This is a genomic window from Methylobacter svalbardensis (assembly GCF_037671525.1).
Taxonomy (GTDB): Bacteria; Pseudomonadota; Gammaproteobacteria; order Methylococcales; family Methylomonadaceae; genus Methylobacter_A; species Methylobacter_A svalbardensis.
This window is the reverse complement of sequence record NZ_JAWPOH010000025.1, coordinates 1-52,228: the sequence shown is the minus strand read 5'-3', so window position 1 is coordinate 52,228 and position 52,228 is coordinate 1. Positions and strand designations below refer to the sequence as shown.

Annotated in this window: 55 protein-coding genes and 1 pseudogene; 35 read left to right on the top strand and 21 right to left on the bottom strand. The window is 48.7% G+C overall.

Annotated features, from left to right (window positions below; all coding sequences use genetic code 11):
• The 6 genes from RW114_RS11385 to RW114_RS11360 all read left to right on the top strand — a co-directional run.
• Positions 1-123, top strand: a 123-nt coding sequence (locus tag RW114_RS11385; protein ID WP_340122873.1) for an adenosylhomocysteinase, incomplete at its 5' end; no start/stop codon positions are given.
• A 159-nt stretch (positions 124-282) separates the two neighbouring features.
• On the top strand, positions 283-1,128 hold the full coding sequence (metF, locus tag RW114_RS11380; RefSeq protein ID WP_340122871.1) for a methylenetetrahydrofolate reductase [NAD(P)H]: 846 nt from the start codon (positions 283-285) through the stop codon (positions 1,126-1,128).
• Entirely contained in the window at positions 1,029-1,814 is a 786-nt protein-coding gene (locus RW114_RS11375) for a Uma2 family endonuclease (protein WP_340122870.1), read from the top strand. The genes metF and RW114_RS11375 overlap by 100 nt, the downstream gene beginning before the upstream one ends.
• A gap of 65 nt (positions 1,815-1,879) precedes the next feature.
• Entirely contained in the window at positions 1,880-3,229 is a 1,350-nt protein-coding gene (locus tag RW114_RS11370) for an adenosylmethionine--8-amino-7-oxononanoate transaminase (protein ID WP_340122869.1), read from the top strand.
• 2 nt (positions 3,230-3,231) lie between these two features.
• Positions 3,232-4,011, top strand: coding sequence for a 16S rRNA (uracil(1498)-N(3))-methyltransferase (locus tag RW114_RS11365; protein WP_340122868.1), 780 nt, complete (start codon positions 3,232-3,234; stop codon positions 4,009-4,011).
• Between the two features lie 2 nt (positions 4,012-4,013).
• Positions 4,014-4,895, top strand: a complete 882-nt coding sequence (locus RW114_RS11360) for a CPBP family intramembrane glutamic endopeptidase (RefSeq protein ID WP_340122867.1) — start codon at positions 4,014-4,016, stop codon at positions 4,893-4,895.
• On the opposite strand, the gene RW114_RS11355 is transcribed toward RW114_RS11360, so the two are convergent.
• Both RW114_RS11355 and RW114_RS11350 read right to left on the bottom strand, forming a co-directional pair.
• Positions 4,892-5,374, bottom strand: coding sequence for a YajQ family cyclic di-GMP-binding protein (locus RW114_RS11355; protein ID WP_340122872.1), 483 nt, complete (start codon positions 5,372-5,374; stop codon positions 4,892-4,894). The genes RW114_RS11360 and RW114_RS11355 overlap by 4 nt on opposite strands.
• Positions 5,375-5,556: 182 nt before the next feature.
• Entirely contained in the window at positions 5,557-6,798 is a 1,242-nt protein-coding gene (locus RW114_RS11350) for a multifunctional CCA addition/repair protein (protein ID WP_340122866.1), read from the bottom strand.
• Positions 6,799-6,901: 103 nt separating this feature from the next.
• Between RW114_RS11350 and RW114_RS11345 the strand changes: the two genes are divergently transcribed.
• From RW114_RS11345 to RW114_RS11325, 5 genes are all read left to right on the top strand, one after another.
• Positions 6,902-7,693, top strand: a complete 792-nt coding sequence (locus RW114_RS11345; RefSeq protein ID WP_340122865.1) for a sulfite exporter TauE/SafE family protein — start codon at positions 6,902-6,904, stop codon at positions 7,691-7,693.
• A gap of 319 nt (positions 7,694-8,012) precedes the next feature.
• Positions 8,013-8,921: a recombination-associated protein RdgC gene (gene rdgC, locus RW114_RS11340; protein ID WP_340122864.1), complete on the top strand. Its 909-nt coding sequence runs from the start codon at positions 8,013-8,015 to the stop codon at positions 8,919-8,921.
• Between the two features lie 123 nt (positions 8,922-9,044).
• Entirely contained in the window at positions 9,045-9,509 is a 465-nt protein-coding gene (locus RW114_RS11335; protein WP_340122863.1) for a peroxiredoxin, read from the top strand.
• Between the two features lie 3 nt (positions 9,510-9,512).
• Entirely contained in the window at positions 9,513-9,887 is a 375-nt protein-coding gene (locus RW114_RS11330) for a VOC family protein (RefSeq protein ID WP_340122862.1), read from the top strand.
• Positions 9,888-10,053: 166 nt separating this feature from the next.
• A complete protein-coding gene (locus RW114_RS11325) occupies positions 10,054-10,509 on the top strand; it encodes a GNAT family N-acetyltransferase (RefSeq protein WP_340122861.1) in 456 nt (151 codons plus the stop codon).
• Positions 10,510-10,528: 19 nt separating this feature from the next.
• On the opposite strand, the gene RW114_RS11320 is transcribed toward RW114_RS11325, so the two are convergent.
• The 7 genes from RW114_RS11320 to nifB all read right to left on the bottom strand — a co-directional run bounded on the left by RW114_RS11320 (position 10,529) and on the right by nifB (position 15,677).
• Complete coding sequence (locus RW114_RS11320) at positions 10,529-11,110, bottom strand: nitrogen fixation protein NifQ (protein WP_340122860.1); 582 nt, start codon at positions 11,108-11,110, stop codon at positions 10,529-10,531.
• Positions 11,111-11,112: 2 nt separating this feature from the next.
• Positions 11,113-11,463 carry a 2Fe-2S iron-sulfur cluster-binding protein gene (locus RW114_RS11315; RefSeq protein WP_006892581.1) on the bottom strand — a complete coding sequence of 117 codons (351 nt, stop codon included), beginning with the start codon at positions 11,461-11,463 and terminating at the stop codon, positions 11,113-11,115.
• A gap of 240 nt (positions 11,464-11,703) precedes the next feature.
• A complete protein-coding gene (locus RW114_RS11310; protein ID WP_340122859.1) occupies positions 11,704-11,991 on the bottom strand; it encodes a 2Fe-2S iron-sulfur cluster-binding protein in 288 nt (95 codons plus the stop codon).
• 29 nt (positions 11,992-12,020) lie between these two features.
• Positions 12,021-13,304, bottom strand: coding sequence for an FprA family A-type flavoprotein (locus RW114_RS11305; protein ID WP_340122858.1), 1,284 nt, complete (start codon positions 13,302-13,304; stop codon positions 12,021-12,023).
• On the bottom strand, positions 13,297-13,719 hold the full coding sequence (locus RW114_RS11300; protein ID WP_340122857.1) for an ArsC/Spx/MgsR family protein: 423 nt from the start codon (positions 13,717-13,719) through the stop codon (positions 13,297-13,299). The genes RW114_RS11305 and RW114_RS11300 overlap by 8 nt, the downstream gene beginning before the upstream one ends.
• 14 nt (positions 13,720-13,733) lie before the next feature.
• Positions 13,734-14,012 (bottom strand): 4Fe-4S dicluster domain-containing protein, encoded by a 279-nt coding sequence (locus RW114_RS11295; RefSeq protein ID WP_340122856.1) that lies wholly within the window; start codon positions 14,010-14,012, stop codon positions 13,734-13,736.
• A gap of 174 nt (positions 14,013-14,186) precedes the next feature.
• Positions 14,187-15,677 (bottom strand): nitrogenase cofactor biosynthesis protein NifB, encoded by a 1,491-nt coding sequence (gene nifB / locus RW114_RS11290; protein ID WP_340122855.1) that lies wholly within the window; start codon positions 15,675-15,677, stop codon positions 14,187-14,189.
• 337 nt (positions 15,678-16,014) lie between these two features.
• Here nifB and RW114_RS11285 point away from each other — a divergent pair, with 337 nt between their 5' ends.
• Positions 16,015-16,737, top strand: coding sequence for a hypothetical protein (locus RW114_RS11285; RefSeq protein ID WP_340122854.1), 723 nt, complete (start codon positions 16,015-16,017; stop codon positions 16,735-16,737).
• Positions 16,738-16,925: 188 nt separating this feature from the next.
• Here the strand turns inward: RW114_RS11285 and RW114_RS11280 are convergent, their stop codons facing one another.
• From RW114_RS11280 to nifL, 6 genes are all read right to left on the bottom strand, one after another.
• Positions 16,926-17,258 (bottom strand): DUF5615 family PIN-like protein, encoded by a 333-nt coding sequence (locus RW114_RS11280; protein ID WP_340122853.1) that lies wholly within the window; start codon positions 17,256-17,258, stop codon positions 16,926-16,928.
• Positions 17,255-17,488, bottom strand: coding sequence for a DUF433 domain-containing protein (locus tag RW114_RS11275; protein ID WP_340122852.1), 234 nt, complete (start codon positions 17,486-17,488; stop codon positions 17,255-17,257). The genes RW114_RS11280 and RW114_RS11275 overlap by 4 nt, the downstream gene beginning before the upstream one ends.
• Before the next feature lie 258 nt (positions 17,489-17,746).
• Positions 17,747-18,238: a macro domain-containing protein gene (locus tag RW114_RS11270; protein ID WP_340122851.1), complete on the bottom strand. Its 492-nt coding sequence runs from the start codon at positions 18,236-18,238 to the stop codon at positions 17,747-17,749.
• Positions 18,239-18,666: 428 nt separating this feature from the next.
• The gene (locus RW114_RS11265; protein WP_340122850.1) at positions 18,667-18,927 is read right to left on the bottom strand and encodes a hypothetical protein; all 261 of its coding nucleotides are present in this window, start codon (positions 18,925-18,927) and stop codon (positions 18,667-18,669) included.
• Between the two features lie 165 nt (positions 18,928-19,092).
• Positions 19,093-20,634, bottom strand: a complete 1,542-nt coding sequence (gene nifA / locus RW114_RS11260; protein WP_340122849.1) for a nif-specific transcriptional activator NifA — start codon at positions 20,632-20,634, stop codon at positions 19,093-19,095.
• Positions 20,634-22,193 carry a nitrogen fixation negative regulator NifL gene (gene nifL, locus RW114_RS11255; protein WP_340122848.1) on the bottom strand — a complete coding sequence of 520 codons (1,560 nt, stop codon included), beginning with the start codon at positions 22,191-22,193 and terminating at the stop codon, positions 20,634-20,636. Before nifL ends, nifA begins: the two co-directional genes overlap by 1 nt.
• Positions 22,194-22,583: 390 nt before the next feature.
• On the opposite strand from nifL, the gene rsxA reads away from it, so the two are divergent.
• From rsxA to RW114_RS11190, 13 genes and pseudogenes are all read left to right on the top strand, one after another.
• Positions 22,584-23,165 (top strand): electron transport complex subunit RsxA, encoded by a 582-nt coding sequence (gene rsxA, locus RW114_RS11250; protein WP_340122847.1) that lies wholly within the window; start codon positions 22,584-22,586, stop codon positions 23,163-23,165.
• A gap of 17 nt (positions 23,166-23,182) precedes the next feature.
• Complete coding sequence (rsxB, locus tag RW114_RS11245) at positions 23,183-23,755, top strand: electron transport complex subunit RsxB (RefSeq protein ID WP_340122846.1); 573 nt, start codon at positions 23,183-23,185, stop codon at positions 23,753-23,755.
• Positions 23,749-25,236 carry an electron transport complex subunit RsxC gene (gene rsxC / locus RW114_RS11240; protein ID WP_340122845.1) on the top strand — a complete coding sequence of 496 codons (1,488 nt, stop codon included), beginning with the start codon at positions 23,749-23,751 and terminating at the stop codon, positions 25,234-25,236. The genes rsxB and rsxC overlap by 7 nt, the downstream gene beginning before the upstream one ends.
• Positions 25,237-25,354: 118 nt before the next feature.
• Positions 25,355-26,428: an RnfABCDGE type electron transport complex subunit D gene (locus tag RW114_RS11235; protein WP_340122844.1), complete on the top strand. Its 1,074-nt coding sequence runs from the start codon at positions 25,355-25,357 to the stop codon at positions 26,426-26,428.
• A 294-nt stretch (positions 26,429-26,722) separates the two neighbouring features.
• On the top strand, positions 26,723-27,433 hold the full coding sequence (gene rsxG, locus RW114_RS11230) for an electron transport complex subunit RsxG (protein WP_340122843.1): 711 nt from the start codon (positions 26,723-26,725) through the stop codon (positions 27,431-27,433).
• 11 nt (positions 27,434-27,444) lie between these two features.
• Positions 27,445-28,143 (top strand): electron transport complex subunit E, encoded by a 699-nt coding sequence (locus RW114_RS11225; protein WP_340122842.1) that lies wholly within the window; start codon positions 27,445-27,447, stop codon positions 28,141-28,143.
• Positions 28,140-28,400 carry an RnfH family protein gene (locus RW114_RS11220; protein ID WP_340122841.1) on the top strand — a complete coding sequence of 87 codons (261 nt, stop codon included), beginning with the start codon at positions 28,140-28,142 and terminating at the stop codon, positions 28,398-28,400. The genes RW114_RS11225 and RW114_RS11220 overlap by 4 nt, the downstream gene beginning before the upstream one ends.
• A gap of 9 nt (positions 28,401-28,409) precedes the next feature.
• Positions 28,410-28,622, top strand: coding sequence for a (2Fe-2S)-binding protein (locus RW114_RS11215; RefSeq protein ID WP_340122840.1), 213 nt, complete (start codon positions 28,410-28,412; stop codon positions 28,620-28,622).
• A 181-nt stretch (positions 28,623-28,803) separates the two neighbouring features.
• Positions 28,804-28,977 (top strand): annotated as a pseudogene (locus RW114_RS11210) (ferritin-like domain-containing protein); the annotation flags it as partial.
• A 314-nt stretch (positions 28,978-29,291) separates the two neighbouring features.
• Entirely contained in the window at positions 29,292-29,543 is a 252-nt protein-coding gene (locus tag RW114_RS11205; protein ID WP_340122839.1) for a hypothetical protein, read from the top strand.
• Between the two features lie 222 nt (positions 29,544-29,765).
• The gene (gene ppdK / locus RW114_RS11200) at positions 29,766-32,513 is read left to right on the top strand and encodes a pyruvate, phosphate dikinase (RefSeq protein ID WP_340122838.1); all 2,748 of its coding nucleotides are present in this window, start codon (positions 29,766-29,768) and stop codon (positions 32,511-32,513) included.
• 138 nt (positions 32,514-32,651) lie between these two features.
• The gene (locus tag RW114_RS11195) at positions 32,652-32,930 is read left to right on the top strand and encodes a type II toxin-antitoxin system Phd/YefM family antitoxin (protein ID WP_340122837.1); all 279 of its coding nucleotides are present in this window, start codon (positions 32,652-32,654) and stop codon (positions 32,928-32,930) included.
• Complete coding sequence (locus RW114_RS11190; protein ID WP_340122836.1) at positions 32,920-33,189, top strand: type II toxin-antitoxin system RelE/ParE family toxin; 270 nt, start codon at positions 32,920-32,922, stop codon at positions 33,187-33,189. Before RW114_RS11195 ends, RW114_RS11190 begins: the two co-directional genes overlap by 11 nt.
• 412 nt (positions 33,190-33,601) lie before the next feature.
• On the opposite strand, the gene RW114_RS11185 is transcribed toward RW114_RS11190, so the two are convergent.
• Entirely contained in the window at positions 33,602-33,874 is a 273-nt protein-coding gene (locus RW114_RS11185; RefSeq protein WP_340122835.1) for a hypothetical protein, read from the bottom strand.
• 285 nt (positions 33,875-34,159) lie between these two features.
• Here RW114_RS11185 and RW114_RS11180 point away from each other — a divergent pair, with 285 nt between their 5' ends.
• Both RW114_RS11180 and RW114_RS11175 read left to right on the top strand, forming a co-directional pair.
• The gene (locus RW114_RS11180) at positions 34,160-34,366 is read left to right on the top strand and encodes a type II toxin-antitoxin system HicA family toxin (protein ID WP_340122834.1); all 207 of its coding nucleotides are present in this window, start codon (positions 34,160-34,162) and stop codon (positions 34,364-34,366) included.
• Positions 34,363-34,698, top strand: coding sequence for a type II toxin-antitoxin system HicB family antitoxin (locus RW114_RS11175; RefSeq protein ID WP_340122833.1), 336 nt, complete (start codon positions 34,363-34,365; stop codon positions 34,696-34,698). The genes RW114_RS11180 and RW114_RS11175 overlap by 4 nt, the downstream gene beginning before the upstream one ends.
• Positions 34,699-34,982: 284 nt before the next feature.
• Here RW114_RS11175 and RW114_RS11170 read toward each other — a convergent pair whose 3' ends face one another.
• Positions 34,983-35,438 (bottom strand): pilin, encoded by a 456-nt coding sequence (locus RW114_RS11170; RefSeq protein ID WP_422614807.1) that lies wholly within the window; start codon positions 35,436-35,438, stop codon positions 34,983-34,985.
• 425 nt (positions 35,439-35,863) lie between these two features.
• Here RW114_RS11170 and RW114_RS11165 point away from each other — a divergent pair, with 425 nt between their 5' ends.
• The 3 genes from RW114_RS11165 to recD all read left to right on the top strand — a co-directional run bounded on the left by RW114_RS11165 (position 35,864) and on the right by recD (position 42,291).
• The gene (locus RW114_RS11165; protein WP_340122831.1) at positions 35,864-36,340 is read left to right on the top strand and encodes a tetratricopeptide repeat protein; all 477 of its coding nucleotides are present in this window, start codon (positions 35,864-35,866) and stop codon (positions 36,338-36,340) included.
• A 684-nt stretch (positions 36,341-37,024) separates the two neighbouring features.
• Complete coding sequence (gene recB / locus RW114_RS11160) at positions 37,025-40,606, top strand: exodeoxyribonuclease V subunit beta (protein WP_340122830.1); 3,582 nt, start codon at positions 37,025-37,027, stop codon at positions 40,604-40,606.
• Positions 40,603-42,291 carry an exodeoxyribonuclease V subunit alpha gene (recD, locus tag RW114_RS11155; protein WP_340122829.1) on the top strand — a complete coding sequence of 563 codons (1,689 nt, stop codon included), beginning with the start codon at positions 40,603-40,605 and terminating at the stop codon, positions 42,289-42,291. The genes recB and recD overlap by 4 nt, the downstream gene beginning before the upstream one ends.
• 132 nt (positions 42,292-42,423) lie before the next feature.
• Here the strand turns inward: recD and RW114_RS11150 are convergent, their stop codons facing one another.
• The 3 genes from RW114_RS11150 to amrS form a co-directional block, all read right to left on the bottom strand.
• Entirely contained in the window at positions 42,424-43,278 is an 855-nt protein-coding gene (locus tag RW114_RS11150; RefSeq protein WP_340122828.1) for a MotB family protein, read from the bottom strand.
• Between the two features lie 6 nt (positions 43,279-43,284).
• Entirely contained in the window at positions 43,285-44,043 is a 759-nt protein-coding gene (locus RW114_RS11145; RefSeq protein WP_340122827.1) for a MotA/TolQ/ExbB proton channel family protein, read from the bottom strand.
• Between the two features lie 889 nt (positions 44,044-44,932).
• Positions 44,933-46,018 carry an AmmeMemoRadiSam system radical SAM enzyme gene (gene amrS / locus RW114_RS11140; RefSeq protein WP_340122826.1) on the bottom strand — a complete coding sequence of 362 codons (1,086 nt, stop codon included), beginning with the start codon at positions 46,016-46,018 and terminating at the stop codon, positions 44,933-44,935.
• Between the two features lie 377 nt (positions 46,019-46,395).
• Between amrS and amrB the strand changes: the two genes are divergently transcribed.
• Together amrB and amrA are read left to right on the top strand one after the other, a co-directional pair.
• The gene (gene amrB, locus RW114_RS11135) at positions 46,396-47,175 is read left to right on the top strand and encodes an AmmeMemoRadiSam system protein B (RefSeq protein ID WP_340122825.1); all 780 of its coding nucleotides are present in this window, start codon (positions 46,396-46,398) and stop codon (positions 47,173-47,175) included.
• Positions 47,162-47,791: an AmmeMemoRadiSam system protein A gene (gene amrA, locus RW114_RS11130; RefSeq protein ID WP_340122824.1), complete on the top strand. Its 630-nt coding sequence runs from the start codon at positions 47,162-47,164 to the stop codon at positions 47,789-47,791. The genes amrB and amrA overlap by 14 nt, the downstream gene beginning before the upstream one ends.
• Before the next feature lie 273 nt (positions 47,792-48,064).
• Here the strand turns inward: amrA and radC are convergent, their stop codons facing one another.
• Complete coding sequence (radC, locus tag RW114_RS11125; protein WP_340122823.1) at positions 48,065-48,739, bottom strand: RadC family protein; 675 nt, start codon at positions 48,737-48,739, stop codon at positions 48,065-48,067.
• A gap of 110 nt (positions 48,740-48,849) precedes the next feature.
• Between radC and coaBC the strand changes: the two genes are divergently transcribed.
• Genes coaBC through RW114_RS11110 form a run of 3 tightly spaced genes read left to right on the top strand, consistent with a single transcriptional unit; the run spans position 48,850 to position 51,653 of the window.
• Entirely contained in the window at positions 48,850-50,025 is a 1,176-nt protein-coding gene (gene coaBC, locus RW114_RS11120; RefSeq protein WP_422614806.1) for a bifunctional phosphopantothenoylcysteine decarboxylase/phosphopantothenate--cysteine ligase CoaBC, read from the top strand.
• Positions 50,022-50,477: a dUTP diphosphatase gene (dut, locus tag RW114_RS11115; protein ID WP_340122821.1), complete on the top strand. Its 456-nt coding sequence runs from the start codon at positions 50,022-50,024 to the stop codon at positions 50,475-50,477. Before coaBC ends, dut begins: the two co-directional genes overlap by 4 nt.
• Positions 50,478-50,507: 30 nt before the next feature.
• On the top strand, positions 50,508-51,653 hold the full coding sequence (locus RW114_RS11110; RefSeq protein WP_340122820.1) for a hypothetical protein: 1,146 nt from the start codon (positions 50,508-50,510) through the stop codon (positions 51,651-51,653).
• The last annotated feature ends 575 nt before the right edge of the window (positions 51,654-52,228 follow it).

The window sequence follows — 52,228 nt, the reverse complement described above, 5'->3', positions numbered from 1 at the left end:
AAGGTCGCAAGATCGCATCTAAAGCAGCTGGGCGTGAATTTGACCGTCTTAACCGACGAGCAAGCCCGATATATTAATGTTCCGGTTGAAGGACCGTTTAAAGCCGATCATTACCGTTATTGATTAATCATCTCTCTCACGGTTCCCGTGGGAATGCAGCCCGTGTCGCTACGACACGGGCTCAATGAGTCTACACCGGTGCCGACAGAATCAGTGGGAATGCACATCCCAACAAATATCTGCCCATACAGTCGTTAGATTCCCGTCAGTGAGACCCAAAAAATGCAATCACAAAAAACACATCCCCAATTATTCAGTTTTGAATTTTACCCGCCAAAAACCGAAGAAGGCGCGGCAAACTTGCAGCTTGTCCATAGCAAACTGGCTAAACTCAATCCCGATTTTTTTTCCGTTACCTTCGGCGCCGGGGGCTCGACCCGCGATAAAACCTTCACTACGGTCATCGATATTCAAGCCAAAGGTATCGCCGCCGCGCCGCATTTATCCTGTGTTGCCTCAACCAAAGCCAATATTCGCGCGATACTGAAAGACTATCAGGATCATGGTATTAGTAAAATTGTCGCGTTAAGAGGCGATTTGCCTTCCGGCATGATGTCAGCCGGAGAATTTCGCTATGCCAATGAACTGGTCGAGTTTATTCGCCAGGAAACCGGCGATCATTTCCAGATTCATGTTGCCGCCTATCCAGAAATACATCCGCAAGCCGCCAGCGGCGCGGAAGATTTTAAAAACTTCAAGCGTAAAGTAGCTGCGGGTGCCGATGCGGTCATCACTCAATATTTTTACAATGCCGAAGCGTATTTTTATTTTGTCGATGCCTGTGAGAAAAGCGGCATAACGATTCCTATCGTGCCAGGCATTATGCCGATTACCCAATATACGCAATTGTTCCGCTTTTCAGAAATGTGCGGCGCGGACATTCCTCGCTGGCTGCGCAAACGCCTGGAAAGCTTTGGTGATGATAGGGAATCTGTACAAGCATTCGGTCTGGACGTGGTCAGCGAACTTTGCCAACGTTTGTTGGATGGCGGCGCGCCGGGCTTGCATTTTTATACGATGAATCAGGCCGCGCCTACCTTGGCGATTTTGGAGAATTTAAAGCGCTGATTGAAGGTATTTGCTATGCTTATGCGCGTGACTTGCTTTCAATCTATTTGGACGCCGCACAAATCCGGCAAATATTCATTGAGGTAAAAATCATGGCGTTGAAATTAAAACAAGCAGCCGAGTGGATTAGCGAAGAAGCCTATTTACAAGGCGAACTACTTAGCGACATCAAGCATGAGTATATTGATGGCGCTGTTTATGCGATGACAGGCGCGAGTAAAAATCACCAGCGGATTACAGCGAATGTTTCTGGCGAACTGTGGACGCAGTTAAAAAACACACCCTGCGAAGCCTTTGCATCGGATATTAAAGTTAAAGTCGGCAGCCAGTTTTTCTATCCCGATGTCATGGTGGTGTGTAACGATAAAACCGATGACGCCTATTACACCGAGAGTCCGGTTATTATTGTCGAGGTCTTGTCAAAATCGACCCGCAGAATGGATGAAACCGCCAAAAAAATCGCTTATCAAACCCTGACATCGCTAAAAGAATATGTGCTTATTGAGCAGGATTTTGTCGATGTTGAAGTCTGCCGCAAGAGTGAAGGTTGGGTATCACGGCATTATTTTATGGGCGACAACGTGGCTTTTGAATCTGTAGGTTTAAGCTTATCGGTAGCGGATATTTACGCGCGCGTCGATAATGAAGACGTAAACGCTTTTATTGACTCACTTAATCTGCCATAGTGACGGCGACCGGCCGGTCGCCCCTACGACGATTCTATCCTTCCGCCTTTCGCCTGTTATTACCTGTGTCTAATAAATCCCTTTCCGATCGAGACTTTTCCGTTTTGTGGCATCCGTGCACACAAATGAAAGATCACGAAACTTTCCCGATTATTCCGATCAAAAAAGGCCAGGGTATTTGGCTGGAAGACTTTGACGGCAATCGCTATCTTGATGCGATCAGTTCGTGGTGGGTGAATCTATTCGGACACGCTAATCCCATCATCAATGCGGCATTAAAAGACCAGCTCGATACCCTGGAGCATGTGATTTTTGCCGGATTCACCCATGAGTCGGCCGTCAAGCTGGCAGAAAAACTGGTCGAAATAACGCCGGAAGGGCTGAACCGTTGTTTTTATGCCGATAATGGCTCTTCTGCGGTAGAAGTCGCACTCAAGATGAGTTTTCATTATTGGCGCAACCTTGGACAAATTCAAAAAACCAGATTCATCACGCTGGAAAACAGTTATCACGGCGAAACCTTGGGTGCGCTGGCCGTCGGCAATGTGCCGCTGTATAAAGAAACCTACGCGCCGTTATTAATGGACGTGATCACCGTGCCCGGTCCGGACTGTTATCAGCGTGAACCCGGCGAATCCTGGGCGGATTATTCCACCCGCCGTTTTGCCTTGATGGAGCAGACACTGCAACAACACAGCGATACGGTTTGCGCGGTCATCATCGAGCCATTGGTGCAATGCGCCGGCAATATGCGCATGTATGATCCGGTCTATTTAACCTTGCTCCGAGCAGCCTGTGATAAATACCATGTACACTTAATCGCCGATGAAATTGCGGTTGGTTTCGGACGCACCGGAACTTTATTTGCCTGTGAACAGGCGGCAATCAGCCCCGATTTTATATGTTTGTCCAAAGGCTTGACGGGCGGCTATTTACCGTTGTCGGCGGTATTGACCACCGATCAGGTGTATCAGGCTTTTTATGCTGATTATCAGAACATGAGTGCTTTTTTGCACTCCCATAGTTATACCGGAAACGCGCTGGCTTGCCGGGCAGGGTTAGCGACGCTAGAGATTTTTCAACACCATAACATCATCGAAAAAAACAAATTCTTGGCTGATAGCATGGCGAAAGTAGCGGCACGTTTTCATGACCATCCGCATGTCTCCGAAGTCCGGCAAACCGGCATGATCCTGGCGATTGAAATGGTCAAGAATAAACACACCCGCGAACCTTATCCCTGGCAGGAACGTCGCGGGCTTAGAGTCTATCAATACGCGCTGTCCAAAGGTGTCTTATTGCGCCCCTTGGGCAACGTTATTTATTTCATGCCGCCCTATATTGTGACCGAGGATCAGCTTTTGTTAATCGCCGAGGTCGCCTGGCAAGGCATACAACAGGCGGTTAAGGACTGATTATGCGAGTCTCCCGATTATATACACCCGCGCCGCTGGTTACAGGCCAACTGATCGAACTGGATGATGACAACGGCCATTATGTCAGAACCGTGTTGCGACTGAAAAAAGACGCCGAAGTCATTTTATTTAACGGTCAGGGCGGCGAATATTTGTGTGCGGTTAGCGAGGTCAGCCGGAAAGCCGTACTGGTTGCCGTTGAACAATGGATTGACCGTAGCGTGGAATCGCCGTTGCAGGTCATCCTGGGGCTGGGTATCTCACGGGGTGACCGAATGGATTTGACCGTACAAAAAGCCGTGGAATTAGGCGTCAATCAGATCACGCCGTTATTGACCGAGCGTTGCGTGGTGCAATTCAAAGGCGAAAAAAAGCCGCAACGCTTGTTGCATTGGCAAAAAATCGTTCAACATGCGGCCGAACAAAGCGGCAGAACCACCTTGCCTGCATTGCCGGAAGTTGAGCTGCTGCAAAACTGGGTAGGCAAGCAACAGGGGCTAAAAGTGTTTCTCGATCCTTATGCCGAAACCACATTAACCGAGTTAAAACCCGAAACGACGAAAGCCTGTCCTGAGCGCAGTCGAAGGGTGACCTTGCTTACCGGCCCCGAAGGCGGTTTTTCCAATCAGGAACGGGAACTGGCGAAAGCTTCCGGCTTTATCCCGGTCCGTTTAGGCGCTCGCATATTAAGGACCGAAACCGCATCGATTGCCGCCTTAGCCGCCGTGCAGCTGTTATGGGGCGATTTTGGCCGGGTGCCTAATCCGGAAATGGGAAGTTAATGATGAAAAAATACCTTATTTGTTCAATAGTGCCCTTGCTGGTGTTGCTGACAGCCAGCTCAATGGCCTGTTTGTTAGGCTATTTGATCGCGTTGGGACTGGACGATCAGTCCATGTTACGAAAACTGATCATCCGCTTGACGCAGATATTCCTGCTGCTGAGCATTTTCCCGGCAATGGCCTATCTGAACTTTAAAAAAGAGGACTTAGGATATACCGCAAGGTCGAAGTTTTTAAAACAGTTACCGCAAGGATTCGGGCTGGGATTGCTGACCTTGCTGCCGGTATTCATTATTCTGTATGCTCTGGGAGTCAATGTTATTGATCAGCCGCAGCAATGGACAATCGGTTTCCTGGCTAAAAAAACAGGGCTTTCATTGTTGCTGGCGCTGTTAATTGCAGTGGTCGAAGAATCCGTTTTTAGGGGAATGCTGTTGGCCGGTTTAAAAAACAAGCTGCCGACCATTGCCGCCATTGTAATCAGCTCAACTTATTTTGCAGCGCTGCATTTTCTGGATAGCAAAACCGAAATACCCGCGGAGGAATTTAATGTATTCAGCGGCTTTATCTTATTGGGTAACGCATTTGTCAATGTGCTGAATCCGCAAAATCTATCGGCATTTCTTTCCTTGCTGGTGGTCGGTATTTTTCTTGCGGTGCTGAGGACGCAGGTAAAGGAAAGTCTGGGCTTATGTATCGGCTGCCATGCCGGTTGGGTGTGGCAAATAAAAATGAACGGCAGCCTGTTCAATACCGATTTTAGCTCGGAATATCTTTATCTGGTCAGCAGTTATAATCATGTTGTCGGGCCTTTAGTCACCGGATGGCTCGGTCTCGCCATCGTCGGCTATTTTGTTTACAAAAAGGCCAGGAAAGCTGCCTAATCCCTGAAATTCTCAAACTGCAACGGCATATCCAGCTTTTCCTCTCTGAGCATCTTAATCACTTCCTGCAGATCATCCCGGTTTTTGCCGGTCACCCTGACCTGATCGCCCTGAATAGCCGCCTGGACTTTCAGTTTTTTGTCCTTGATCAATTTGACGATTTTCTTGGCTAGCGCCGAATCCAGACCCTGCTTCATGATGATTTCCTGGCGTACCGATTTGCCGCCGGGCTTGGGATCGCCAACTTCCATGCAGGCAATATCGACGCCGCGTCGACTGAGTTTTGAGCAGACCACACTGAACATTTGCTGTAACTGAAACGTCGATTCAGAGGTCATAATCAGTTTATCGTCGGTCAATTCAAAGCTGGAGTCCGTGCCTTTAAAATCAAAGCGAGTGGTCACTTCTTTATTGGCTTGGTCGACGGCGTTTTTAATCTCGTGCTTGTCGAATTCGGAAATTATGTCGAAAGTAGGCATGGTTATCATTAAGAAATAAGGTAAAAAGAAATGTAGCTACTCAGCCATCAATATAATAATAGAACGCAGGTAACTCGAAAAAATCTTATTTGATCTTAATGATCAGCGTCATCTGCGTTCCATTTTTCTAACTACTGAGTCGTTACAAAGAAATTTTAATATAAGGGTATTTAAAACAATATTCAACTTTCAGCCGGCGCTGATTCGGCTTTAATAAACTCGGCGACGGCCTTAATGCGCAAGCGGCGTATCGCCTCGCCGATATGCGAACCTTTAAATTCGCCATTCAGGATAGACGACGTGTCAACCGAAGCCGCCGCCTTGGCGGCGCCGCTCAGCAGTACGGCCTGAGGGTAGGGCGTGTTTTCAAATCCGGTTCTGCCTTTGGCATCCGCCTCGCAAGCTTGCAAAAATTCAGACAATTTATGCCTAGGCTTATAGGCTCCCAGAGCGGCCAGCATATCGGTTATTGTTGAGGCGCGTAGTTCAAAAGCCCGGTGACAATGCGAATGGTATTGCATCACCTGCACAGCCAAGGTTTTAAACGAATTCGGCACACGCAAACGCATACATAGCTGTTCCAGAATCCGCAGCCCCTGGGTTTCATGCCCGTAATGATGAGGCCAATTAGCCCGGGGCGTCACGCCCTTGCCCAGATCGTGGACCAGGGCCGCAAACCGGACTTCGGGGCTAGCCGACAACAGCGCCGCCTGCTCCAAACAGAGCATCACATGAATGCCGGTATCGATTTCCGGATGATAGTGTTCCGGCTGCGGCACACCAAATAAGCACTGTATTTCCGGGAAGATTTTATCCAGTGCCGCGCAAGCTTTTAAGGTATAGAAAAAAGCGCTGGGCGATTTCTCATTCAGCGCCTTGAACAGTTCCGCCCAGACCCGTTCGGGAACCAGGTGATCCACTTCCCCTGCAGTCACCATGGATTGCATCAAACTTCGGGTTTCTTCGGCCAGCGTAAAACCCAGATGCCCGTAGCGGGCGGCAAAACGGGCGATACGCAGAATCCGCACCGGATCTTCGGCAAATGCCGGTGAAATATGCCGGAAAATGCGTTTTTCAAGATCGATCTGACCGCCGTAAGGGTCGATAAGCCGGCCTTCCGGTGTCATTGCCATTGCATTGATGGTCAGGTCGCGGCGAATCAAATCCTGTTCCAGACTGACATCGGGGGCAGCGTGTATGGTGAAACCTTTATAGCCGGGTGCGGTTTTTCGTTCGGTTCTGGCCAGTGCATATTCTTCATGCGTTTTCGGGTGTAAAAACACCGGAAAATCTTTGCCTACCGGCCTGTAGCCATGCTTCACCATGGATTCCGGGGTTTCGCCCAGCACCACCCAGTCCCGCTCCTTGACCGGAAGCCCCAGTAATTTATCGCGCACCGCACCGCCAACAAGGTATATTTCCACAGGGTCACTCAGTCGTTTAAAAATGCGCCTAGAATAGCACAGCCGTATTCAAAAAAAGGCATAATGCCGGCACAGGCAATCAGCACATTATCAGGAGAATCAAGTGATCGTCATTTTTTTAGCCAGTATTTTATTGGGCGCGGTCGGGGGATCAATGGCCGGACTTTTCGGGATAGGCGGCGGCCTGATTATTGTGCCGGTATTGGCCCTATTATTTGCGGCGCAAGGATTCCCCTCGGAACTGATCATGATCATGTCGGTGGCAACCTCACTGGCGACCATTATTTTTACCTCTATCTCTTCGGTGCTGGCGCACCATCGCTTGAATTCCGTATTATGGGATAAAGTACTGGCCCTGGGGCCTGGGATTATGGTCGGTGCGGCAATCGGTGCCGTGGTTGCGGATCATCTGTCCGGCGGCGTATTACGGGTTATATTTATCATCTACCTGCTAGGCGTGGGCATACAAATGGCCTTGCAGATAAAGCCGAAACCCGGACAGCAGCAACCTTCCAAAACCTTGGATTTGGGTGCGGCAGGCCTTATCGGACTGCTGTCGTCGCTGCTGGGAATAGGCGGAGGCACGCTTACAGTGCCTTTTTTAGTGCATTTTCAGATGCCGATGCGCAATGCCGTCGCCGTGGCCAGCGCCTGCGGTTTGCCGATAGCCGTAGTCGGAACGATAGGCTATGCGATATTGGGCAAGGATGCCTTGCAGCTGCCGGACTGGAGTTTGGGTTATATTTATATGCCCTCCTTTTTGGGCATAGTGCTGACCAGCATGTACACCGCACCGATAGGCGCAAAGCTGGCTCACAAACTGCCGGCGGAAAAATTAAAACGCTATTTCTCGCTGCTGCTGTTTGTGATGGCGGCCAAGCTGATCTGGTTTTGAACGGGGGCTGATGCGTAACAATGTCTCATTGATCCCTTATCCAGCTTATAGCTTGTGTTTATTACCATGAAGGACATGAAGATAATGAAGGAAAGAGCATTTGTCGAATAAGGATTGCTAATTCACTTGAATTCATCTAATGCAGAAAGTCAATACAGTAACTTCTTCAAGCCTTTCATGCACTTCATGGTAAAAATAAATGACATTCCTTGAAAGCAACACCCTTTTGAACAGCGCTTGTCATAAAATTTACTTTATTTTTATGCCGTCAAATTTGCGATAATACACACTCATTTTACTGACAAGGGTTCCGTTGCACATGTGGTTTAAAAATCTAAGTATTTTTCGTCTTACTGAAGAATTCACTTTGGCTCCAGAAGACCTGGAGCTCAAACTTGAACAAATGGCTTTTCGTCCCTGCGGCAGTCATGAAGAATTTACTTTCGGTTGGACTTCACCGCTGGGCAAATCATCGTCGCAGCTGGTGCATAGCGCGAACGGCTTTTTAATGCTGTGCGGAAAAAAAGAAGAAAGAGTCCTGCCTGCGTCTGTCGTCAATGAAATGATGCAGGAAAAAATTTTTGAAACCGAAGAGCAACAAGGGCGTAAATTAGCCAAAAAAGAACGCGACGCTATCAAGGATGAGCTTATCTTTGAGTTATTGCCCAGAGCGTTCACTTTCTCGAACAAGACTTACGCTTATATCGATCCTAAAGGCGGCTGGCTGATAGTCGATGCGGCTTCTGCCAAAAAAGCCGAAGATTTGCTGAGTAATTTGCGCAAATCCTTAGGTTCGCTGCCGGCTGTTCCACTCAATACCATCGAAAAGCCGGTCAAAGTCATGACCGAGTGGCTGATCAACCATCAGGCGCCGGACGACATCACTATTGAAGACGAGTGTGAATTGCGTTCACCGGAAGAGGAAGGCGGTATTATCCGTTGTAAACGCCATGACCTGAGCCTGCCCGAAATTAAAAATCATCTGGATACCGGCAAAGAAGTGATCAAACTGGCGCTGAATTGGTCAGACCGTCTTTCTTTCATTCTCGATGAGAATCTGGCCGTTAAGCGCCTGAAGTTTCTTGATCTGATTCAGGATCAGGTATCCGATATGAATACCGACTCCGAAGCCGAGCAATTCGATGTCGATTTTTCGATTATGTCGTTGGAACTGGCAAACTTCCTGCCGCGTTTGCTGGAGTTATTCGGCGGCGAGCATAAAGCGTAGACTGTTTTCGATAAACTTGCCATCGTCGCTACTCAAAAAGACAAGCGCGATGGTGGCTTGCAGTGGAGCTTTGATGCGCTTACACTGCAAGGTCATGTTTTAACTGTTCGTGAGGAACTTTCCATGTTAGAAAAACACCAACAAGCCCCCCAATTCAGCTCAAAAAATCAATTTAATGAACCGGTTAATTTGTCTGATTATGCCGGGAAAAAGAACGTGGTCTTGTATTTTTATCCTAAAGACGACACGCCGGGCTGCACCATAGAAGCCAATCAATTTACCCAGCTAGCCGAAGAATTTGCCAAAGCGGATACGGTGGTTATCGGTGTGAGCAAGGACTCCTGCGCCAGCCATACGGATTTCATTAAAAAATTCGATTTGAAACTGGATCTACTGGCTGACGTCAACGGCGAACTCTGCGAGAGCTACGGCGTATGGCAGGAACGGGAAAAAAATGGCGTAAAAAGCATGGCTATGCTTCGCTCCACGTTCATTATCGACAAGCAAGGCGTATTGGTTGAAGCAGCCTATGGCGTCACGCCAGAGGGTCATGCTCAAGAGATATTGGAAAAAGTAAAAACCTTGTAAGCAATGACAAACTTCAATTTTACTATCCATCACGCCAGCCTCGTTGTTGCCGATATCGCCGTATCACTGAAATTTTACTGCGATATTTTCGGCATGCAACAGGTTGACAGGCCTGATCTGGGCTTTCCAGGTGCTTGGTTGCAGTTGGGTGCTCAGCAGATACATTTACTGGAACTGAAAAATTCCGACCCGACAACCGGTCGCCCTGAACATGGCGGCCGTGACCGGCATATCGCCTTAAGTGTCAATGAACTGGCACCGGTTAAGGCTGTGTTGGATAAAAACGGTATCGCCTATACCTTGAGCAAATCAGGACGAAAAGCACTGTTTTGTCGCGACCCGGACGGTAATGCGCTGGAGATTCTTCAGCAAACATAAGCACTCTGATGATGTTTTTTTCGATTAGCTAGCATGGAAGCCGGGATCCGGTGCCATAGAAAAAAGGAGCGGAATTTATAAAGGGCTTTGAGCCTGCGGTATTCCCATGAATTATCCTTGCTCCAGTTTTTCAAAAAAACCGATTAATGGCGCCTGAGTCAGATCTATGATCAACATACGAACCGCAAAACCAGACGATATCCCTCAATTGATAGCGCTTTTAAAAGCCTTGTTTGCTATTGAAGCCGATTTTGATTTTGATCAGGACAAACAGACGCTGGGATTGCAGTTGCTGTTAAAAAACGGCCAGGCTTGTATTCTGGTGGCCGAAGCGAGTGACGATAAAAAACTCCGGGGCATGTGCAGCATACAAATCCTGATTTCCACAGCGGAAGGCGGCGAGGTAGGCTTGCTTGAAGATCTGGTTGTGGCTGCCGATTTTCGCAATCAGGGCATTGGTGAAAAACTGCTTGCCGAGGCTGTTTATTGGTCTGAACGGCAGGGCCTTAAACGCTTGCAGTTACTGGCGGATAAAAATAATTTACTTGCCTTGGCATTTTATGAGAAACAGGACTGGCAATCGACGCAGCTGGTTTGTTTAAAGCGGCCATTAAAAAAGTAGATTCAATTTGTTACAAGCCTTATTCCTCAGAGTCATAACATTTGGGGTAGTCGATACACACCTCACAAGAGGGTACGCGGCACAGATACAAGCCTTCCGCTTCGCAAAGCTGTTTGTACAAGAATTTTTTCCATTTCATGTCCTTGTCGTTTTTTTCGGCCAGTTCGGGGAAGTTGTATTGCAGCATGGCGCTCAATTGCGAGCGCGACCAGAGACCTAAATCCTGCCATAAGTGATCGCTACCCAGACTGCCGGCTACGATAACGCCTATGATCCAGTCCATTTCGATAATATCTGGCTTGCTGAAATGCTTGAGCAGATTAACCAGATCATCTCTTTCCAGCATCCGGGCAAAGTCCAGCTTGCTACCCGATGACGCGTGATCAGGAATGCTGCTGCCGGGAAAAAGATGATTTGTTAGCGCATTAAACTGCTCGGACTCCAACCCCATCGTGTCAGGTAAAACGCCTTGCCCGGCACACCAGCTGGCCATCATACAGGCCAGCCATTCATGATTAGGCGATAGCCTATCAGGCATAGTTTGTTTCAGCCGGGAATAAATTTGTTCCCGGTCATCCTGGAGTTGGAGAACGGCCGACATGATTAATATTCGACCAGAATATCTTCATCCCTGACTATCATCTGGCAAGCCAAGCGCCAGGGTGACGGTATATCGTCGACAATCATCTGCTCCATTTCTTCTTTGCTGATTTTTCCGCTAACGCGCAGCACTTCTTTCTCTTTTTCGGTTAAAGGGCCGCCCATACGCTGATGCTTTTGATCGACACTGCTGACTTTTACCAGGCAGGTGCCGCATTCGCCATCCTCGCATTCATAATTGATCGGAATTTTGTTTTCCCGCGCCAATTTCAGCAGTGTTTCCGTATGACTGCCTGCTACGGCATAGACGGTTTTATCCCGGTATTCGGGATTTGAAAAAGTAACTAAAGCCATGATTTACTCCTTATGAGTGTGATGTGCTGTCGCATGCTTCCGCGTGGGAATTCATCGACGTTTATTTTTATCTGCATTTCCACGCAAAAGCGTCACCATCTACGTTAAGTTTTGTAGGAACGGGCCATGCCCGCGATCAACGCATGATCATCCAGCAGTTCGTTGCAGGAATGTCGCAGGCGCGGCCCGCTCCTACGTAATGGCATTACGCAAAAGCGTGGAAACGAGAAATACGTGTTATTAAACCGGCCTGACCTTAATCGTTCCGCCCAATACCTGCGCCTGACAAGCCAGCCGATTATGCTTACCGGCCATGTTTTCGCGCAGGACTTTATCTTCAAGTACAGACGGCTCGGCCAGATTGTTCCAGCCTTCGGTTACTTTCATAATACAGGTACCACAATCGCCTTCACGGCAGCCGTAAGTAATACCTGAGCCGACCTTTTCGGAAATCTCGATCACCCGGGTGCCCGCAGGCGCCGTAACTGTGATATTAATATCTTCAAAGGTAATTGACGCTTTCGCCATTGCTACTCTCCTGATGTGTTAAAAAAACATTAAGCAAGATCGGCCATATCGATCACTTTGGGCTGTCTTAAACCCATCAGATCCTGTGCCATTTCATGCCCGAATTCACGACAGAGTTCGATTTCTTCATCCGTCGGAATTAACTTGATGCGTATTCCCGGAATGGGCACACGCAATTTGAGACCGCGCAAGCGATCTTCAACCATTTTCACGCCTTCCCCGGTCCAGCCGTACGAGCCGAACACGCCGCCCAGCTTTGACTTGAGATTGATGACAGCCAGCGAGGATAATAAATCCCACACCGGTTTAACCGCATCGCCGTTGATCGTCGGCGTACCGAACAGGATGCCGTCCGCACTCTCTATTAAATCGACAAACGGCGCTATTTCGCTGCCTTCCAGGTCGTATAAAGAGACGCGCACATGCTCCACAGCCATGGCGCCTTCATAAATGGCTTCGGCCATGCGCCGCGTGTTGCCGTAGGAACTGATATAAAAGATCAACAGGGTTTTTTCGCCCGCGCTGATTTCGCTTTGCAATGCCGCTGTTGATAATTCACGATAGCGCTGCACGTAACGTTGCGGTTGATCGCGTAACAGCGGACCATGCGCAGGCAGAATTTTATTCAGCGGCAGCAAAGGTTCAATCAGGACCAGCGCCCGATTTACATATTCTTTAAACGGCCGCATGATGTGGGCATAGTAATATTCAAACGAAAAGCGGAAATCGCCGACTTCATCGTTAAACAGCCGCGTATCGCAAAAATGGCAGCCGAATACATCGCCTGAAAACAGGGTTTTTTCTTCAACCAAATAAGTGCATTGCGTATCCGGCCAATGCAAATAAGGGGTGTGAAAAAACGTTAAGGTGCGATCGCCCAGCGATACGGCGTCACCGGACATTACCGGCGTAAAATCGAACGCATCCTGTTTTAGCAAGGCTTTGAGCATGGATTGCGCTTTCTGGGAAATGTAAAGTTGAGCTTGAGGCGCGCGGCGCATCAGTTCGGGCAATGCGCCGGTATGGTCGGGCTCCAGATGATTCAGGACGATGACTTTGATTTCGTCATAACGGGCTACCGACTCTAAACGGGCAAAAAAATCATCGGCAAAATTCTCTTTGACGGTATCGATAATGGCAACGCCCTCACTGCCCCTGACGACATAAGCGTTGTAGCTGGTGCCGTTGGCGGTTTTTAAAATAATGTCGAAGGTGCGCAGCGAGGGATCGAGCGCACCTATCCAGTGAATGCGTTCGGAGAGCGTGACTGCCTGCGGTACGCCATCAAGGGTTAAGACCGGCGGCTTACTCATGACCGCAGCTTGCTTGTGCAAGCGGGCGAGGGCAGCTTTCCATATCCTGATAGCTCTTGGTTTCTTTTAAGCCGATCCAGTTATCGACCGCGTACTGATCGAATCCCGCCATTGATCTATCGCCGACTTGCATCAAGGGTCGACGAATTAACAACGGATTTTTCACCATCAGCGCTAACGCTTCTTGCTCTGTCAGGTTCTCAGGTTCAATTTTGCCCTGTTTGATTGCCGGGGCGCTGTAATTGAACCAATTCCGTACCGACAATTTACCGAAGAACGGGCGTAAGCGGTCAGGCTGCCAGGCTTCAGTCAATAAATTCAACGCCACAACCTGATGACCTGCTGCGACTAACAGTTTCTTTTGCCGGGTATTGTTAATACAACCGGGTTTTTCGTAGAAAGTGACAGTAGCCATCAGGAGATCCTCAATCAGTGGCCTTGCATTTCGGCCATTGCTTCAGCCATTCTTTCCGGCGGAATACCCGTTAAAGAGCCTGGTAAGTTAATTGGCTCGCCCAATGAATTCAATATCGCACCTTCAATAGGGCAAATACTGGCGCATTGATAAACAGGGAAGTCGCCCTCGCATTCGGTACATTTTTTACTGTTAACCAAAAAATGCGGTTTAGCCTCGTAAATGGCTTTACTTGGACAGACCGGTTCGCAAGCGTAGCAATTTACGCAGGATTCAATAATTTTTACTGCCATGACAGGCTCCTGAAAATAGTGGGGCATTTTCTGGTTCCCAAGCTCCAGCTTGGGAACTTCAGTTTCGAAAGCGCCCAGGGCGGGACGGGGTTTGCAACCCCGTCCCTCATGTTTCTGCGATGTCTGGGCTATTTAACCAATCTCAAACGTTTCGGCCAGCTTTGTGACGTTAACTTACGCACTGGCCCTGACCGAGTCTTTGGCATCATCCAGCTTACCCGCTGCCGCCATCTCCTTGTAAACAGCCAGCACCGCTTCTTCGATGGGTTCCATTGCATGTTCGCCGTTCGGCGCGATTCCGGCCGCTTCCAGCTGCTCCCAGGGTTCATAGCCGACTTTCGAACACAGCACCGCTTCGCATCCTGCCAAAGCGCGGATGGTCAGTTGCAGAGTGCTTTCGCCGTCGCCGCAAGTGCTGTCGCCGCCGCAATATTGATCGGCTTTGCGATGACTGATAAAGCGCACACCGTCCGGCGATGCTTCATAAATCAGGAATTCTTTGGCATGACCAAAATGCATGTTAATCACGCCTTGTCCACTGGTGGCTACGGCCATCAATACCGGGCGAAAGTTAAGCTTGGGTTCTTCTTTAAGTTGCTGTGCCTTTTGGGCTTTTTCCAAACGTTTACTGTCCATCTCAGCCTGTATGGCGACATGAATTACCTTGCGTTTTTCCATCGCCGCCTGATAGTCGATGTCCATCTCTTCAATCTTATCCAGCGTAAACTCGTCACCTCGATCTTCACCCAACAAACCCACCGCATCGGCGCGGCATTGGCGACAATGCCGCATCATGTTCATATCGCCGGAACAGCTGTCTTGCAGGTCTTGTAATTCATCGGCAGTCGGACCGCGTTGCCCCATCACCCCATAGAAAGTGCCGTGCTCAGGTTCAGAAATTAGCGGCATTACGTTGTGCAGGAACGCGCCTTTGGATTTTACAACTCGACTGACTTCCGCCAAATGCTGATCGTTTACACCGGGAATCATCACCGAGTTGACCTTCACCAGAATGCCTTTAGCAATCAGCGTTTCCAAGCCTTTTTGCTGTTGAGCAATCAGAATTTTCGCCCCCTTTACGCCGGTAATGCGTTTATTGTTCCAGAAAATCCACGGATAAATCTTCGCGCCGATTTCCGGGTCAACACAATTAATGGTGATAGTGACATGATCGATATTGTGCTTGGACAATTCCTCTACCGAATCGGGCAGCGCCAGACCATTCGTTGATACGCATAATTTGATGTCCGGCGCTTCTTCGCTTAAACGGCGGAAGGTTTCGAACGTACGCTCAGGATTGGCTAAGGGATCGCCGGGACCAGCGATCCCTAGAACGGTCATTTGCGGAATAGTAGCCGCCACCGCCATGGTTTTTTTAACCGCTTGATCCGGCGTAAGCACCTCAGAAACGACGCCGGGACGCGATTCATTACTGCAATCATATTTTCGATTACAGTAATGGCACTGGATATTGCAAGCCGGAGCAACAGCAACATGCATTCTGGCAAAATAATGATGGGCATCTTCCGAATAACACGGATGATTCTGTACCTTCTCCCGTATCGAATCAGGCAATGAATCCATTTGATTGTCGGTTGTACCGCATGAACTGGCTTCGCAGCCGCCTTTAGCCGCAGGGGCATCGTTTAAGACTGGTAATTCCATAGTATCTGACCTCGTAAGTTGCGTTTACTTGCTTACTAAAGCAAAAGCAAAAGCACAGGCCATGCCAACGGCAGTTTTTTATTTGATGATGCTGATTTATAGGGTTATTGTTTTGGTGAATGAGCGGGATTGTTGCAAACACAACAGTCATATTTTTAGGTTTTGTAATTAATGGGACAATGATTTTGGTGATGAAAAATACTTGTAATCTGATACTTTTGTGTTTATGACAAATAATGCGGTATGGTGTGAGCGCAGTATGTAGGTTAGGCGTTAGTAACCCTACCTTGTTATCTATGGTTTGGAAAATATTTTTCCCAGTTTGCAGGTGTTCAATATGAAAACGAAAAAGCGCGGCGAGAAGTTTATTTCGTGTCTGGGTTCGAATTATAAACAGCCGATTGCCAATCTGGTCGATTGTCTATTGGCAGTTCCATTGCCCGATTTTCCCGATGAACCTCCACGTAATAACGAAGTGGACTATGCGATTAGCTTAGTCGTTCTGTTGGTACTTGCATTTGAGGCCTGGATGTCTAGGGCGCGCTATATTTTTAACGAAGACCAACTAACAAGAGAGCTAACAAGAAATGATAATAATGTTATCCGTTGGATAGAATCACTAGGTGAGCCTAAACTGTCGCCGATTATTGAAAGATTGTCAGAGATATATTTTCTGCGTGATGCGATAGTTCATAACCATATCTGGACTTATACGCAGATTTGGATTGAAGGTAGAGTACTCTATTCAAACTTTAACATAGACTCTAAATGGCAAACTAATTCCAATTTTAAAAATATTGTTAACGAAACATTACCTTTGTCGTCTTTTCCACGCTCTAAGAAATTAAATCTAATTGTTGTACCGAGTTTTGTTGGCCGAAGAGAGGTTGTAGCAGTTTTCAAAACGGTGAAAGATGCACTCCAAATCCTTGATGAATTAGGCTACATCAAGGTCGTTCCTAAAGTCCCCCATGTTCGTTTTGATGGAAGACTGAGTTTTCCATTTTGGAATTTGATCGGCACAATCCAAAGGTCTTTTCTCCTGAAAACAGCAAAGTAACACGGTAAGACGTAATATGTAGGGCGCAATAGCGTAGCGTATTGCGCCGCATGGAGAAGCTGTAGGTTGGGCATGCTTTTTATGCCCAACATTTCGAAGCTTCAATATGAAGATGGATTTCGGGTTTGCTCACCCCGTATCATCACCGGAACGTTGGGCAACGAAAAACTGTTACCCAACCTACAAGACTATACAATCTCAATACAGGCTTTATTGTCGATAATTAACGCTTGTTCAATGGCTTGCTTGTTGTCTAGCAAGGTTTTGATAGTCGTCGTTTTGGAATGATTGCCCATCTTGAGCCAGACAATCTTGGGAGGTTGTCCATGAATCAGGCCCATTTCGTAAAAATCGGCATCCTGGGTAGCGATGATGTAGTCGTTATCAATGGCATACTGGCGAATGATACTATCATTGACACGCTCCAGACCGATCAAAGCTACCTGTGTTGAACCGGGGTAGCTGTCTTGGATGAATGGCACGATTCGCCGCGACAGGTTTTCATCAAGCAATAGCTTCATGAGGCTTTGATGATTACAGATTGCCGCTCCCTATCGGCGGCAAATTGCAGGCAGGCGGTAATATCGTCATCCGTTAATTCCGGAAAGTCTTCGACAATTTCAGTACGGCTCATGCCATCAGCCAGCCAGGAAAGCACATCATAAACGGTAATGCGTAAACCTCTAATGCACGGCTTGCCGCTGCGTTTGCCGGGTTCAATGGTAATCATGTTGTGATAATCAATGCTCATGGCTTTATACTTACTTGGGGTTCGATTGAATTACATTATATCCCGTTGATTAATAAATGGGATAACAACCAACCTCAAGCCACATCAGAATACCAATACGGTAAGACGTAATCTGTAGCATGGAGAAGTCGGCACATACTACGCAGGCTAATGCTTGTTTAGAGATGCTCGGTAATAAATCGAGGAAAATGAGTGGAAATCAACAGGAATGACTCCACTAACATCTACAATATTGGGGCGCTCGGATGGTACGGTTATTTAAACGCCAGGCTCATCAGCCGGTTGGCCAGGATGATAAATAGCGTACACGTAAACCGGAATAGCAAGGCCACCCAGACTATTTTCAATTAACGGGTACACATCATCCCAGTCTAAATCACCTACACCGGTTGCTAGCCGCGGCAAGGCGATTGAAGTCAGTTTTTCGGCGGTTATAATTTTCACTAATGCACTTAATGCGTGCCTGACATTGTTCAGGGTCGCTTTGCCATGGCGATGATCGTGGCCATCCATACCTTCCTGAGTGATCATATTCACAATGCGGACATTATTCGGTCCGTCCCACATCCAGGCTTCACCCGGCTTGGTATTATGTTGATGGCACCAGCGATGAAAATCCTTGTGCATGACGGGATATTTGTTGTGTAACTCCAGTGCCAAACCTTTATCCATTGGATCGTTTAGCCCTATCCCGTGTGCAATCGCTTGTGCGTTGCTCAATAGAATGTCACCTTCAACTTTGTATATCATAATATCCTCATTAGTCCGTTTTATTCAGATCATGCAGGCAAGCTGGTTTTGTCTTAAGGCTCAATAGATATAGGTTAGCCTTTTTTGGGGTTTTTAAAATCTTTCCTGATTTTTGCCCTCATAGAATTATTAACAAGCAAATCGGGTTGGAAAGATAATTAGACGTGAAATATAAATTATTTTCCACACATTTTATTTTGATTCAACAATAATTTTTTCAGGAGATACTGAGGAACGAAGTGCATCGCTTGAGGCGGGTAGGATGGGCAGGTTTTTTGCCCACCGTTTACGCTATTAAAAGTATGAACATATCAATAGGGTGAGCAAAAAAGCGTTCTCCCTACAACACTTTAATTGCATTAGAAAATCGTGCAACAAGAATAATGGAGCAGGTTACAAGCCGGCTCTGGCGCTACAACAACCCAGCCTCAAGCTACATCATGATACCAATCCAACAGCTCTTCACCGCCCCAGTTTTCCGCATCGCCGGGGATGTGTTCATCGGTTTCATATAGCGTCATTTGTCCGGGTTTGGGTGAGGTTACCAATAAGCTTTCTGCATAATCAACCGAACAGCCTTGTTTGCCGGTCTCATCTTTTAGCCATTCGGCTGCCATCGCGATGGCGTCTGTCCGGATTTCACCAAAGCCGAACACGGCATAATCGTGTTGTACATATAAAATAGTCATTGTTGCTCCAAATGCTTTGGGGAATATCCACCGAAAGAATTGTCCACGAAAATCACGAAAGCCACGAAAAAAGCAGTCGGGAAAATCTTGTTAAAAGGTTTTTCGTGCTTTTCGTGCTTTTCGTGTCTTTCGTGGACTATGTTTTTTTCTTGGGAATGGCCTTAATCAAATCTGCTTCATCGTAATATCCAAGGTCAAAATCCGGTAAGCGATTTGCCTCGGCGTCATATTCAGCAGGCGGGCGGCTTTGGCTTGTACCCAGCCGCTTTGCTCCAACGCGGCGATTACCCGTTCCCGGTCGTCCATGTTTTCATCATTAAAATCAATCGCGGGTGCCTTTTGCGGTTTATGATTGATAGCCGTGCCGATTTCGTCTTCAAGGCCGGTGCTGACCATCACGTCGCGATCGATGATGCCGTTCGGGCTCATGATCGCGGCGCGCTCCAGCCGGTTTGCCAGTTCGCGGACATTGCCCGGCCAGCTGTGCTTCATCAATATGCGTATCGCGCTTTCCTTGATTTCCAGCGGCCGTCCGCCTTGCTGCTGCGAAATCCTGCCGAGCAGGAATTCGGATAACTCCGGAATGTCCTCGGTCCTGTCGCGTAAGGCAGGCATGAAGACCGGCATGACATTAAGGCGGTAATACAAATCTTCCCTGAACTCGCCTTTGGTCACTTCTTCTTCAAGGTCGCGATTGGTTGCTGCAATGATCCGCACATTAACCTTGATGGTTTGGGTGCCACCGACCCGTTCGAATTCGCCTTCCTGCAATACGCGCAGCAGTTTGGCCTGGAACGAGGCGGAAATTTCGCCGATTTCATCGAGAAACAGGGTGCCGTTATCGGCTAATTCAAAACGGCCTTTACGTTGGTTGACCGCGCCGCTAAACGCGCCTTTTTCGTGACCGAATAATTCAGACTCCAACAAGGTGTCGGGCAGGGCCGCGCAATTGAGTTTTAAAAACGGCCCGCCGGCGCAGCCCGAGTTAAAGTGAATCGCATTGGCGACCACTTCTTTACCGGTGCCCGATTCGCCCCGGATTAATACGGTGGTATTCCATTTTGCAACCTGGCGAATCAAATCGAACACTTTTAACATCGGCGGCGAATGTCCGATGATGTTTTCAAAGCTGTAGTTCTTGATCAATGCCTGTTTGAGCTGGTCCCGTTCGCTGAGCAGATGGCGCTGTTTGCGTTCGATGACCCGCAGCATTTTGACGCTTTGGGCGATCAGGTTGGCGATCATCTCCATAAACCGGGCGCGCTCGCCCAGAAACTGGCTGTTATCCGGCTGGGCGGCCAGAACGCCGATGGTGTCGCCTTCTTCTATATAGATGGGCGAGCCGATAAACGGCAGTTCGGGATCGTACAAACCCAGACGGCCTAAAAAACGCGGCTCTTCGGACACTTTTTCAATGACAATGGTGCTGCCTTCGTCAAGTATGGCGCCCATCAAGCCTTCGCCGGAATTGTATCTGACCGGCTCGGTAAATTTACCTGCGCCGTTGGTGTGGACGACGCTGACAATCATGCTGTTACTTTCGATTTCCCGCAGCGTTATCATGCCGGAGCGCATGCCCGACCGTTTGTGCAGTATCTCCAAAACCGCCTGTAATTTGGCGTGCAAATCGTGGGTGCTGTTCAATACCTGACTGATAATATACAAGGTATCCAGTTCGGCTTCGATCAGTTGTAGTCGTTCAGCCATTACTCCATCCCCTTAAACGTCTGCTTGTGCTGAGGGAAACTGATTTTGAACCGGCAGCCTTGATCGTAATCGGGGTCTATTTCGATAAAGCCCTGATGCTGGTTCACAATCTCCTTTGCCATCACCAGTCCCATACCAGCTTGGTTTCCGCCCATGGCGCGCGTGGTATAAAAAGGTTCAAATACTTTGGCGCGTTTTTCAACCGGAATACCGGAACCGCTGTCTTCAATACAGACATAAATCAGATCGGCATCGGTATCGGTAGTGATCTTGAGCCGCTGTTCCGGGCCATCCGACTCGCAGATGGCTTCAATCGCATTGTCTATTAATTGCTTGAATAAGATGCGCAGGCGGTTTTCAGAACCCAGCACGGTCGGCAATTTTGACAGGGGTTGCCAATGCACCTCTATATCGTTACTGCAGATCCGTTGGTTATTGAGTAACAAGACTTCATGCAGAATCTGATTGATGTTAACCGGAATAACGGCTGTTTGCAGAATCTCGGGAATACATTTTTGCATGGTCGCAACCGCTTCTTCCCCGGACTGCTGAATCTGCTGCAATATCTGTAACAGGCCGGCGTGTTGATCATCCCGCTTGTGTTTTAAAATTTGCTCGGCCGCCCTAATTTGGTTCATCGGCATTTGAATTTGGTGCATCGCACCCAGCAATGTTTCCCTGATGCCGCGCACCCGTTCGTCCTCAGCCATGATGGTTTTTAAGGTCTGAATATGTAACTCTTCCATCTGCCTGCGTTGCCGGGTGATGTCGGTTAAGGTCAGTATCAGGTACTGTTTTGATGCATGCTCAAAAAAGGCGTCGGCATTCACCTCATTTTCGACAAACCAGTTCCCGGCGCAAGAAAACCAACGGGTTCTCTGGCTGCCCTTGCTTTCTACTTTAAACTCGCGGTTATTAAAGCCCTGTTCCCTGCTTTGCAGCTGCGACCATAAATCGCCCATTTCCTCACGCAGCAAGCGTAAAAAATAAGTTGCAGGCTCGCCTTTATCAAGATCGCTGACCAGCGCTTTGTAGTTATGGTTATCCAGGATAACCCTGTCCTGATCATCAAGTACAACCATCGCGATGGGCGATGAATTAATGACCGACTCGATCAATAATTTCTGGTTGATGACCTTTTTTTCGGATTCGTACGCTTGGGTAATATCCCGGTGCATGCCGATGTAATGAGTGATCGCCCCGGTTTCATTCAACATCGGAGCAATGGTCAAATCGGAGAGATAACGCTTGCCGGATTTATGCCGGTTGCATAAGGTTCCTCGCCATATTTTCTTAGTACTGATGGTGCGCCATAAATCGTGATACACCTCTTTAGGCGTGTGTTTGTCGGATAATAACGATTCGTTTTCACCCAGAATATCTTCAGGCCGGTAGCCGGTGACTCGGCAAAACTCTTCATTAACATAAAGAATTCTGGCTTTTTTATCGGTAATGGAAATGGCTATCGGCACCTGTTCAACCGCTTCAACAAACAGGCTGTAAGGCATCTTGTCACCCAATAAATCAGGTGCAAGTTCGCCGAAGACGTTCTTCGCCATGTTGGTATGTGTCTGTAAAAATCGCAATGAAGTCTTTTTCATATGTTAACCGGGTGTGAGAGCGCTTTATAATTACCTAGCAAATATAACGCCAACATTAATACGAATGTCTTGTTGATAACCCAATCTGTCATGACTCAACCTTGTTTGTAATGCAAGGCTACGAACTAAGCGGTTTCATGAATCATAAAATATTGTAAGGTTTGCGACAAAATATTTTTATCGATGTCGGTATGTATTACTTGTAACAGTTTTCATGCACTGATTTGGGAGGTTTTGTGCAGAGCGCTCGGGCGACAAACTTGCTGGGTCCGCACATTCATCGAATTGGCATAATTGATGCTTTGAGTCTGATAAACAGAATAGCCCTTAAAACAGCCTGGAAAAACAGTGAGTGAATATCTTCTACTTTTATTGGGCACGGCTCTGGTCAACAACGTGGTTCTGGTTAAATTCCTCGGGCTGTGTCCGTTTATGGGGGTCTCGAAAAAACTGGATTCGGCATTGAGCATGGGTTTGGCGACAACTTTCGTGCTGACCTTGGCCGCGATGACCAGCTGGATGCTGGAACACTTTATTTTAGCGCCTTTTAATATCCAGTTTTTGCGCATACTCGCTTTTATCCTGGTGATTGCCGCCGTGGTGCAGTTCACCGAAATGGTCGTGCATAAAACCAGCCCGGTGCTGTATCAGATACTGGGTATTTTCCTGCCGCTGATTACCACCAATTGCGCGGTCTTGGGCGTGGCGTTACTCAATGTGCAGGAGCAATACGGCTTTATGCAAAGCATGATTTTCGGTTTTGGTTCTGCGCTCGGTTTTACCCTGGTGATGGTGCTGTTTGCCGGTTTACGCGAGCGCCTGGCGTTAATGGCGGTCCCTGCATTATTTGCCGGGACGCCGATTGCGTTTATTACCGCCGGTATTTTATCGCTGGCATTTATGGGTTTTGCAGGACTTTACAGCAAATGATTTACAGGAAATAAACCATGTATGTTTTATCCGCCATTGTAAGTTTAACCTTGTTAGGGCTGTTTCTGGGCTTGCTGCTGGGTATTGCCGCCCGGTATTTAAAAGTTGAAAGCAGCCCGATTGTCGATGAACTGGAATCCTTGCTGCCCGGTTCGCAATGCGGTCAATGCGGCTTTCCGGGTTGCAGACCGGCTGCCGAAGCCTTGGCCGAGGGTAATGCGCCTGCAACAATGTGCCCTCCGGGCGGCAGCGCGCTGGCTGAACAAATCGCCGCTTTATTGGGCCTGGATCTGGATTTAAGCGACGTAAAAGAACCCGAATTACTGGTCGCCAGAGTCAGCGAAGCCACCTGCACCGGCTGTACCCGTTGTTTTAAAGTCTGTCCTACCGACGCGATTGTCGGTGCGCCCAAACAAATTCACGCGGTCGTTGCCGACGCCTGTATAGCCTGCAAGAAATGCGTCGACGTCTGTCCGACCGAATGTCTGCAAATGCACCCGATTGAGGTGACCTTGCGTAACTGGCGGTGGGCCAAGCCTTTGAATGTCCCCGTGCAGCCTATGGGAACAGGGAGTAATGCTGCATGTTAAGTTTTTTAAAAAAACCGCGTTTTCGTGGCGGCGTCCATGCAGATGAGCATAAAACCGCGACGGCTGCACTGCCGATAGCAAACAATTTTCCGTTGCCGAAAAAGCTGTATATTCCGCTGCAACAACACGTCGGCAAACCCGCAGAGCCGGTAATTAAAGTGGGTGAAAAAGTGCTGAAAGGGCAGTTGCTGGCTTACAGTCAGGGCCTGATTTCCGCACCGGTGCATGCGCCCAGCTCGGGCATCATCCTTGATGTTAACGATTATCCGGCGCCACACCCGTCCGCGTTACCGATTCGCATGATCGTACTGGAAACCGACGGCAAAGACGAATGGCTGGCGACACAGGCTGCCCTCGACCCCTTCCAGCTAACTTCTGAAGATATTAGTTTACGTGTCGGTGCGGCAGGCATCGTCGGCTTGGGCGGCGCAACTTTCCCGACTGCGGTCAAACTGAATATGGGCCGCGAAAACCATGTCGACACGCTGATTATAAACGGCTCGGAGTGTGAGCCTTATTTATGCTGCGATGACCGGCTGATGCAGGAGCGTGCCGGGCAAATCATCGACGGTGTGCGCTTGATGCTGCACGGCATGGAGACGGAGCATGCGGTGGTGGCGATAGAAGACAACAAGCCGCTTGCCTTTCGTGCGATGCTGGCCGCCGCAGAACTTTATCCGCTGATTAAAGTCATCCAGATTCCTACCCGTTACCCGATGGGTTGGGACCGGCAGTTGATCCGTTATGTGACCGGAAAGGAAGTCCCGGTCGGCTGCCGGTCATCGGAAATCGGGGTGACCATTCATAATGTCGGTACCGCTTATGCCGTCCATAAAGCGATCCGGCATGGGCAACCTTTGCTTAGCCGAGTTATCACGGTAGCCGGCGGTGCGGTCTTACGTCCGATGAATGTAGAAGTGCCTTTCGGTACTTTAATCTCCGAATTGTTCGATTTTTGTGAAGTGAATCAGGATCAAACCGCGCGCATCATCATGGGCGGGCCGATGATGGGCGATTCTTTGCCGCATGTCGGATTGCCTACCGTTAAAGCCACCAGCGGCATTCTGGCCTTAACATTAAGCGAACTTAAAAACACCGATGAGCAACCCTGCATCCGTTGCGCCAGTTGCGTCAGCGTTTGCCCGGCGGGACTCAGGCCTTTGGATATGGCCAACAACATCCGCATTAACCAGCTGGATGCGGCGGTGGATTTGGGCTTGAAAGACTGTATCAGTTGCGGTTGCTGCTCTTATATCTGTCCGTCCAATATTCCGCTGGTACAGTTTTTTAAATATGCCTCGGGCGAAGTCATGGCCCGGCAGCAGGCTCAGCATAAATCAGAGCAAACCAAGCGCCTGATCGATGCGCGCAATGCCCGCATGGAACGTGTAGCCCAGCAGCAACGCGAAGACGAGTTGGTGCGAATTGCCGCTAAGGCGGAGCGGGAACGGTTGAAAGCCGAGCAAGAGGCATTGGTATGAGTCCCATCGCTATCAACAAGGACATAAACGGCAATTGTGGGGGCGACTTCAGTCGCCCATGGTGCTGCAACTCGGCGACTAAAGTCGCCCCCACAAAAGTCGAGCAAGAGGCATTGGTATGATGGTACATTTAAAACCCAGCAGCGGCGCCCATGTGGGCGCCAACACCAGCGTCAGTCAGATTATGTGGCAGGTCATGCTGGCGCTATCACCGGCGACGGCGTTCGGGCTGTTTTGTTTCGGTTGGCCTGCATTCAACCTGTTTATTATCACCGTGTTATCGGCGGTTGTGTTTGAAGCCTTATGTCAGCGCCTTAGGGGCAGGGTGGCCAAACCGGTCATTATGGATGGTTCGGCCGTTTTGACCGGCTGGCTGCTGGCCATGACGCTGCCGCCTTGGGCGCCGTGGTGGATAGGCGTGGTCGGTTCCGGGCTGGCGATTATTCTAGGCAAACAGGTTTACGGCGGCCTGGGGCAGAACCTGTTCAATCCGGCCATGCTGGCGCGGGTCGCGTTGCTGATTTCCTTTCCTATCGAAATGACGACCTGGGCGAATGTGTCGCCGTTGTTTTTTTCGCATTCGCCGGGTCTGGCCGAAAGCTGGCACATCACTTTTTCAGGTTTGGACAATATCGACGCAAGCACCGGTGCGACCACGCTGGGTTTTGTCAAAACCGAGTTTTCCCAAAACCGTTTACTGAGCGACATTCTTAAAGATTACTCCGGTTTTCTTGGCTTTATCGGTTGGAGCCGGGGCAGTTTGGGCGAAACCTCCACGCTGTTGCTGGGTTTGGGTGGCGTATGGTTAATCCGCCAAAAGGTCATTCAATGGCAGATTCCGGTATCTTTATTGCTGACGGTGGCGCTGCTGGCCGGTATTTTTCATGGCATGGACAGCGAGCATTATGTCAGTCCGCTGCTGCATTTGAACTCTGGAGCGTTGATGTGCGTGGCCTTTTTCATTGCCACCGACTATGTCACGTCGCCGAATACGCCTACAGGACAGCTGGTTTTCGGTGCGGGTTGCGGGCTGCTGATTTTCGTTATCCGCACCTGGGGCGCGTATCCCGAGGGCGCGGGTTTTGCGGTGCTGCTGATGAACTCGGCGACGCCGCTGATCGATCATTATATTTGCCCCCGAATCTACGGGCGTGATCGTAAAGGCAAGCCGCTTGAAATACCGAAATCGTAAATATCGTAGGCCGGAAACGCTGGTTGTAGCGTTAGCGAAAACCGGCGTTTCCGGCAATAACTGTGCATGCTACGTTGCGGCTCGCTATTGAAGTTAAGCCGTCATACCGGCAGGGATTGCCGGTATCCAGACCACAGGGATGTAAAAATTAGATCAAAGAGCGGTTTCATATAGTTAAAATTGGTTTACACGAGATCTGATATTGCCATCCATGGCTTCTGGATCCCGGCAATCCCTGCCGGGATGACGATCTGCGTACAGCGACGCGGAATTGATCAAATATAGGAATACACAATGAAACTTGACCCAGCCACCATTGAGCGCCTGAAACAAAAAATCGCCGTTTATCGGGAATTCCTGAAAAACTGGCTGGAGCCGTCGAACCTGGCTCGGCTCAGGCCCAAACTGGAATTTCAAACCGGCGTTTTAGCGGGCTTCGCTTTAATCGCCAGCGTGTTGTTGGGCGTGACCAATTGCAGCACCGAAGGCACTATTCAGCGGCGACTCGATGAAGATTTAAAAAAATCCCTTGAAGAAGTGGTACCGGCGGCGCTTTACGATAACGACATGCTGCAAGACACGCTGACTATCCCATCCTCGGAATACAATATCGGCGCGAACGAAACCACGGTTTATATCGCCAAAAAATCCGGCAACGTCAGCGCCGTATGCTTTAAGTTTACCGCGCCCGACGGCTATTCCGGCGCGATCAATATGATCATGGGCATAGACCGCGACGGCAATATTCTGGGCGTGCGCGTGCTGAGTCACAAAGAAACTCCGGGCCTTGGCGATAAAATCGAAGTCGCAAAGTCGGACTGGATATTGAACTTTGTCGGCCGCTCGCTGGACAACTTGGCTCCTGCAAAATGGGCGGTTAAAAAAGACGGCGGCGAATTCGACCAGTTTGCCGGTGCGACCATCACCCCGCGCAAGTCGGTGCAGGCCATTTATCGCGGCTTGCAGTTATTCAAAGCGCATCAAGAACAACTGATCAATCCTTGAGGAGTACGCCCATGTTTCTATCGGAAACCTATCGCAAAATCGCCGCCGACGGCATTTGGAACAACAATATCGTGTTCGGGCAAAACCTGGCGCTTTGCCCGTTACTGGCCGTGACCGGAACCGCCACCAACGGCTTGGGCATGGGTCTTGCCACGCTGGTGGTGATCATCGCGTCCAACGGCCTTATTTCAGTGACCCGGCATTTAATTCCCAGCGAAATCCGTATCCCGATTTTTGTATTGCTGATCGCCGCGCTGGTGACCTTGGTCGATATTTTAATGAATGCCTGGGCGCACGAGCTCTATAAAGTGCTGGGTTTGTTCATCGCGTTAATCGTCACCAATTGCGCCTTGTTAGGCCGTGCCGAAGCCTTTGCTTCCAAGCAGCCGGTAAAACATGCGCTGTGGGACGGCCTGATGATGGGTTTGGGTTTCCTCCTGGTGCTGGTCGCGCTCGGTGCGGCAAGAGAAATCAGCGCGTCGGGCACGCTGTTTGCCAATGCGTCAGTGTTGCTGGGCGAATCGTTCAGGTTTCTGGAAGTCACCGTGATCCCCAACTACAAGGGTTTTTTATTGATGGCGCTGCCGCCCGGCGGATTCATCATGCTGGCTTTTTTGATAGTCGGCAAACGCCTGATAGACCAAAAAATCGCCGAAAGAAAAGTACCGGTAACCGTACTAAGCAGAGCCCTCGCTGAGGAGGAATCATGAACGTCGGAGTTTGTTATGCAGAAGTCGATAGACAGCTATGGATGCGGCTGGAAGTGCCGGATAACAGCACCATAGAAGAAGCTATTAAGCTATCCGGGGTATTGAAACTTTATCCCGAGATAAACCTGTCCAGTCAAAAAGTGGGCATATTCGGCAAAATTGCCGCGCTGGATACCCCGGTCAATGATGGCGACAGGGTGGAAATTTACCGTCAAATCACCGTCGATCCGCAGACGGTGCAGCGGCGAAGACGCTAGGCAACGGCCATGTATATATGCGTTTGTAAAGCGGTCACCGATACGCAGATTTTAACGGCTATTGAAAATGGTGTGTGTACGCGGAAAAAACTAAGCCATTGTTTCGGGATAGGCAAAGATTGCGGTAAATGCAATAAAGAAGTCAGCGCATTGCTTGCTCAAGCAATGGTTCCCGTTCAGCCATTACCTGCGGCAACAAATCAACCCATAACGATTATATAAAGGGAAACCACCATAAACCTAAAAACCGCAGTTAGTCCACGAAAAGCACGAAAGACACGAAAGAAACCAGTATGTTGTATTACGCCGTCATTCACCCTTTGGGTGACGATTTACAACTTGGTATCTCTTTGAATATTTTCGTGCTTTTTGTGTTTTTCGTGGATCAAATGATTTTTCTAGGATAAAAGGCGACACAAAAGTTATCGAGTCCCTCAATAAGGCACTGGAAAATGAACTGACAGCGATCAACCAGTATTTTCTTCATACCAGAATGTACAAAAACCGGGGCTTTCAAAAATTTAACGAAAAGGAATATCACGAATCCATTAGCGTAGTGCGGGAAATCCGGCACGCTACGTTCTGTGGGAATCGGAGGCCGGTGACGCCTCTGATGACCCGGTAGTGCTCATGAGAATCAGCCCTCTACTCTACCTTGACCTAATAATGTATAACAATGTATAACAATGTATAACAATGTATAACAAACACAACGGGGGGTAACATACTCCGTCCTGCTTTGGGGGGAGCAGCTAAAAATGGTTTGACTCATAAAAATTATAAATGGGTGTATTAAATTAATATGTTATCTATTTTTTAAAGGAGGCTTCTGATTAGTCGCAGGCAGCCCCTTAAAAATCAGATTAAAATAGCCGTCTGGACGCTTAAACTTTGAGCACCTGTTATCCCCTGGCTCAATGCCAAACATCGGATGGCAGCTATGTCTCAGGACAACTCCCTGCCGGGCTTAACGGCTGCCATTTCAGCAAAGACCTGATCAGTTTTATCCGCTATCAATACGCACATCTCCTGGTCACCCGATTGCTGCGGTGGAAACAACTACAGGATTTGGGAAGTCTTTTAACATTTTTTGTTCACCACGAAGAGCATGAAGGACACGAAGATAATTATTTTTCTTCGTGATCTTCATGTCCTTCGTGGTAAATAGTTTTTTCACTGGGTTAAAAAACTTTTGGTTTCCTATTTATGGCCCGTTTTGAATTGCAGTCCGCAGCCGGCGCAAAAGTCGGTAGGTCTTTAAATGCCGGACAGGGAAATGGAAATGGTGACACTACGCGAAACAGCCTAATTAAATCACACTACAATTGCTCTGTTCTATTCATCTACTCAACTTTGGGAAAAAACATGACTGAAAAATATATCTATTCATTCCAAAAAGGCGACGGAAAAAATAAAGTCCTGCTGGGAGGCAAGGGAGCCAATCTGTGCGAAATGACCCAGATTGGGCTTAATGTACCGCCGGGGTTTGTGATCACGACCAAAGCTTGTCTGGATTATCTCGAAAACCATCAATTGCCCGAAGGTTTGCTGGAAGACGTTAAAGCCCATATTGCCGAAATTGAAACACTCTCGGGTAAACAGTTTGGTGACCGCCGTAATCCATTGCTGGTATCGGTACGCTCCGGTTCTGCTATCTCAATGCCCGGCATGATGGATACTATTCTGAATCTGGGGCTTAATGCCCAAACCCTGACCGGCCTGATCGAGCAGACCGGCGATGCGCGCTTTGCCTATGATGCCTACCGCCGTTTTATTCAGTTATTCGGCAAGGTAGCCTTGGGCATTGATGATGAAAAATTTGATCTGCATTTCGCTGCGGTCAAAAAACAGGCAGGGATAAAATCCGATGTGGGTCTGGATGCCGAACATCTGCGCCAAATCAGCGAGCTGTTTCTCCAGGTCGTTCTGGAGGAAACCGGCAAGCCTTTTCCTGAAGATATTTATGAACAACTGGAATTGTCTATTAAAGCGGTATTCAATTCATGGATGGGCAAACGCGCAGTCGATTACCGGCGCGAATTCCATATCACACCGAAAATGGCCAACGGCACCGCCGTTAATGTGGTCGCCATGGTGTTTGGCAATATGGGCAACGATTGCGCAACCGGTGTCGGTTTTACCCGCAATCCGGGTACCGGCGTTAATGAAATGTATGGCGAATACCTGGTTAATGCGCAAGGCGAAGATGTTGTAGCCGGCATTCGCACGCCAAAACCGGTGCAAGAATTGGCTCAGGAAATGCCTGATCTCTATGAACAACTGGTTGATTTGCGTAACAAACTAGAAGCACATTATAAGGAAGTTCAGGATTACGAATACACCATCGAACGCGGCATCTTGTTCTGTCTGCAAACCCGTAACGGTAAAATGAACGCGACGGCGATGGTGCGCACTTCCGTGGAGATGATGGCCGAAGGCCTGATCAGCAAGGAACAGGCGTTGTTGCGCATCAACCCCGAGTTGCTGGAACAGCTATTGCATCCGCAACTTGATCCTGAAAATAAAGCCCAGCCTGTCGCTCAAGGCTTGCCGGCTTCGCCGGGCGCCGCTTTCGGTAAATGTGTGTTTGATGCCGATACCGCCGAATTAATGGGCCGTGCCGGCGAGCGGGTCATTTTACTCAGAGAAGAAACCAAACCCGAAGACATTCATGGCTTTTTTGCCGCCCAGGGTATTTTGACCAGTCGCGGCGGTAAAACCTCGCATGCGGCCGTGGTTGCCCGAGGCATGGGCAAAGCCTGCATCGCCGGCGCCGAAGACCTGCAAATCGATGTGCGCGCCCACCAGGCAATTATCGGTGATCTGCATATTCGCGAAGGCGATACCATTACTATTGACGGCAGTACCGGATTCATTTATTTAGGCGAAATCGCCACGATTGAACCTTCATTTTCCGAAGAATTAAAAACCTTATTGTCTTGGGCCGATGAATTTGCCGAACTGAAAGTTCATGCCAATGTCGATACGCCGGAACGCGCACGCATGGCGCTCAGTTATGGCGCAACCGGTATTGGTCTGTGCCGTACCGAGCGCATGTTTAATGCGTCCGACCGCCTGCCTTTAGTGATCGATATGATTCTGGCTGACAACAAGGATGCCCGGCAGCAAGCGTTGGAGCGGTTATTTCCGATTCAGCGTGATGACTTTAAACAGCTATTTGAGGCGATGTCGCCTTATCCTGTCACCGTCCGGCTGCTGGATCCGCCGATGCATGAATTCCTGCCCAGTGAGCACCAGCTTGAAGATGAAATCAAAGCCTTGAATCTCTATAAGCTGATGATTCAGGGTCAGCAGGTCACCCTGGACACCTTGGGTCTACAGGCGTTATTGCCGACACCGTTCAACCATCTGAATGAGGACGTCATCAATAAAGCGATTGCTAAAAAGGAATTGATGCTGAAGAAAGTCAAGGAATTGTATGAAGTCAATCCGATGCTGGGTCACCGGGGTGTGCGTCTTGGCATGTCGTATCCGGAAATTTACCAGATGCAAATTCGATCCATTCTTGAGGCTGTGGCGCTGTGTACTAAACAAGGGACACCGATTCTGCCTGAAATCATGGTGCCTCAGGTGATTACCTTGCAGGAATTGATCAAAGTAAAATCCTTCGTCGATCAAATTCAACAGGAAGTCGAAAGTCAGTACGGTATTGCGCTGGAATTTAAATTCGGCACCATGGTGGAAACTGTCAGGGCCTGTACCCGTGCCGACGAATTAGCGCAAGTGGCGGAATTTTTCTCGTTCGGTACCAATGACTTAACCCAGGCGACCTTCTCATTTTCACGCGAAGATGCAGAAAACAAATTTCTACCGCTTTACAATGAAACCGGGTTACTTGAAGACAACCCGTTTGAAGTACTCGATGCCAAAGGCGTCGGCCAATTAATGAAAATGACCGCTGACTCAGGACGCCATACCCGGCCCGATATCAAAATAGGCATCTGCGGCGAACAAGGCGGCCATCCGCAATCGATTCGCTTCTGTCATCATATCAAACTGGATTATGTCTCCTGTTCGGCGCCACGCATACCCATCGCCAGGCTGGCTGCGGCCCATGCGAAATTGCTGGAGGATGACTACAGAATTGGTTGATGCTGTCGTCATGTTAGCCATGGTGGGCAGCGCGGTTTTGCCCACATGGTTTTTTTTGCACCTCTTTGTTTTATTGTTAGCGCTATTAATAGCGCTAATTTGAGTGCTATAATGATTTTTTTTGATGAGGTGCTAGACATGTTAGTGATTACTGCTAATGACTTAAAGCGTAGTGGTGTTTCAAGTATTGAAAGGGCTATGACGGATAGTGATGAACACCAAGTTTTAATTGATGTTCGTGGAAAGACTAAATATATTGTTTTAGATATAGAGGAATTTAATCACTACAGAGAATATCAGTTAGAAAAAGCGATTTATGAAGCAGAGGAATGTCTTGTCAGTGGTCAGTACCGTGTTATTGATGATATAGATGATTTTGCCGAACAATTAAGACAAGAGATTGAGCATGGCGCTTAAGATTATTCGGCCCGATTCTTATATTAAACGAGAAATAAAATTTTTTAAAAAGCATCCAGAGCTAATTAATCAATACGCTAAAGCACTCAAGTTATTATCAATAGACCCTTCCCATCCATCTTTAAGGTTACATGCTATTAAGACAAAGCACTGCCATTCAATTTCTATTAATATACAGTATCGAGTATTGCTTACATTAAGACTAATGAATGATGGTAAGGTATTACTGATTGATATTGGTGATCATGGTGTTTATTAGTCGCGTAACCCAACATTAATCTTCAAATGTGATGATGACTTTTGGCAGTCTTGATTGCAAATAACAAAGCAACCAATCCCCATAAAACAACAAGTCCCATTCCTAAAAGTGCAGCAATCTCAATGGTCATTTTATTCCCCTTCTTGGGTGCTGATACGTAACAATGTCTATTGTTGATCCCTTATCCAGCTTATAACTTGTTTTTATTACCATGAAGGGCATGAAGATAATGAAGAAAAGAGAATTTGTCGAATAAGGATTTCCAATTTACTTTACTGTAAAGCTATTAACAATGCTTTCACCCACCTTAAAAGTGTAACTGATTGATTTTTATAAATACAAAAATTATATTTTTTGAACAAAACTAAATTGGCGAAAGTATTGATTAAAGCAAGGACTAAAAAGTTTTGTTTTATAAAATCATCTCTATAGAAAACGCAGGAAGTAAATACAGCAAATTCTTCATGCCTTTCATGCTCTTCATGGTAAAAAACAAATGACATTCCCTGAAATCAACATCCCCTTCTTCGTCTTGAATAGACATGAGTAGATGCGAGATGGTTTGGCAAGCTATCCACCAGATAAACGCCCCCAACAGGATTGCCGGGCTGTTATTTGAATAGCCCATAAAGCCCAATCCGGCACCGCCAAAATTAGAAAAAGTTTTGTTTTTTCTGGTTCCCATGCTCCAGCGTGGGAACCCATAGCGGCTTTGTGCGTTGTGATGCTTCCGTATGCATTCCCACGCGGGAGCGTGGGAACGAGGAATTTGACAGCTTATGCGCTTAATCGCGTGGGCAGAAAAGCGCTGCTTACATGGCTACCACAGCGCTGTAAGGTGTGGGTGGATTTGGCTATTAGCGTTGCAAATTGATTTCTTTTATTCATTACGATTGATACTAAATAGCGATACTACTAATCTATAAAACGAAAACACCTTAAAACTCTTGAGCTGATTTTTTCCCGTCCGATGTCGGCTAATGTGCGCTGGTCTGAAGTTGAAGCGTTATTGCTGGAGCTAGGCGCACAGATTGATGAGCGCGAGGGTTCCAGGGTGCTAATTCGTCAGTTCGGGGAGCGGCGTGTCTTCCATCGTCCGCATCCCTCACCTATGACTGATAAGGGCGCAGTCGCCAGCTTGCGCGATTGGCTTAATGACAACGGGGTAAAACCATGATTAATCAAATGACTATTAACGGTGTGAAGGCTGTTATTACTTACGATTCAGATATTGATCTGTTTCGTGGTGAATTTATAGGACTTAACGGTGGAGCTGATTTCTATGCTGCCGATGCTGAGGGCTTAAGGCGCGAGGGGAGCATTTCCCTGCAAGTGTTTATGGATGCCTGTAAAGAAGACGGGGTGGAGCCGTTTAAAGCGTATTCCGGTAAGTTTGTGTTGCGTATTTCACCGGATGACCATGCCGCTGTTTCTCGCGCCGCTATCGCTTCCGGTAAAAGCCTGAACCAATCGGTGGCCGAGGTGTTAAAACAAGCGACCAATCAATAACTAACCATGCTAATCCGCCTTACAGCGTTAGCCGGCGGATGTGTTCAATATAGCAAAAAGGGTAACTGTGGGCAGCGCGGTTTTGCCCATCAAAAACCGGAATGACGCCCATAAAAAAACCACCCAACCCGGTGACGGATTGGATGGTTTGTGTGGGTGCGATTTGACAGCTTACCCTTAATCGCGTGGGCAGAAAAGCGTTGCCCATCTTACATGGCTAAACGTTAAGGACGGGGTTACAAACCCCGTCCCGCTTGGAAGTTGTCTACCCTACATGGCTATGATCATGGTGCTGGTGCTGGTGCTGCTGCTGCTGCTGCTGCTCCTTTGCAAACCACTGGCGTTGACGTTAAACAACCTCCAGATTGTGTCCATCTCATAACTCCATTATCAATCGCTGGAGTCTGTACGCTATCTGTTCCACTAGCTAGTGTGTCAATTGCAGTGACAGTAACAACACCCGCAGCCACAGCTACCGACGCAACGTTCGCTGGCATCGTAGCAGGAGCATCAGGAATACCATTTGTGTTAAGGTCACATGCAGCAAAGGTAGGGTCAATCTCCTGTCCACATACAGAAACAGCTGTTTGATAACCTTCTGAAACCGAGATAATCTCGGCAAATCTAGCTTTGGTTGTGTAATCGCTATAAGCCGGAATCGCGATCGCCGCCAAAATACCAATAATCGCCACAACGATCATTAATTCGATTAAGGTAAAACCTTGTTGGGCTTTGTGCATGGGTAATGTGTTCATCAGTAAATCCTCTTTAAATGAAAAATAAACGCTAACGATAAGATAAAAGCACAGGTCATGCCATGTCGCGCGTAACCATGAGCTTTATTTTCAACAGGATTGATAACTGGCCTTAAAACAAGTCATTAGCCTTTTTTGAGATAACATATAACCGAGATTGTTAGCGATAAAATCGGTTATAACATTCAACTCAAGGTATTATTTTATTGAGACTCACCATGAACCACATTATGCTGATCTAAAAACTGTGCCAAAGTAGAAATGACCAGCAAAAAACCGTGTCACGATAGAAATGACCGGCAAAAAACCGCGTCATCCTAACAATGACCAGTAAAAATCCGCGTCACAATAGAAATGACCCGCAAAAAACCGCGTCAAACGCATTACCTGCATCAACCAAAGGATAGAGCATGCCAAATATCAGTCTGCAAACAGCCGCCACCTTAACCGAATGGAGCTTGAGCACCCTAAGGCGCCGCCTTGCCGATGGCACTTTACGGTGCGCCTCCAATCATCAGGATAAAAACAAAACCATGATCTGCTTTGATTCGATCAAAAACGATATTTGCATGGCTCTTGAAGCCGATGCTATTGAGTTGATTCAACGTGCCGATACCGGCGATGCCAGCGCCCAAAATGATTTAGCGGTGCTTTTTTTAGCTTACGATAAGCCGCAAAGTGCTGTTTATTGGCTGGAACTGGCGGCAAAGCAGAACTTTGCCGATGCGATGCAGCTGCTGGGAAATTGTTATTTAAAAGGTAAGGGTGTCGCCAAAGACGACAATCTGGCGATGATGTGGGTTGCCAGGGCCGCTTCTTTAGGCCATCCGATTGCGCTGGCGCAGATGCAATCGATACGTTTACTTCCTGATGAGGATTGTGCTTAATATTTGGGAGCCCTACTCGGCTACAGGATTTCCTCGTTCCCACGCTCCCGCGTGGGAATGCATACGGAAGCATCACAACGCACAAAGCCGCTATGGGTTCCCACGCTGGAGCATGGGAACCAGAAAAAAGATTTCTAATTTTGGCGGTGCCGGATTGGGCTTTATGGGCTATTCAAGACGAAGAAGGGGGGTGTTGATTTCAGGGAATGTCATTTGTTTTTTACCATGAAGAGCATGAAGGGCATGAAGAATTTGGCCGCTGGACGGGGCATGTTGCCCCGTCCGAAACGTTTCAACGGGCTACGGAAAACACCAAACGTTACGGACGGGGTTGCAAACCCCGTCCAGCTTGATTGTTAATAGCTTTACAGTAAAGTAAATTGGAAATCCTTATTCGCCCAATTCTCTTTCCTTCATTATCTTCATGCCCTTCATGGTAATAAAAACAAGTTATAAGCTGGATAAGGGATCAACAATAGACATTGTTAGGCATCAGCACCCATTGTCTCCCATCCGTTTCAAGGCCTGATCGACTTCAACGTTCAACTTCTTTACACTGGCGGGATATAACCATCTACCCTAAATCGGGATATTGTGATTTCCACGTTCCTGGCATTCAACTGAGATCAATGACAATGACTTCGTTGGGCTTGGACAATGCTCTCTTATTGGTGTCGTTTATGTATGAAAACTATCAATTTTGATCCGGTTCAAACCGAGTTATTAAAAGGCGTAAACCTGATTGAAGCCAGCGCCGGAACGGGGAAAACCTACGCCATAGCGATGCTGGTGCTGCGTTTTGTGGTGGAGCAGGGAATCGCAATCGAAAAGTTGCTGGTGGTCACTTTTACCAAGGCGGCAACCGAGGAGCTTAAAGACCGTGTGCGCTCCAGATTGGCTGAGGCCCGGCGGGCTTTGGACGGGCATACTGAAAACATCGACGGCAATATTATCGGCTGGCTGGCTAATCTGGACATTGAACCGGAGCTGGTCAAGCAGCGTCTTCAAATGGCGTTGCTGGATATAGATCAGGCCGGAATTTTCACCATCCACGGTTTCTGTCAGCGAGTCTTAAGGGAGCATGCGCTGGAAAGCGGGCAATTATTCGATGCCGAATTAACCGGCGATCTGGCGGATATTAAGCAGGCCTGCGCGGATGATTTCTGGCGCAAGCAGATTTACCGGCGTTCGGCGTGGGAAGTCGAGGTATTAACGACGGACTTTAAAACCCCGGATGCGTTGCTTGCCAGTGTTGCCGCATTTCCCGGCAACGGCTTGGGAACCGAAGTTTATCCGCTTTGCGAGAGCCTGGATGTCGCATTAAAAGAATTACAACGGCTGGCGGGTTTGGCAAAAGATCAGCTGGATAAGTGCGCAAAGGTTTTGCGCGATTGCTTCGCCGACGAAAAATTCAAGACCGGTTATGCCGATGCTTTTGAATTTCACTATGACTCGCTAAGTGCGTGGCTGCATGGCACGACCACACACCTTCCCGACGCCGAGGCATTGGTATTGTTGACTAAAAACGGTTTGACCGATGCGCTGAACGGCAACAAATTCAGGACCAATAAAACCCAGAGCGGCGATCAGCGCAAAGCCGAATATCTGGCTGAATTAGCCATCGATACCGCAGCTTTCGATGCACTGGCTTTGGCGTTTACACACAGCGCCCTGGTATTGCGCAAAACCCTGCTGGACAGTTTGCGCGAGGAGCTGGATAAGCGCTTGCAGCAGCTTAATGTGCTGTCGTTCGATGATCTGATTAGTCGCCTGGCTGAGGCCTTGCAAAGCGAAAAAGGCGTACTGCTGACGGCTGAATTGCAACAGCGTTTTGAAGTCGCCCTGATCGATGAATTTCAGGATACCGATGACAGCCAGTGGTTTATTTTTTCCTCGCTATTTGCCGCCCCCAGCCAGTATTTATATTTAATCGGCGACCCCAAACAGGCAATATACAAATTTCGCGGCGCGGATATTTATTCGTATCTGGATGCGCAACAACAGGCCGAGCATCAATTTACCTTGGGGCTTAACTGGCGTTCGCATCCGCAGCTGGTCGATGCGGTGAATGCCTTGTTTCAACGAGACCGGGCATTTTTGCTGGAGGGTCTGGAGTTTATCAACGTAAAGCCCGCCTTGTCGGCAGATAACGGCGAATTGCATCAGGAAGGACAGGCCGTTGCGCCGATGGTGCTGTGGCAGTTACCGGAAAGCGGCAGCAAATCAGGCTACTGGACGGCGGGCAAGGCGGCCGAAGAAATCAGGATCGCCGTTGTTAATGAAGTCGTCGATTTGCTGACTGGCGACTTCACCCTGCAAGCTATGAACCGGGTCTTACTGCCCAAAGACATTGCGATCCTGGTAAGAACCAATACCCAGGCCAGAGATTATCAGGCGGCATTGCGCCTGGCGGGCGTGCCTTCGGTGCTAAACAGCACCGAGTCGGTTTTTGCCTCGCAGGAAGCGGCCGATTTATACGGCCTGTTGCAGGCCGTGGCTCACCCCGGCGATAGCGGGCTACTCAAGCAGGCCTTGACGCTGGACTGGTTTGATCTGGATGGACAAACACTGTATCGGCTGATCAATAACGAGATCGAGCTGGACGCCTGGATGTCGCGCTTTCTCGGCTATTTTCAGGACTGGCAGCAAACCGGTTTGATGGCGATGATGCAGCATTTGCTGACTCAGGAAAAAATCAGGGCCGGTGTATCGAAAACATTGATGGCGGAAAGGCAGCTCACCAACCTGCATCATCTGATCGAGCTGGTACAACAGGCGGCCGTCGATGAACATCTGGGCATCAATAAAACCCTGGACTGGTTGCGCAGCGCGATTGCCAAGGCGAGCAGCGCGGAAGACCAGCAGTTGCGTCTTGAAAGCGACGACGATGCGGTCAAAATCGTCACCATGCACCGTTCCAAGGGACTGGAATATTCCATCGTATTTTGCCCTTATCTTTGGCAGCGCAGTGACCGTTTAAACAGCGAACGGTTGTTGATTAGATGCCATGAAAACGGCCGGACGATAGTCGATTTGGGATCAGCCGATTTCGAACGGCACCGCGAAATGGCGTTAGACGAAGAGCTGGCCGAGGATTTGCGGGTGTTTTACGTGGCGGTTACTCGTGCCAAATACCGCTGTTATATTGCCTGGGGCGATGTGCGTTCTCAGGATACGGCGAATGATTCGTCGATGGCCTGGCTGCTTGACTTTGCGGCCGACTGCATGGATGCAGGAGGTAGAGCAACGCATGGAGCAGTTGCCGAGGCCGATTTTTCCGAGCAGCAGGCAAGACTGCAAGCCTTTCAGGATCAAGCCGGGCGGGCATTTGCTTACCGGTTGCTGGACGTGCCGGGCGAGTTAAACGGCAGTTATCAAAAAACGGCTGCACACCCCCCAATGCAGGCAAAAAAACGCAAAAGATCGCTGTATACCAGCTGGCAAATGAGCAGCTATACGGCCTTGTCGGCATTAAGTGTGCATGATGCGCCGGAGCTGCCGGAAGACAAGGCCGGAGAGCAAGCGCTGATTGCCAGGCCCGAGCCCGGCAGCGCAGCGCTTGAATTGCCCAGAGGTGCGCACACCGGTAATGTCGTGCATGACCTGCTGGAAAACCATGCGTTCATCGACTTGGCCCGGCGCAAGGATATTGCGGCGCAGCGGGACAAGGCTTGTCAGCGCTATGGCTTAAAACTGGAACGGCCGGAAATGCTGGATGAGCTGTTGCAGACAATGGTCGCAACGCCGCTGTCCGCAACCGATGCCGATTTTTGCCTGATGAATCTGGCGGAAAGTCAGTGTCTAAAGGAAATGCCGTTTTATTTATCGATGCAAACGATGGATGCCGCCCAGATCAACCGTATTTTGCGCGACACCCCGGCCTTTCAGCCGTTGACCGCCAAGCAGATGTGCGGTTATCTGACCGGGTTTATCGATCTTATCTGCGCGTTTCCAAGTTCGGGAACGAGGCGTTATTATGTGATGGATTATAAAACCAACGGCCTGCAAGATTACAGCCCCGACAGCTTAAGCCATGCGATGCGCGAACATAATTACGGCCTGCAATACTGGATTTACACGGTCGTGCTGCATCGCTATCTGCAAACGCGCTTGCCGGATTACGACTATGACACCCATTTTGGCGGCGTGCGTTATTTGTTCGTGCGCGGCATGCAGCCGGATCAGCCTATGAGCGGTATTTATCAGGACCGGCCCGACTTGGAACGGGTTGAAGCGTTGGCCGCGTTGTTTGGGGGTGATAAGTGACGGATGACGGCTTGGATGCAGCAGCGCAAACCGAACAGCCGTCATTCAGCCGTCTGGATGTGGCTTTTGCCCGTTTTCTTAGCCGGCGCACCGATTTTGACCCCCTGCAAAAACAGGCTTTCGAGGCCATCGTGATGACGGCGTCTTACGAGCAGAACCAGGGCCACAGTTGCATCCGAATAGACGACAATGCGCGAGCATTGCTGCTCGCTTCCGGGCAGGTCACCAACGATCCGGAAAATACACTGCCTCTGGTTATCGAACAGGATCGTCTGTATCTGCACCGTTACTGGAATTATGAAAACCGGCTGGCGATGCAGATCAAGGCAATGACCCAGACCGAACACCCGATTGAAAAACTCGACGCCCTGCTGGATCGCTATTTTGCTGCGAGCGATGAAACCGACGATCAGCGCGAGGCGGCAAAAATGGCGGCCAAACAGTCGTTCAGCATCATTACCGGCGGGCCGGGAACCGGAAAAACCTTTACCGTCGTTAAAATCCTGGCGCTGATGCAGGAATTGGCCGAACAGCCGCTGCATATCGCGTTGGCAGCACCGACCGGAAAGGCCGCCATGCGACTTCAGGAATCGATCGGATTCAGCAAGGCGAAGCTGCCGTGTTCGGAGGCGATAAAAAATCGCATCCCGGAAACGGTAACCACCCTGCATCGCCTGCTGGGTGCGATGCCGCCTTCCCCGTATTTCCGGCATCACGCAGATAAACCCTTGGTTTATGACTTGGTCGTGGTTGACGAAGCATCGATGGTCGATCTGGCCTTGATGAGCAAGCTGCTTGACGCGTTAAAACCCGGCGCACGCTTGATCTTGCTGGGCGACAAGGATCAGCTGGCTTCGGTGGAATCCGGCGCGGTGTTGGCCGATTTAGCGATGGCCGAGACGCTGCAAAACAATGTCTACACCTTAAAGAAATCGCACCGTTTCGGCGGCGCCATAAAAGAGCTGGCCGAAGCGGTCAATTTTCAGCGGGATGAACTCGCCTGGCAAATTTTATCCGAGGGTGGAGACGGTGCCGTGCAACGTTTCGATGAAGATTTAATCGATTACGTCGCGGCACAGCAGGCGGATTATTTGCAGTTGATTAAAGCCGGTGCCGAATTTGAGCGGATTTTTCAGGCGTTCAGCCGCTTTCAGGTGCTGTGTTCCAACCGGCAGGGAAAAAACAGCGTTGCCGACATCAATGATCGGGTTGAACAAAAACTGGCCGAGCAACAGCGGATTGATTTGTCCGGTTTATGGTATCCGGGTCGGCCGGTCATGGTCACGCAAAACAACCCGGCACTGCATCTTTATAACGGCGATATTGGCATTTGCATGGCGGATAAAACCGTCGGCATCGATTCTTCTACAGAGAAACTGATGGTATTTTTCCTGCGCGCCGACGGCAGTGTCAAAAAATACCTGTCTGCCCGTGTGGCGCATTGCGAAACCGTTTTTGCGATGACCATACACAAAAGCCAGGGTTCTGAATTTGAGGAAGTGCTGATTGCCCTGCCTGAAGCCATCAATCCCGTGTTAACTAAAGAGCTGCTGTATACCGCAATTACCCGAGCCAAGACAAGGCTCAAACTGGTTGCCGAAAAGGCCGTATTTATGGCGACAGTTCAGCAAAAAATCGAGAGAATTACCGGATTGGTTGATAAATTCAGGGCAACTGCGCAATAGAACGCGGATGGTAACCTCCCCTTCTCAGTCACAGCCGAAAGTGCCTGCCAAAGTTTTACGCGGCGCAGCGCCGATACCTCATTCCCACGCAGCGCGTGGGAATGAGGTAATAACCCGCGCCATCACCAGCCGTTAATTGATTTGATTCGCATTAATATTTTTTTGGGTCAAGCCCAACGTAGGATCGTCACCGACTATAACGACTTCGACGCGTCTGTTTTTTTCCCGATTTTCTGCCGACGTATTGGGTGCTAAGGGCTGCGTGTCCGCATAACCTTGTATAACGACCCGTCCTTTATGGACATCTTTGTTTTCGAGCATCTGCTGAGCGACCGTGACCGCTCGTGATGCCGATAAATCCCAATTCGAACGATAATTGACATTGGCAATAGGAATATCGTCAGTATGTCCGGAAACCTGAATTTTACCTTTCGCTTCGATGACAGCGGCGGTGATTTTATCCATGACTGCGGAAAATCCGGGCTGAAGATCGGTACTGCCGGAAGCAAATGAGCCTTTTTCCTGAATTCGTATGACAATGGTCAGGTCAATGGTTTCTACCATGATCTGGCCTTTTTGGATTTCCTCTTTCAACAACTGTTTAATCTTCTCGGCTTCAGCTGCAATTTCGCGGAGCTTGATTTCCAGGAGTTGTTTTTTCATTTCTTCGATATTAGCGCCGAGAGTTGGCGATTGCTGGACTGTTGTCTGCCTGACTTCATTTGCTATGGTGGGTTCTGTTTGTGCCGGAGAAAAGTCCTGGGCGATGACGCTGGTACCCATCGGCGAGTCAGGTTGGGTAATTTCGTTTTGCACACCAAACGCCTCCCTTATAGAACCGGCTACTTGTTTGAATTTTTTCGCATCCTGGGTTGCTGTTGACAGCATCAATACAAAAAAACACAGCAGCAAAGTGCACAGATCTGCAAACGTTGCCAGCCAAGCCGCTGATTTACGTGGGGGACACTTGGGACATTTATCAGGCATGTTGCATCACTCGCCGTCTTTTTTGCGTTTTTTATTGGAAATATAAGAGGTTAATAATGTTTCCAGTATTTTTGGATTTATGCCTTCCTGAATGCCGTTAATGATTTCAACAATCAGCTCCATATTGGTTTGCTCATAGAGCAGCACCGAGGACAGCTTATCGATAATGGGTATGGCGAAACAGTTGGCTACCATTGCACCGTAAAGCGTCGTTAACAGCGCTACCGCCATGGCGGGGCCGATACTGGCCGGGTCAGACATATTGGACAGCATCTGCACCAGACCCACCAAGGTTCCGATCATGCCCATCGCTGGCGCCAGATCAGCAACGCCTTGCCATAAATATTGGCCGGCTTCATTGCGGGAAATCATTTGGTCTATTTCTTTGATCAGCATTTTCCTGACTAAGGCAGGGTCATGCCCGTCGACACACAGGCTGATGCCCTTTTTTAAAAAGGGATTGGAAATTTCTTCATTGTCCAGTGCCAGCAAGCCGGTTTTTCTCGCCACCACGGAAAGGTGCATTGCAGCTGCAATCAGGAGTTGGGGATCTTCTCTTTTGTTGAAAAAAGCTTTTCCCACCACGGCAAATGAACGGGAAAATTCATTCAGCGGAATACGCATTAGCGATACGCCGAAGGTACCACCAAAAACAATCATGATAGAAGGCATATCGACAAATAACATGATGTCGCCACTTGTGGTAATGGCGGCAAAAATGATGCCTACGCCCAGCACGAAACCGACTAGAGAAGCGATATCCATTATCGGTTTCCGTAGGTTACTGAATGCATAAAGTCAACATTGTTTTTTTAAAAAATCTTTGCTGATACGGCTTCTCCTTGACGAGAATAAAACTATCAATAGACATATATTAAACCCATCAAAAACAATAGAGATAAAAAACAAGTTCAGGCAACAAAGTCTTGTGCAGAAATTCAGTCACCAAAAACTGATAAATTATACTGTAAATAGTTTAATTGTACTCATCGCATATCAAGATTCAGCAATGCTCATTATGACCCAAACCTATCCGATTTCAGGCTTAGGAGGCAGAAGGATTCGTCTTTCAGGTGTATAAGGCCGGCTTTAACGCGCCGTAACCCGACATAGGAAGCAGGGATAAGCCGGGTTACGCTGAAGTCATAAAAGCGCTAGATCGTTGGTTTAGCTGCTTTACAGGCTGACGCCTGAGGAAGTATGAATTGAGCGAGGTTTGCCCCCTAAGGTATCTGCGAGACTCAAGCAAAGCGGACACTTAATCGACTCAAAACATTTCGAACGGGGCATGTTGCCCCGTTCGGTTTGGGTGGCAAACTGTAGGTCGTTACCCAAAGGGCGGGCGGGGTGTTGATTTCAGGGAATGTCATTTATTTTTACCATGAAGAGTATGAAGGGCTTGAAGAATTTACCGTATTGACTTCCTGCATTTATTATATGAATTCAAGTGAATTAGAAATCCTTATTCGACAAATGCTCTTTCCTTCATTATCTTCATGTCCTTCATGGTAAAAAAACAAGTTATAAAGTGGATAAGGGATCAATAATAGACATTGTTACGCATCAGCACCCGGTGAGCGGCTGTGCAATATACCGATTTATTGCGTGTTTTTTGTGGATCCATCGCCGCTTTAGGATAGAGCTCTAACCTTATTCACCCCATAACCACCGCTTGCCGCTTTGCCCCCCAGTTACCCGGCTTTGGCTTGAACACCCCGGCGCAGCGCTCGCCGCAAAAGCGGCAATTTCCGGATGCATCCAGATTCCATTCGGACAATTCGTACCAGTCGCGGCCTATCAGCAGTTTTTTGCACTTGTGGCAATAGGTGCTGTCTGCGGACTTGTCATGCACGTTGCCCACATAGGCATAACGCACGCCGTTTTTGATCGCGATGTTTCGCGCCAGCAATAACGATGATAGCGGCGTAGGCGGCTTGTCGCGCATCTTCCAGTCCGGATGAAATGCGGAAAAATGCATCGGCACATCCGGGCCCAGATTCTCTACGACCCATTGGGTCATGGCTTCCAGTTCCGCTTCAGAATCGTTCTCGTCAGGAATAATCAACGTCGTCAGTTCCAGCCAGACCGAGGTTTCATGCTTGATATATTTCAGCGTTTCTAAGACCGGCTGCAGATGTCCGCCGACAATCTTGTAATAAAAATGCTCGGTAAAGGCTTTTAAATCGATATTCGCCGCATCCATCCATTGGTAAAATTCGGCCCTGGGTTCAGCGCAGACGTAACCTGCGGATACTGAAACTGATTTTATACCCAGGCTGCGACAGGCCTGCGCGGTATCAATCGCATATTCATGGAAAACCACCGGGTCGTTATAGGTATAAGCGACGCTGTCGCAGCCGTGATCAAATGCCGACTGGGCTATCGCATCGGGCGATGCCTTGCTCATCAGGGTATCCATTTCCCGCGATTTACTGATGTCCCAATTCTGACAAAAATTGCAGGCCAGATTGCAACCGGCGGTACCGAAAGAGAACACCGAAGTGCCGGGTAAAAAATGGTTCAGCGGTTTCTTTTCAATAGGATCAATCGCAAAACCGCTGGAGCGGCCGTAACTGGTCATCACAATCTGGTCGTCCAGATTCTGTCTGACAAAGCACAGGCCGCGCTGGTCTTTATGCAGTTTGCAAAACCGGGGGCAAAGGTCGCATTGCACGCGACCATCGTCCAGGGTATGCCAGTAACGGGTTTTTACGGTGTCTTTGCTAACAAATTCAGTCATCATTATTCTCCTGGTTTCGTTGATAAACGCCGCTCTACTGATGCGGCAACTATTTTGATTCAGGGGGCGAGCTGTGGGTATTGGTTTATAAAAATTTAATCGTCCAGCATGACTGATCAACGGGATAAAATAAATGATTTTCGTCGGTTTAAGTAATGCTACGTATAGCTGTCAGGCGGCTTTGAATCTATTATCCTGTGCCATATAGGGTGAAGGTTTACGCTGCAAAGCGTTTTCGCGATTGAGTAGTTTGTTAATCAGTCAAAAACACTTAAGTGTTACTATTTTGCGGTCTGAAACACCGGAACTGCCACCAGAACTTTCCGGCAATGGCTACCCTTAATGCCGTTGTCCGGATTAACTAACAGGACAAGCTAATGAATAGACAGCCCGCCGTAGCAGGTTCTTTTTATCCTGCAAATCCAGAACAGCTCCATCTGATGGTGGATCAGTATTTAAACAATGCCGCAAGCGGTGAAAAGGTTCCAAAAGCCATCATCGTGCCTCACGCCGGCTATATATATTCCGGTTCGATTGCCGCAAGCGCCTATGCCCGGTTAATAAAAGCCCATGACCGAATAACCCGCGTGGTGCTGATCGGGCCCTCTCATCGCGTCGCTTTTAGAGGCTTGGCGGTCAGCAGGGCGGAAACCTTTACCACGCCTTTGGGTAACGTCCCGGTAGATCAGGAGGCAGTGAAAACCATAGTCCAACTGCCTTTTGTTGAATATCTCGAGCAGGCGCACACCTTTGAACACAGCCTGGAAGTGCATCTGCCTTTTTTACAGGAAGTGCTGGATAACTTTGACATCGTGCCCATTGTTGCCGGTGACGCATCGCCGGGACAAGTCAGTCAAGTGCTTGATGCGCTGTGGGGCGGCGATGAAACGCTGATTGTGATCAGTTCCGACCTGAGTCATTATCATGATTATGCACGCGCTCAGCAGATGGATAAAGCCACCAGTCGACTCATAGAAAAGTTGCAATATGAGCATCTCGCCTCCGAATCCGCCTGCGGTAAAGTGCCGGTCAGTGGACTGCTAAAACTGGCGCGGGAAAAATCGCTGTCGGTTAAAACCATCGACCTGCGTAATTCCGGCGATACCGCGGGCGATAAAGCCAGCGTGGTGGGCTACGGCGCTTATGTCATTGAATAAGGACAATCGCCAGCGGCTGCTGGATTTGGCGAAAAACTCCATTCGGCAGGGTTTACAAACAGGTCGACCGATAAAAATCGACTTGACGGACTATCCTAGAGAATTAACAGAGCCGCGCGCCACCTTTGTGACCTTGGAAATAAACCATCAACTGCGCGGCTGTATCGGCATGCTGGAAGCGGTCAGGCCGCTGGCTGAAGATATTGCCGAAAATGCCTATTCCGCCGCCTTTAAGGATCCGCGCTTTCCGCCGCTGACAGCTGAGGAACTGGATAATTTGGACATCCATTTATCGATACTCACGCCTGCTGAACCGGTAACGTTTGGTTCCGAACAGGACTTGCTAGCCCAATTGCGACCCGGCATAGACGGCTTAATATTGGAAGAGCCGGAAATCTACGACGTTGCGAACAAGCGCGAACAGCTACCACCGAGAATAGACGGTTTAACATTGGAAAGAGGTCGCCGACGCGGAACCTTTCTGCCTTCGGTATGGGAGCAATTGCCGGAGCCTGAACAATTCCTGCGGCATTTAAAACAAAAAGCCGGATTACCGGCCGACTACTGGTCAAAAAATATCCGCATTTACCGCTACCAGGCCGAAATAATAGGCTGAGAGTAATAATCAGCACCGGTAAATATAACTTGTTTTTATGACCATGAAGGACATGAAGGACATGAAGATAATGAAGAAAAGAGACTTGGGGGATTTGTCAAACAAGGATTTCTAATCCATTTTACTGTAAGGCTATGAAAGCAAGGACTAAAAAATTTTGTTTTATAAAATCATCGCTATAGAAAATGCAGGAAGTCAATACAGTAAATTCTTCAAGTCCTTCGTGCTCTTCATGGTAAAAAACAAATGACATTCCCTGAAATCAACTCCCCATCACAGCAAGCCATGCTCCGCAAACGAATAGGGTTGCCCGTCACCGATAATAAAATGATCCAGCACCCGGATGTCGAACAAGGCTAATGCCTGCTTAAGTTTCTCCGTTATCTGTTTATCGGCTTGGCTGGGTTCGGAAATACCGGACGGGTGGTTATGGGCAAAGATCACCGCCGCCGCATTATGGCGCAACGCCTGCTTGGCGACTTCCCTGGGATAAACGCTGGCGCCATCTATGGTGCCTCTGAATAATTCATCCAGTTGTATGACCCGGTGTTGATTATCAAGAAATAAACAGGCAAATACTTCGTAGCTGTAACCGCGCAGTTGAGCGCTAAGATAAGATCGGGTAAGTTCCGGACTGGTTAGCGCATCGCCGCGTTGCAGCGCTTCTTTAAAATGCCGTCTGGCCATTTCCAATACGGCCTGGAGCTGGGCATAAGTGGCATCGCCCAGGCCTTTGGCCTCACAAAAACGTTGCTGTTCGGCACCTAATAGGGCGCTCAGTGAGCCGAAATCGGCCAGTAGCTCACGCGCCAAGTCAACTGCCGATTTGCCGGGGGATCCGGTGCGCAGAAAAATAGCCAGCAGTTCTGCATCGGTTAAGGCGGCCGAGCCACGTCGCAGTAGTTTTTCTCTGGGCCGATCTTCTGCCGACCAATCCTTAATGGACATCAGTCTCACCTTATAGGGTTGCGATTTAAGCATGGAAGAATTTCTGTAGACTTGCCATAATACCAGCTTTGTTCACGTTTCAGGACCTTACTATTAACAAGCATATTTTATTGGCTGTCAGCGGCGGCATTGCTGCGTATAAGTCGGCTGAGCTGGTCAGGTTGTTACGCAAGCAAGGGGCAGAGGTGCGCGTGGTGATGACCCGCTCAGCCATGCAGTTTGTGAGTCCGCTGACTTTTCAGGCGTTGTCCGGAAATCCTGTGCATAGCGAATTGCTTGATGCGGATGCAGAGCATGCGATGGGGCATATCAGTCTGGCGCGCTGGGCCGATGCGTTGGTTATCGCTCCGGCAACGGCCAATACACTGGCAAAATGCAGCCATGGTTTGGCTGACGATTTATTATCAACACTGTATCTGGCGGCGACCTGTCCGGTTTACGTTGCCCCGGCCATGAACCAGGCTATGTGGCATAAAACAGTCACCCAGGAAAATATTCACAAACTCAAAAGCCACGGCGTTACGGTGATCGGCCCCGAACCAGGCGAGCAGGCTTGCGGTGAAACCGGCTTCGGCAGGATGTCCGAACCTGCGGAAATTTGCCGATGTTTACTGGCTGAACCCGGCATTCAGTGTTTAAGCGGGCTTAAGATTTTAATCAGTGCCGGGCCTACCCGTGAACCTTTAGATCCGGTTCGTTACCTCACCAATCGCAGTTCCGGGAAAATGGGTTATGCGCTGGCCAATGCGGCCTTAAAAGCCGGGGCAAAAGTAACGCTGGTCAGCGGCCCGGTGGCACTGACAGCGCCTGATAATGCGGAGCTTATAAGCGTAGAAACTGCGGCGCAAATGTATACGGCGGTTATGTCCAAAGCCGCAGAACATGATATTTACATAGGGGCCGCAGCGGTTGCCGATTACAGCCCGGTCATGTTGGAACAACAGAAAATAAAAAAACAAAGCGAACAAATCACGCTAACGTTACAAAAGACCCGAGATATTTTGGCGGAAGTGGCTCAACTGACTCCCCGTCCGTTCACGGTCGGATTTGCCGCTGAAACCCATGATCTTGAACACTATGCGCAAGATAAATTGGCGAGAAAAAAGCTGGATATGATTGCAGCAAACTGGGTAGGACGCGATATAGGCGGCTTCGATAGCGAACAAAATGCATTGCAGGTTTTCTGGAAACAAGGCCAAAAAAACCTGACGATGACCGATAAAAACCAATTGGCCGAGCAATTAATCAGCTTGATTTCAGAGAGAATGGAACTTAACAAAACATGAAAAAAATACAGCTTAAAATTCTGGATGGCCGTTTAGGCAAAGATATCCCGTTGCCGGAATATGCGACAGCGGGTTCGGCGGGCTTGGATTTACGCGCCTGCCTGGATGAGGCGGTCGAGTTAAAGCCGGGTGAAACGCTGTTAATTCCAACCGGTCTGGCCATCCATATTGACGATCACCAATTAGCGGCCGTTTTATTGCCCAGATCCGGCCTGGGGCACAAACACGGCATTGTTTTGGGCAATCTCGTGGGACTGATTGATTCGGACTATCAGGGACAGGTTTTTGTTTCCTGCTGGAACCGGGGCGACACCGCTTTTACCATTAATATTGGCGAGCGCATCGCACAAATGATTTTTGTGCCGGTGGTGCAGGTGGAATTCGAACAAGTCGCCGAGTTTGATCAAAGTTTGCGCGGCTCCGGCGGCTTTGGTCATACCGGTCGTCATTAAGCTGTTTTTCTTTCGGATAGAGGCATAAACATGGTACGACTATTTTCTTTATTGTCAGCGTTTGCTGTGTTAATGGTTCTGACTGCCGGTGTGGGCGTTTACTGGATCAGTGCGGCCCAAATCGCCCAAGCAAAGCGGGACTCAGCGGCGGCCGTTGCAAAAAGTGTCGCAGTAGGCATTAGCGCACAGGTCAATTTGCTGACCAATACGCTTGAAAAAATGGCGCTGGATCCGGTCGTGTCGGCTGCGGTTATTCGTGCAGACACAACCGAATTAACCACAGTGGCCGCAACACTTGAAAAGCATTTGCCCAATGCCCTGAAAGTGCGGCTGTTATTGCCGGGCGTCAGTGAGCTTGATGATATAAGCATCCCTAAAATGGGTTATGCCGATCTGGATATGGTACGGGAAACATTGACCAAAAATCAATTGCCGGCAATACAAGGCGATAACGGGCCTGACAGGCATCTGGCGATAACACGCAGGATTATGCACAATGATCAGGTGGTTGGCGTCATTCTGGCCAGTTTGAACTATGACTTTATTAGTAAAACCGTACAGGCAGCGGAACTAAAAGGTGGACATCTTGAATTAAGACAGGCCGAACTGGTATTAGGTGCAGCCGGTGAACCGGCCAGTGCAGCATTGAGCGATGACGCGCAAAAAATAAAGGTAGCTAACACCGGCTGGGAACTGCATTACCAGGTTGCCGACAGTGCAAGCTCCACTGGACTGGCTTTCATCGTCGGGATGATCGCTGTTTCTGCCTTACTGGCGCTGCTGGCTTTTTTTATGGGGTACCGGAAGCTTTCAGCACTGCTGACACAAGATCTGGGCAGTGTGCTGAAAGCCTATAAAGATATGATGAAGAATAGGTTACAGGGCACTTACCCCGTTAAGCTGACTGAAATGAATGCGGTTGTTTCAACTCTGGTTCAGTTTAAACGGGTTATGGATAATCAGGACATCGATGTGATCAGTGGCAATAATGCTATTGATTTAGAAATGAGCCGTTTTTTCGATGAGTCTGAGGATCTGGTGACTGCAGGAGCTCGAACCAAGGGCGTTAATTTTAATAAAGCTGTTACGGAAAAAATCCAGCCAGCCAAGCTGGAAATAGTTGACCATACCGTACCTGACTCCTTTGACATGTCTCAGTCGGTAAACAAAAAATAGCTAAGAGCGGGGAGTCGCTATTTTTGCGACAGCTTTTATGGGCATCCCTGCCCAACAAGCGGCAAAAATCACGCGACCGCTGATGCCTGCGGTTGCCCCAGCCGTCCTGGTCACTCGATCGCTACCCAACAAGGGGTAGCTCACATGCTCTCCAATGACTCGACGCGATGTCGGAAAGCCTGTATTTTCACTACGCAAAAAGACGCTTCGTGAAAACACATGCACTATCGCTTCTGGGGACTACTCGACTCCTGTCTCGCAGCGCATGCATTGTTTTTTGGACTTACGATATCAGGGACATCGTCGGCAAGAGGCTGACTAAAGGTATCGCCAGAGCGACTCTATAACTCGATGTTCAAGTTTTTAAGCTTAGAAATACAGCCGGAAAACGGGTAAGCTAATCAGTGTAAACTGCCACGTATTTCAACACCATGTTGATGTACGAGCCGGCACACTTTATAAAATCGTTTGTCACTGATTTAGATGCAGCCCTGGGAAAGCTAAAGTCCAATGCCAGGCTGACGCACCTACAAAAGACTTGGCTAGGATTTTGTTTAACGGGGATGTTACTGACC

What these genes read in the sequence shown, in the direction of transcription:
- RW114_RS11275 (WP_340122852.1), bottom strand. Translation starts at nt 17,488, where the DNA reads ATGAGCATTGATTATCACAACATGATTACCATTGAACCCGGCAAACGC.
- RW114_RS11190 (WP_340122836.1), top strand. Translation starts at nt 32,920, where the DNA reads ATGGCGCTTAAGATTATTCGGCCCGATTCTTATATTAAACGAGAAATA.
- RW114_RS11295 (WP_340122856.1), bottom strand. Translation starts at nt 14,012, where the DNA reads ATGGCAGTAAAAATTATTGAATCCTGCGTAAATTGCTACGCTTGCGAA.
- RW114_RS11195 (WP_340122837.1), top strand. Translation starts at nt 32,652, where the DNA reads ATGTTAGTGATTACTGCTAATGACTTAAAGCGTAGTGGTGTTTCAAGT.
- RW114_RS11320 (WP_340122860.1), bottom strand. Translation starts at nt 11,110, where the DNA reads ATGTCGGCCGTTCTCCAACTCCAGGATGACCGGGAACAAATTTATTCC.
- RW114_RS11265 (WP_340122850.1), bottom strand. Translation starts at nt 18,927, where the DNA reads ATGACTATTTTATATGTACAACACGATTATGCCGTGTTCGGCTTTGGT.
- RW114_RS11365 (WP_340122868.1), top strand. Translation starts at nt 3,232, where the DNA reads ATGCGAGTCTCCCGATTATATACACCCGCGCCGCTGGTTACAGGCCAA.
- RW114_RS11165 (WP_340122831.1), top strand. Translation starts at nt 35,864, where the DNA reads ATGCCAAATATCAGTCTGCAAACAGCCGCCACCTTAACCGAATGGAGC.
- RW114_RS11280 (WP_340122853.1), bottom strand. Translation starts at nt 17,258, where the DNA reads ATGAAGCTATTGCTTGATGAAAACCTGTCGCGGCGAATCGTGCCATTC.
- radC (WP_340122823.1), bottom strand. Translation starts at nt 48,739, where the DNA reads ATGTCCATTAAGGATTGGTCGGCAGAAGATCGGCCCAGAGAAAAACTA.
- RW114_RS11180 (WP_340122834.1), top strand. Translation starts at nt 34,160, where the DNA reads ATGTCGGCTAATGTGCGCTGGTCTGAAGTTGAAGCGTTATTGCTGGAG.
- RW114_RS11145 (WP_340122827.1), bottom strand. Translation starts at nt 44,043, where the DNA reads ATGGATATCGCTTCTCTAGTCGGTTTCGTGCTGGGCGTAGGCATCATT.
- RW114_RS11220 (WP_340122841.1), top strand. Translation starts at nt 28,140, where the DNA reads ATGAACGTCGGAGTTTGTTATGCAGAAGTCGATAGACAGCTATGGATG.
- ppdK (WP_340122838.1), top strand. Translation starts at nt 29,766, where the DNA reads ATGACTGAAAAATATATCTATTCATTCCAAAAAGGCGACGGAAAAAAT.
- RW114_RS11185 (WP_340122835.1), bottom strand. Translation starts at nt 33,874, where the DNA reads ATGGGAACCAGAAAAAACAAAACTTTTTCTAATTTTGGCGGTGCCGGA.
- RW114_RS11305 (WP_340122858.1), bottom strand. Translation starts at nt 13,304, where the DNA reads ATGAGTAAGCCGCCGGTCTTAACCCTTGATGGCGTACCGCAGGCAGTC.
- dut (WP_340122821.1), top strand. Translation starts at nt 50,022, where the DNA reads ATGAAAAAAATACAGCTTAAAATTCTGGATGGCCGTTTAGGCAAAGAT.
- amrS (WP_340122826.1), bottom strand. Translation starts at nt 46,018, where the DNA reads ATGACTGAATTTGTTAGCAAAGACACCGTAAAAACCCGTTACTGGCAT.
- RW114_RS11360 (WP_340122867.1), top strand. Translation starts at nt 4,014, where the DNA reads ATGAAAAAATACCTTATTTGTTCAATAGTGCCCTTGCTGGTGTTGCTG.
- RW114_RS11225 (WP_340122842.1), top strand. Translation starts at nt 27,445, where the DNA reads ATGTTTCTATCGGAAACCTATCGCAAAATCGCCGCCGACGGCATTTGG.
- RW114_RS11175 (WP_340122833.1), top strand. Translation starts at nt 34,363, where the DNA reads ATGATTAATCAAATGACTATTAACGGTGTGAAGGCTGTTATTACTTAC.
- RW114_RS11285 (WP_340122854.1), top strand. Translation starts at nt 16,015, where the DNA reads ATGAAAACGAAAAAGCGCGGCGAGAAGTTTATTTCGTGTCTGGGTTCG.
- rdgC (WP_340122864.1), top strand. Translation starts at nt 8,013, where the DNA reads ATGTGGTTTAAAAATCTAAGTATTTTTCGTCTTACTGAAGAATTCACT.
- nifL (WP_340122848.1), bottom strand. Translation starts at nt 22,193, where the DNA reads ATGGCGAAGAACGTCTTCGGCGAACTTGCACCTGATTTATTGGGTGAC.
- RW114_RS11270 (WP_340122851.1), bottom strand. Translation starts at nt 18,238, where the DNA reads ATGATATACAAAGTTGAAGGTGACATTCTATTGAGCAACGCACAAGCG.
- amrB (WP_340122825.1), top strand. Translation starts at nt 46,396, where the DNA reads ATGAATAGACAGCCCGCCGTAGCAGGTTCTTTTTATCCTGCAAATCCA.
- nifA (WP_340122849.1), bottom strand. Translation starts at nt 20,634, where the DNA reads ATGGCTGAACGACTACAACTGATCGAAGCCGAACTGGATACCTTGTAT.
- RW114_RS11235 (WP_340122844.1), top strand. Translation starts at nt 25,355, where the DNA reads ATGATGGTACATTTAAAACCCAGCAGCGGCGCCCATGTGGGCGCCAAC.
- RW114_RS11310 (WP_340122859.1), bottom strand. Translation starts at nt 11,991, where the DNA reads ATGGCGAAAGCGTCAATTACCTTTGAAGATATTAATATCACAGTTACG.
- RW114_RS11315 (WP_006892581.1), bottom strand. Translation starts at nt 11,463, where the DNA reads ATGGCTTTAGTTACTTTTTCAAATCCCGAATACCGGGATAAAACCGTC.
- nifB (WP_340122855.1), bottom strand. Translation starts at nt 15,677, where the DNA reads ATGGAATTACCAGTCTTAAACGATGCCCCTGCGGCTAAAGGCGGCTGC.
- rsxC (WP_340122845.1), top strand. Translation starts at nt 23,749, where the DNA reads ATGTTAAGTTTTTTAAAAAAACCGCGTTTTCGTGGCGGCGTCCATGCA.
- RW114_RS11150 (WP_340122828.1), bottom strand. Translation starts at nt 43,278, where the DNA reads ATGCCTGATAAATGTCCCAAGTGTCCCCCACGTAAATCAGCGGCTTGG.
- recB (WP_340122830.1), top strand. Translation starts at nt 37,025, where the DNA reads ATGAAAACTATCAATTTTGATCCGGTTCAAACCGAGTTATTAAAAGGC.
- rsxB (WP_340122846.1), top strand. Translation starts at nt 23,183, where the DNA reads ATGTATGTTTTATCCGCCATTGTAAGTTTAACCTTGTTAGGGCTGTTT.
- RW114_RS11325 (WP_340122861.1), top strand. Translation starts at nt 10,054, where the DNA reads ATGATCAACATACGAACCGCAAAACCAGACGATATCCCTCAATTGATA.
- RW114_RS11330 (WP_340122862.1), top strand. Translation starts at nt 9,513, where the DNA reads ATGACAAACTTCAATTTTACTATCCATCACGCCAGCCTCGTTGTTGCC.
- RW114_RS11170 (WP_422614807.1), bottom strand. Translation starts at nt 35,438, where the DNA reads ATGCACAAAGCCCAACAAGGTTTTACCTTAATCGAATTAATGATCGTT.
- RW114_RS11215 (WP_340122840.1), top strand. Translation starts at nt 28,410, where the DNA reads ATGTATATATGCGTTTGTAAAGCGGTCACCGATACGCAGATTTTAACG.
- RW114_RS11355 (WP_340122872.1), bottom strand. Translation starts at nt 5,374, where the DNA reads ATGCCTACTTTCGACATAATTTCCGAATTCGACAAGCACGAGATTAAA.
- metF (WP_340122871.1), top strand. Translation starts at nt 283, where the DNA reads ATGCAATCACAAAAAACACATCCCCAATTATTCAGTTTTGAATTTTAC.
- RW114_RS11110 (WP_340122820.1), top strand. Translation starts at nt 50,508, where the DNA reads ATGGTACGACTATTTTCTTTATTGTCAGCGTTTGCTGTGTTAATGGTT.
- rsxG (WP_340122843.1), top strand. Translation starts at nt 26,723, where the DNA reads ATGAAACTTGACCCAGCCACCATTGAGCGCCTGAAACAAAAAATCGCC.
- RW114_RS11300 (WP_340122857.1), bottom strand. Translation starts at nt 13,719, where the DNA reads ATGGCTACTGTCACTTTCTACGAAAAACCCGGTTGTATTAACAATACC.
- RW114_RS11335 (WP_340122863.1), top strand. Translation starts at nt 9,045, where the DNA reads ATGTTAGAAAAACACCAACAAGCCCCCCAATTCAGCTCAAAAAATCAA.
- amrA (WP_340122824.1), top strand. Translation starts at nt 47,162, where the DNA reads ATGTCATTGAATAAGGACAATCGCCAGCGGCTGCTGGATTTGGCGAAA.